The sequence below is a fragment of the Nonomuraea sp. NPDC049378 genome (assembly GCF_055586745.1).
On sequence record NZ_JBVJHP010000004.1, the window covers coordinates 167,095 to 222,296 of the forward strand.

Genomic DNA, 55,202 nt, shown 5'->3' on the forward strand with positions numbered 1-55,202 from the left:
GGCACGGGGAAGTCGTCGCTGTGGATCACCTGGCACCCGAGATCCGCGGAGAGCCGCCGCGCGAAGGTCGTCTTGCCCGCCCCCGCGGGCCCGTCGACGGCCACCAGGCGGACAGGGCCGCACGACGGGGGCAGCCTTCCGATGGCAGCGGCCGGCGGATTCATCGGACCAGGGTAGAGGAGAAGGGGCCCTCGCCTGAGAGAATGTTCTTTCGCCCCTGGATCGCACGTAGGAGGTTGATCTTGCTCGGACCCCTCGGCGGCATCGTCGTACTGGATCTTTCCAGGGCCCTGGCCGGGCCGCACGCCGCGCAGATGCTGGGTGACCTGGGCGCCAGGGTGATCAAGGTCGAGCATCCGGACGGCGGTGACGAGTCCCGGGGCTGGGGACCGCCGTTCGCCGGGCCGGATCACGACGTTTCGACCTACTTCCTGGCGGCCAACCGCAACAAGCAGTCCATCACCGTCGACATGAAGTCCGCGGAGGGCAAGGAGCTCATCGAGCGCCTCGTCCGCCAGAGCGACGTCCTCGTGGAGAACTTCCGCACCGGCGTGCTCGACCGCCTCGGCTTCTCCGTCGAGCGCCTCCACCAGCTCAACCCGCGCCTCGTCATCCTGTCCATCACCGGGTTCGGCCACGACGGCCCTGAAGGCGGCCGCCCCGGCTACGACCAGATCGCCCAGGGCGAGGCCGGCCTGATGTCGCTGACCGGCCCCTCACCCGACGAGCCCTACCGCGTCGGCGCGTCGATCGCCGACCTGCTGGCCGGCATCCACGGCGCCTACGGCGTGGCCGGCGCACTCTACGAGCGCGAGCGCACCGGCATGGGCCGGGTCGTGCGCACGTCGCTGCTGGCCGCCGTCACCGGCGTGCACGCCTACCACGGCACCGCCTGGACGGTCGGCGGCAAGGTGCCCGGCGCCGGCGGCAACCACCACGCCTCCATCGCCCCCTACGGCGCCTTCCGCTGCGCCGACGGCATGTTGCAGATCGCCGCGGCCAACGACGGCCAGTGGAGGAAGGTCGCCGCCCTGCTCGGCATCGACCCCGCCGATCCGCGCTACGCCACCAACAGGGAGCGGTTCGCCCACCGCGACGAGCTGATCGCCGACATGGAGCGAGCCCTGTCCGCCGACGACCGCGCCCACTGGCTGGCCAGGCTGGCCGAGGCCGGTGTGCCCGCGGGCGCGATCAGGTCGATCGACGAGGTCTACGCCTGGGAGCAGACCCGCTCGCAGGGCCTGGTCGTCGAGGTGGAGCACCCGGTGCTCGGGAAGATCGAGCTGCCGGGGCCGCCGCTGCGCTTCGACGGGCTCACCGGGGCCGAGCACAGCGCGCCGCCCGCGCTCGGCCAGGACAACGACGCCGTGCTCGCCTGGCTGGAGGCGCGCGAACAATGATCCGCCACCCGCGGCACCGGACGGCGCTCTCATGCGTCACCATTGCAAGGATGTCCGACTTCTAGGGAGTGATAGTGAGCCGTCCGGACGCGCGCACACTGATCGACACGGTCCTCGACAAGGACTCGTGGACATCGTGGGACGCGCCGCCAGCCGACCCGGCGCCGCCCGGCTCCTCCTACGCCGACGAGCTGGCCGCGGCCCGCGCCAAGTCCGGCTACGACGAGGCGATGATCACCGGCGAAGGGCGGCTCGACGGGCGCAGGGTCGCCATCGCGGCCTGCGAGTTCTCGTTCATGGCGGGCTCGATCGGGGTGGCGGCGGCCGAGCGGTTCGTGAGCGCAGTCGAGCGGGCCACGCGCGAGGGGCTGCCGCTGCTGTCCGCGCCGGCCTCGGGCGGCACGCGGATGCAGGAGGGCGCGCTCGCGTTCGTGCAGATGGTGAAGATCACCGCCGCGATCCAGGCACACCGCGCCGCCGGCCTGCCCTACCTGGTCTACCTGCGGCATCCGACGACCGGCGGGGTCTTCGCGTCCTGGGCGTCGCTGGGGCACGTCGCGGCGGCCGAGCCGGAGGCGCTGATCGGGTTCATGGGGCCGAGGGTGTTCGAGTCGCTGCACGGCTACCCCTTTCCCGAGGGCGTGCAGGTGTCGGAGAACCTGCACCGCAAGGGGCTGCTCGACGCGGTGGTGTCGGCCGGGGAAGCGCGCGATGTCGCGATCAAGGCGCTCGCCGTGCTCGCCGCCGACAGGTCCGCCGTCGTGGCCGGCGATCCCCCCGAGGAGGATCTGCGGCCCGTGGAGGCGTGGGAGGCGATCACCCGCTCGCGCCGCGACGACCGGCCCGGCGTGCGCACGCTGCTCAAGCTGGCCGCCACCGACGTGACCCCGCTCAGCGGCACCGGCGAGGGCGAGAACGAACCGGGGCTGCTGCTGGCGCTGGCCAAGTTCGGCACCGCGCCGGCGGTGGTGCTCGGCCAGGACCGGCGCTTCCAGCGCGCCAACTCGCCGCTGGGCCCGGCCGGGCTCCGCGCGGCCAGGCGCGGCATGCGGCTGGCGGCCGAGCTGGACCTGCCCCTGGTGACCGTCGTCGACACCGCGGGCGCCGACCTGTCGAAGTCGGCCGAGGAGGGCGGCCTGGCGGCCGAGATCGCCCGCTGCCTGGCCGAGCTGGTCATGCTCGACGCGCCCACCGTGTGCCTGCTGCTCGGCGAGGGCGCGGGCGGGGCGGCGCTGGCGCTGCTGCCCGCCGACCGGGTGCTCTGCGCGCAGCACGCCTGGCTGTCGCCGCTGCCGCCCGAGGGGGCCTCCGCCATCCTCTACCGCTCGGTCGACTTCGCCCCCGAGATCGCCCAGGCCCAGCACATCCGCGCCACCGACCTGCGGCGCGACGGCATCGTCGACCGGGTCATCCCCGAGGTGCCCGACGCCGCGTACGAGCCGCGCAACTTCTGCGAACGGGTGGGGCGGGCGCTTGAGCACGAGATCGCGCTGCTGCTGCGGGCGGCCCCCGCCGACCGGCTCGCCGCCCGCCAGGCCCGCTACCGCAACCTCGGCAACCCCGCCGGCTGGGGACCGGTCAAGGCGCCGGGTGGCCCGGAGGCGTGACCCCGCCGGGGCCCCGTCCGCTCAGGGCCCCCTTACGGCACCGGGACGCGCTCGACGCGGATCGAGAAGACCTCCTCGCGGGGCACCACGACCTCGTAGGCGCCGTGATCGACCATCCAGTAGCCCAGTGCCTCCGCCTTCATCCCGCTGTGCCCGGTGTAGGCGATGTGCAGGCCGTCGTCGTCCTCGTCGAGCACGATGCACGGCTCGCCGCCGAACGCTCCCACCGTGCGGATCAGCACCAGCCACTCCAGCTGCGCCCTGGGCACGACCCGCCGCCAGTAGCCGGAGGCCGGCTCGAACCCTTCCAGCTCCGTCTCGCTGAACAACACCACCTGGTCGCTGTCGGGGCCGAGGGCGGCGGGCAGGGTGCGCTCGCCGAAACGGGCCACGAACCCGGAGGCGATCGGCACGATCTCGTCGCTCATGCGGAGGGCCGCCAGGTCAGCCCGTCGTAGTGGGCGAAGGTCCGCTCGCCCTCAGCGGTGACGCGGATGATCTCCGCCCCGGCCGGGATCGGCATCGGAACGGTGTGGAACTGCGGCACCACGTGCTCCGACGAGGTCGTGAACCCGTTGCCGGCGAACGGCGGGGCGTCGCTCCAGTCGCCGCCCATGTGCGGCCCGTACGGCACCGCGTAGGTGTCGATGTCGCGGGCGAACCAGCGCATGACATAGATCTCGGGCACTTCGGCGAACAGCTCCGATCCATCGAACGACAGGTCGAGCCCGTGGTAGAGCGCCTCCGGCGTGGCCAACCTGACGCAATCCTGCACCCGGTAGACGTAGCCGGAGATGACCGTGCGCTTGCCCGACAGATATGGCACGAGCAGACGCGGCGGGACAACCTTCTGCATCTGCGTTCCGCTCACGCTTCTACTTTACGATCTGTTGAACCCGGAGCATCCGATGTTCCAGGCACGGCAAGGTGGCGCGGGCGGCCGCGGTCTGCTCGTGGTCGACCTCCACGACCTGCACACCCGGTGCGGTGCCGAGGTCGGCGCGCACCACGCCCAGCGGGTCGACCAGCATGCTGCGGCCCACACCGTAGCCGTCGGACGCCTCGGCCGGGTTGGGCGCCTGGCCGATGGCCGCGGTCCACATGGTGTTCTCCAGCGCCCGAGCTCTCACCAGGGTCACCCAGTGGTCCTCCTTGAGCGGCCCCGAGCCCCAGGCCGCGATCACCGCGAACAGCTCGGCGCCCTGGTCGACCAGCGCCCTGGCCAGCTCGGGGAAGCGGACGTCGTAGCAGGTGATCAGCCCGACCCGCACCCCGGCCAGCTCGACGACCACCGGCTCGGCGCCCGGTTCGACCAGGTCGGACTCCTTCGCCCCGAACGAGTCGAACAGATGGATCTTCCGGTACGCCGCCCGCACCGTGCCCTGGGCGTCGATGGCCACGGCCGTGTTGTGCACGCGCTGGTCGCCCGGCTCGAACACGCCGGCGATCACCGCGAGACCGTGCTCCTTGGCGGCCTCGGCCAGGCCGGACACGAACGGCCCGTCGAGGGGCTCGGCCAGGCTCGTGATGCGCCTGCCGTAGCGGGTGAGGGTGGCCTCGGGGAAGATCGCGAGGTCGGCGCCCTCGGCTCGGGCGAGCGCCTGCCGCGCTCTCTCGAGGTTGGCCGGCGGGTCAGGAGAGACCGGGATCTGGCAGAGGGCGATTCTGGTCACGGCCAGACTCTAGCCGGTTGGGGACCCGCCGAAACCACGTGAGGCAGCGCCAGATCCATTCGAGCGGGCCGTACCTGAACCTCGCCAGCCACCACCTGCTCAGCAGCACCTGCGCGGCCACGGTCACCACCGTCAGAGCCACCACCGACCAGCGGGTCCTGTCGGCGTCGACCAGCGGGCCCGCCAGCATGACGATCGCGGTGCCCGAGACGTAGTTGGTCAGCGCCATCCGGCCCAGCGGCTCCAGCAAAGCACCCGACCACGGCCGCAGCGCGAGCAGCAGCCCCAGCGAGTACGCCGCCGCGCCCGCCAGCGCGGCCACGCTGTAGATGCTCCAGGCGTTCGTGGACGACCACGCGGCCGTCAGCAGCGCGGTGGCCGCCACGGCGACCGCGAACGACGGCAGCAGCAGCCACCTGGGCGGACGCAACTGCCACAGCGCCATGCCGACCAGGAACAGGCCGGGGATCAGCAGCGGCCCGCCGCCGACGGCCACCCCCCATCCGACGACCGCCAGCCCGAGCACCAGCACCGGCAGGCCGGGCGCCAGGAACGAGGCGGGCAGCAGCACCACCGCGCCGTAGAAGGCGTAGTCGGTCAGCACCTCGCCCTCGTAGAAGGTGTGCTGCACGAGCCCGAAGCAGAACAGCCAGAACAGCCTGCTCAGCAGCGCCCACCGGCTGTTGCCGCGCAGGAACAGCAGGAAGCTGATGCCGAACAACAACGAGAAGATGGGGTAGAACCGGCTCTGGAACAGCGCCTCGACGGTCCAGTCGACGCCGGTCTGCTGCTTCGTGGTGTGCTGCCAGGTGTTGACCAGCATGATCCCGCCCACCGCGAAGCCACGGAGAGCGTCGAGCTCACGGATGCGCGTCACAGGAACCAGGTGAACCACCATATGAGGAATCCGGCGCCGATGGCGGTCGCGGCGATCTGGGGCCACCTGCGGTCGCGCAGCAGCGCCGCGGCCGTCAGCACGGCCGACGCCACCGCGATCGACGTGTACGGGCCGGTGGTGCCGGGGACGCCGACGGCCAGGGCGGAGCCGTACGTGCCGGCCAGGGTGTGCGCGGACTGGGCCATGAGCCCGGTGAAGGCCACGCCGGCCAGGCCGGCGAAGGCCGCGGGCGCCCGGCCTCGCAGCGCCCCGGAGACGAGCTGGACCAGCGAGGCGAGTGCGAACGCCGCGAAGGGCGCGGCCAGCCAGGGGGAGCGGGAGATCAGGTAAGGGGCCGCGGTGACGTGCAGGTCGCCCGGCCGGGTGGCGGTGGTGGGGGCCGCGCAGGGAGTGGCCGGCGCCGTGGCCGGGCCGGCGACGAACGCGGCGATCTTCCCTCGGGCGCAGGCGCTGGTGAGGAAGACGGCGTGGGAGGCGCCGGCGAACTCCTCGAAGCGGGCGTCCGGCAGGGCCTGCGCGGCGGACCTGGCGGTCGCCGCGGGGGCGGCGGGGTCGTACCGGCCGCCCAGGACGTAGACGGGAGCCGAGGGGGTGGCGTTCACGGGCTCTGACCTGGGCACCTGCCAAGCATCGCATACCGCTTTGTCTGCATTTATGGTGAAAAGTCGTGATTCTGGGGTGAAGGTGTTGAACGGGACCTCGTCCTGGCACTGCACCGCGTGATACAGCCCCCACACGCGCGCCGCCAGCCGCTCGCCCGCGGCGTCCACCAGCGGCCGCAGCAGCTCGTCACGCCCCTCGGCGAGCCCGCCGACCAGCGCGGGCGCCACCGCGGCCAGGTCCGCCTCGCGCAGCGCCCCTGCCATGATCGCGGCCAGGTCGTCACCGGTCACGTGGGCCGTGAACGCCCCGCCGAGCACCGGATCCGTCGTGGGCACCCGCGCCGGCGAGGCGTTCAGCCTGGCCCGCACGGCCGCGAACCGCGCCCCGGCCCCCAGCGCGGCGAGCGCGCCGCCGAGGTCGCGATCGGCGCCGTCGTAGCGGCGGGCGCCCGGAGGAAGGAACGAGTCCAGCACCACCGACCGCACGCCGCCCGGGTCGGCCGCGGCCACGCCGAGCATGACCCTGGTCGAAGAGCCGACCCCGAACAGGTGCCACGCGTCGTACCCCAGCTCCTCGCGCAGGGCGACCACGTCGGCCACGATCTCCCGCGTGCGGTACCCCCGCAGGTCGACGCCCTCCTCCCGGAGCCGGTCGCGGCACCGTACGGCCGCCGCGACGATATCGGCGGGCAGGTCGGCGCTCCTGTCAGCGGTCCTGTCGGCAACGGGCCGCCGCAGCTGCCCGAGCAGCGCCTGCGCTGTCTCCGGGCAGCCCAGCGACGGCTCGGAGTGCCGGCCGCCGCGCTGTTCGACCGTCACCACGTCGCGATCGGGGAACATCGCGCTCAGCACGGACATCGCGTCCATCGAGGCCGGCCCCGGCCCGCCGCCCATGAAGACCACCGGATCCGCTTCGCGGTCACCGGAGCCCGCCTCGCGCACGGCGTACGCCACCTTGACCGTCCGCCCGTTCGTGTCCCTCCGCTCGGGGACCTCCAGGAAACCGCAGGTCGTGCCCGGCGGCATGGCCACCGGGCACGGATGCCGCGCGGCCGTGCCGGAATGCGCGCCGGGGTCGCCGGCGGGGCTCACGGCGGGGCTCACGGCGGGGCTCATGGCGGGAGTGGCGGTGTTCATGGCGGGGGGCGCCGTGAGGGCGAGGGCGAGCACGACCCGAGAGATCACGGCACGAGACTAATAGTGTGGGCACGTGACCGAACCACTTGTTTCCAGGATGCGCGCCTTCGGCACGACGATTTTCGCGGAGATGAGCGCGCTGGCCGCGCAGACCGGGTCGATCAACCTCGGCCAGGGCTTCCCCGACACCGACGGGCCCGCCGCGATGCTCGACCGCGCGGTCGAGGCGATCGGCTCGGGCGCCAACCAGTACCCGCCGGGACCCGGCGTGCTCGACCTGCGGCAGGCGATCTCCGAGCACCGCTCGGCCCACTACGACCTCTCCTATGACCCGGCGGGCGAGATCCTCGTCACGGTGGGCGCCACCGAGGCGGTCGCGGCGAGCGTGCTGGCGCTGTGCGAGCCGGGCGACGAAGTGATCGCGTTCGAGCCCTACTACGACTCCTACGCCGCCTCGATCGCGCTGGCCCAGGCCCGGCTGGTGGCCGTGACCATGCGGCCGGAGGCCGGCCGCTTCACGTTCGACCCCGGCGAGCTGCGCGCCGCCGTCACGCCGCGCACCAGGGCCATCCTGGTCAACTCGCCGCACAACCCCACCGGCACGGTGTTCACCAGGGAAGAGCTGACCGTCATCGCGGAGCTGTGCCAGGAGCGCGGGCTGATCGCCGTCACGGACGAGGTCTACGAGCACCTCTCCTTCGACGGGGTCGAGCACATCCCCCTCGCCACGCTGCCCGGCATGCGGGAGCGCACGGTGATGATCTCGTCGGCGGGCAAGACGTTCTCGGTCACCGGCTGGAAGACCGGCTGGGTGTGCGCGCCGCCCGCCCTGGTCACGGCGGTGCAGACGGTCAAGCAGTTCCTCACGTTCACGGCGAGCGCCCCGTGGCAGCTGGCGGTGGCGTACGCGCTGCGGCACGAGCTGGAGTGGGTGGCCGCGCTCCGGGCCGGTCTCCAGGACAAGCGCGACCGGCTCATGGAGGGGCTGACGGCCGCGGGCTTCTCCGTGCTCAAGCCCGCCGGCACCTACTTCGTGCAGACCGACATCCGGCCGCTGGGCTTCGAGGACGGCCTGGAGCTGACCCGCCGGCTGCCCGGCCTGGCCGGGGTGGTGGCGATCCCGACCCAGGTCTTCTACGACCATCCCGAACGCGGGCGGCACTTCGTACGGTTCGCCTTCTGCAAGAAGGACGAGGTCATCGACGAGGCGGTGACCCGGCTCAAGCGCCTGTCGGCCTGACCCGTGCCGGCGGGCGCGGTCCCGTCGGCACGGAGAGCGTCCTGCCGCGCAGCCGCACAGTCCCGTCGTGGCGGGCGGTCACCTGCGGTGGGCGTTGCCGCCGCTCGGCTCGTCCAGCGGGGTCAGCGCGGCCGTCGCCTCCTCGTTCTCCATCCCGGTCGCCTGGAGCAGGTCGACCACCACCGAGCGCAGCTGCGCGATGATGACGTGCGCCGAGAACCCCAGCTGCGGGGGCCGTTCCCGGGCCGCGACGGCGAGCAGGGCCTGCCGCGCCAGCGTCGGCTCGCGGCCCGCCCCCAGCTCCAGCTGCAGCAGCAGCGCCGCCTCCGACACCTCCCGCATGGCCTCGGCCAGCGCGGCCGGGGGAGGGCTGACCTCTCCGAGCGAGGCCAGCGTGCGCCTGATCAGCACGCGTGCGTTCCGCAGCGCGAGGTCCACCGGCATGGCCGCGGTCTCGTAGCGGGCCAGCCGGGCCCGCCGATGCCAGTGCACCGGCGAGATCATGGCGATCTCCTTGCTCGTCTCCAGCGCCGCCTCGAACTCCTCGACCGCTCCCTGCGTGTTGCGGGCCTCCTCCAGCGCCTCGGCGGCCAGCTCCACGTCCCGCTTCTCGATCGCCGCAGCGGCCTGCTCCAGCACCGTCGACAGCGCGTCCAGCACCCCGGACAGGTGTTTCGCGGCGATCATGAACGGGCTGGCGGGCAGCAGCGCGACCGCCGCGATCCCGATGATGCCGCCGGTGAGCGCGTCGGCCATCCGGTCCAGGCCGCCCACGTCCTCGCCAGGCACCAGGGTGGCCACCAGCACGGCCGACGAGCCGGCCTGCGCGACGAAGAGCGCTCCGCTGTTGAGCAGCACCGCCACGGCCATCGCCAGCCCCACCACGAGCGCGAGCTGCCAGGCGCCCGAGCCGATCCAGGCCACCAGCAGGTCGCCCACGCCGACGCCGAGGCTGACCCCGACGACCAGTTCGATCACCCGGCGCAGACGCTGCCCCAGCCCCACGCCGACGCAGATGAGCACGGAGATCGGTGCGAAGATCGGCCGCGGGTGGCCGAGCAGCTCGATGGCGGCGAGCCAGGCGAGCGCGGCGCCGACCGCGCACTGTGCGATGGACGGCGCCATCAGGCCGAACGTGCCCAGCCGTTCCTTCACATGATCGCTGAGCCTCGTTCGCACCTCTCCACCTTGGCGGATCTCCGGCACAATGTCACGTTTGCCCCGGCCAGGTGTGTTTAGTCGGGAGCTGGTTCGACGATCAGGAGGGCGCCGCCGACCCGTTCAGGCGTTCGGCGATCCGGCAGCCGCCGGCGACCCGTCCAGGAAGTCGTCCACCACCCGCAGGAACGCGCGGCGCGCGTTGACGTGGACGAGGTGGCCGGCCTCGATCGTGACCAGTTCGGCCCCGGGGATCAGCGCCGCGACGTCCTGCGCGCGCAGCGGGCTCGCCGCCCCGCCCGACAGCACCAGCGTCGGCGCCGTGATCCGCGCCAGCCCCTCCCGCCAGGCCGGATCGGGGTCGACGAGTTGCCGCTCGGTGTCGTGCATCATCCGCCAGTCGAACCCCGTCGACCCGTCCTCCACGAGCGGCGCGCGGTTCTCCAGCGGGTAGGGCTGCGGCGGATCCTCCAGCACGAGCCGCTCGACCCGCTCGGGACGGCTCATGGCCAGAAGACAGGCCACCACGCCGCCGAGCGAGTGCCCCACCACCGTGGCGCGTTCGATGCCCAGGTGGTCGAGCAGCCCGGCGACGTCCTCGGCCATGGCGGGCAGCGGATATTCGCCCGGACGGTCGCTGGCCCCGTGCCCGCGCAGATCGAGCGCCAGAACGTGACGGCGGGCGGCGAAGTGCTGGGTGATGCCGTTCCAGTCGTTGTGGTCGGCGGTGCGCCCGTGGAGCAGCAGGAGCGCGGGCGCGGAAGGATCGCCTTCCTCCCGGTAGACGAGCCTGATCCCGTTGACGTGCGCGTCGCGAATCACAGGCGCGACCCTACCGCCGCCGCTCAGCGCACGTTGACATCGTCCGCGGCGTTCCTGGGCAGACATTGACCATGAACCCCGCTGACCGGCTCGGCTAGCGTCGCCAGGACAGGGGGCCAGAACAGGGGAAAGTACTGGAAGAAGGGGCTTCGCATGCCGGACCCGATAGAAGTGCGCAAGGTGCCCATCGAGAGCGTCACCGACGCCTCAGGGTTGTCACGGCTCATCGCCGACGGAGTGATCGAGGCGAGCCGGGTGCTGGCCGTCGTCGGCAAGACCGAGGGCAACGGCGGCGTCAACGACTACACGCGCATCCTCGCCGACCGCGCCTTCCGCGAGGTGCTCGCCGAGCACGGGCATCCGGCGCCGGACAGCGTGCCGCTGGTCTGGTCGGGCGGCACCGACGGCGTGCTCAGCCCGCACGCCACCATCTTCGCCACCACGGCCGACGCGACCCCGTCCGAGGAGCCGCGGCTGTCGGTGGGCGTGGCCATGAGCGAGGTGATCCTCCCCGAGGACATCGGCAGGCCCGCCATGGTCGAGAAGGTCGCCGCGGGCGTGCGCGAGGCCATGAAGATCGCCGGCATCGACGACCCGCGCGACGTGCACTACGTACAGACCAAGACGCCGCTGCTCACCCTCGCCACCATCACCGACGCCAAGAGCCGCGGCCAGGACACCGCCATCGAGGAGACCGGCCCCTCCATGGACCTGTCCAACTCCACCACCGCCCTCGGCATCGCCGTCGCCCTCGGCGAGATCGACATGCCGCGCGCCGACCAGATCCACAAGGACCTGTCGCTCTACTCGTCGGTGGCCTCGTGCTCGTCGGGCGTGGAACTGGACCGGGCGCAGATCGTCCTCGTCGGGAACGTACGCGGGATCGGCGGCCGCTACCGCATCGGCCACAGCGTCATGAAGGACGCCCTCGACGCCGACGGCATCTGGGAGGCCGTCAGGGACTCCGGGCTGGCGCTGCCGGAGCGCCCGCATCCGTCCGACCTCGGCGGGCGGCTGGTGAACGTGTTCATGAAGTGCGAGGCCGACCCGTCAGGGCGGGTGCGGGGACGCCGCAACATCATGCTGGACGACTCCGACGTGCACTGGCACCGGCAGATCAAGGCGACGGTGGGCGGGGTGGCGGCCTCGGTCACGGGCGACCCCGCCGTGTTCGTCTCAGTCGCCGCCGTCCACCAGGGCCCGTCCGGCGGCGGCCCGGTCGCCGCCATCGCCGACCATGGGTGATCTTCTAGGACTCCTTACGGCTTCGCCGGGCTCAGCCGCCCGCCGCGGGTGGCTGATCGCCTTCCAGGGAAACGCCCGCTGACCCTTCACCGGCGGACCGCCGTCACGGAGCGCACTCTTGACCCTCACCGTGGTGAAACCCGTGACCGATCGCGCGACGTGACACGGGCACCCGTGCGCGCGGGGTTGCGGCAGGGGCGCCGATCGTGCGGCGGTCGACGGGGCGTGGGCGGCCGATGCCGGGCCGGTGCGGGCGGGCGGTGTCAGGGCCAGGGGAGGGCGGTGAGCTCGGGCCAGTCCCTGGTCCATCGGGTCACCTTGGCTTCGTACACGTGCTTGGGAGCCAGCCTGGGGTTGGGACGCAGTCGCAGGCCGAAGGCGTCGGACACGCCGTAGGGCGCGTACACCCGCCACTCGCCCGCCGCCGTGATCCGCGCGCCCAGCGCGCACGTCGTGGCCGGGAAGGAGTCGATCGCGTCCTCGGTGCTGTCGTACGGCGGGCACGGGACGCCGAAGCGTTCTTCGTACCACATGTGCACCCTGGCCTCGTTGCGGATCTCCACCGGCACGCCGCCGAACACCCGCCGCCCGATCCTGATCACCTCGTTCTCGGCCTCCCACGACAGGTCGGACGGGTCGTAATAGATCAGGTCGTAGTCCTTGATGCCGTAGCCCGGGTCGCGCCCGGTCACGTGGTTCCAGACGGTCTGCACGATCGCGCCCGCCGCGACCCACCAGCCGGGCAGGTCGAGTGTCCTCGCCTGATGCAGCACGGCGGTCAGCACCGGGTTGGTGCCCAGGACGCGGGGCACGGCGGCGAGTTGCTCGTCGAGGGGAAGGCGCGCGATCCGCATCGCCACCATGATGTCACCCGCATGTCGGCGGTCCGGATCTGGTGACTATATAGAGTTCGAGATATGCAGAACGGTCCGCGGATGACCATGCCGACCCAGGCTCTGCTCCGCGTCCTCCTCATCGACCCGGAACGCGACCGGTACGGTCTCGAGTTGTGCGAGCTGGCGGGGTTGCCGAGCGGCACCGTGTATCCGATCCTGGCCAGGCTCGAACAGATCGGCTGGCTGGAGAGCCGGTGGGAGGATCCGGAGACGCACGTGGCGCAGGCACGCCCGCGCCGCCGCTACTACCGGATCACCGCTGACGGCGCCGAGCAGGCACGCGACGCCGTCGCCAGGGCATACCGCGCACGCAGACAGCCGGCGCCCGGCTGGCTGCCCCAGGCGGGCACAGCCGGAGGTGGGTCGTGAACGCCGGGGTGCGCGCGCTGCGGGCCAGCCTTCGGGCCGGGTCCGGGCACGGGTAGTCTCGGGGGTTGTGCCGAGCATCCCGCAGCCTCTGAACCCTGACGACGACGGCCGCGCCGCTCCCGCCGTCGCCGCCGCCCTGGCCGCCTTCGAGGCCGGCACGGCCGGCGACGCCGAGGTGCTGGCCGTGCTGAGCGGCGCCAGGCTGCTCGTGCCCGTGGTCGCCCTGCTGACCGAAAGTGAGGTCGGCGCGCACGGGCTCCGGCAGGAGAAGGAGAGCGAGATGGCCCTGCCCAAGCTCGTCGGGCAGGACGGCAGGCACGCGGTGCTGGCGTTCACCGGTGCCGACGCGCTGGCCAGATGGCGTGCGGACGCCCGGCCCATCCAGGCCACCGCGCTCCAGGTCTGCCAGGCCGCCGTGCAGGAGCGGGCGGCGGCGGTCGTGGTGGATGTCGCCGGTCCTGTGCAGTTCGTGATCGAGGGGGAGGTGCTGGCGGCGCTCGCGGCGGTCGAGTCCGGCACCGTGGGCGAGCTCAGCGGCGTCACCGTCGCCCGCGTGGAGCCCGCCCGCAGGCGCCGCCGCTTCCCGTGGGGTCGCAGGGCCACCCGATGACCCACCCGGCCGTCGCCGGAGGCGACGGCCGCCCTTCCTTCACGCATCGTCCTGCACGCGGACGCGGCTCAGGGCACGTCACCCGGACTGTGTCATGCGGGACGGCGTACCGGTCGCGCGGTCACGACGGCGGTCAGGAGCCCGACTCCGGCCACGCCTGGTCCCTCCTGATCGAGCGCACGTTCCCGCCCGGCTCCGGCCGGCTGCGCTGGTTGATCGGCGGCAACGTGAAATGCTCGCGGATCATGTCGACGAGCTTGGCCATCTTGTCGTCGGCCTCGCCGACCTTGCGCTGGTCGAGCGTGACGCCCACGACGTAGCGGCCGTGGTCGACCCAGTAGTGGAACAGCGCGCCGCGCTCGACGTCCAGCACGGTCCTGATCACCGTGCCGCTCTCCAGCAGCCTGAGGTGCGTGTCGAGCCGCTGCCCGATCCAGTCGATCTGGCGGCTCAGCTTCAGATAGGAGATCCTGCGTTCCTCGGGTGTCGACTCGTGGAAGAAGTGCTGCAGGTCGGCGTCGTCGAGCACGTCGGTGTAGAAGGCGCAGCCGCCGGGGCCGAAGAACGCCACGAAGTGCAGATCCTCCTGGTCGATCATGGAGACGCAGCTCCCGAGCGCCTTCTCCATCGCCGCGCTGATGTCCGGCTGCGTGCGGATCAGGATCTCCGACTCGCCGATCACCTTGCGCTTGGTCGTGGTCGGCGACGGGCTCGCCGTCGCCTCCAGGTGCGGCACGTACAGGCCGCGCCGGAAGAGGACCAGCAGGTACGTCCCGGTCAGCAGGGTGAACGCGGCGATCCCGATCATCGACAGGCCGAGCAGCTCGCCGGACATGTGCCCGTTCCACAGAACCGGCCCGAACCCGGCCGCGAACCCCAGCACGATTCCCCCGGCCGCCGTCACGGTCATGGCCGTGACCAGCATGGCCGGCAGCCGCCCGCGCAGCCGGCCCGCGATCAGGGCGATCAGGGCCAGCCCTGTCACCACGGAGACGACGGTGATGGCGCGGGAGACGTTGTACTCCTCGCCCTCGATGTACCAGGCCAGCATTTCGAGCAGGACAGGGGCGAGCACGAAAGTCGCGATGACGACCGCGAATCTGACGAACCGATCCCTGTCCACGCGGGAAGTGTCCGTGATCGGCTCGTCGACCGCAATAGCCGAAGCCCCATCCCCGATGGCGGATCGTGCCTTCGAACGCCCCTGCCGGGCGCCCCCGCCCGGCGGGGGCGCGACGACGGACCGGCTGGGCGCCAGGGCTTGGGGCGGCGAGACGGCGCGGCTCCCGTGGCGGGGGCTTGGGGGCGATCGGCCCGCGGGGGCGGGCCGGGCGGTTTAGGGTCTGGGCGTGGTCGCACTCATGGCGCTGCTCGGACTCCTGTGCGGACGCGCCATCCGGGCGCTGGCCGATGCCTATGACGACGGTGTCACCCCCGTCCCCCCGTGGCCGCCGGCCATCGAGGTGGTGTGCGCCGCCGTCACCGCGCTCGTCGCGTGGCGGGTGGGGCTGCCGTACGCGTGCTTCGCCGTGATCGGGGTGGCTCTGGCCGTGGTCGACTGGCGTACGAGCCTGCTGCCCGACGCGATCACGCTCCCGGCGTACCCCGTCATGGCGCTGGCGCTCGTGCCGACGGGGGAACTGCCCGCGGCGCTGGCCGGCGGGGCGGCGCTGGCGGTCGTGTACGCGCTGCTCTGGTTCGCCAGGCCGTACGCGATGGGTCTGGGGGACGTGAAGCTGGCCGGGCTCATCGGCATGACGAGCGCGGCGCTGGGCTGGCAGGCGCTGGTCGTCGCCGCCTTCGCCGGACAGTTGCTGGGCGCGCTGTACGCCGTCGCCCTCCTGGTGACGAAGCGTGGGACCCGGCACACCGAGTTCCCTTTCGGGCCGTTCATGCTGCTAGGGGCGTTCAGCGTGCTCTGTCTCGGTTGATGAACGCCGGTCCGGCCACTGGGCCGCACATGGAAGACTTGGAGTCATGTTGCGCTGGTTGACCGCCGGAGAATCCCACGGGCCCGAACTCGTCGCCGTCCTCGAAGGCCTGCCTGCCGGCGTCGAGGTGACCACGGCCGCCATCGACGAGGCCCTGCGCCGCCGCAGGCTCGGCTATGGCCGCGGCGCCCGGATGAAGTTCGAGCAGGACCAGGTGACGATCGTGGGCGGAGTGCGCCACGGGCGCACGATGGGCAGCCCCGTCGCCATCCGCATCGGCAACACCGAGTGGCCCAAGTGGGAGAAGGTCATGGCGGCCGACCCGGTCGACCCGGCCGAGCTGGAGGGCCTGGCCCGCAATGCTCCGAGGTCGCGCCCCCGCCCCGGGCACGCCGACCTGGCGGGCATGCAGAAATACGGGTTCGACGACGCCCGGCAGGTGCTCGACCGGGCCAGCGCCCGCGAGACCGCGGCCCGCGTCGCGCTCGGCGAGGTCGCCAGGCGCTTCCTCAAGCAGGCGCTCGGCGTCGACATCGTCAGCCACGTCACCTCCATCGGCGGCGCCAGGACTCCGGCCGAGACGCTGCCCGGCGCCGCGGACCAGGCCCGCATCGACGACGACCCGGTCAGGTGCGCCGACCCTGAGGGCAGCGCCGCGATGATCGCCGTCATCGACAAGGCGCACAAAGACGGCGACACGCTCGGCGGCGTCGTCGAGGTGCTGGCCTACGGCCTGCCGCCGGGCCTCGGCAGCTACACCCATTGGGACCGCAGGCTCGACTCGCGGCTGGCCGCGGCGCTCATGGGCATCCAGGCCATCAAGGGCGTCGCGGTCGGCGACGGCTTCGAGACCGCCATGCGGCCCGGCTCCCGCGCCCACGACGAGATCGAATACACCGCCGACGACGGCGTCAGGCGCATCACCAACCGCGCGGGGGGCGTCGAGGGTGGCATGACCAACGGCGAGGTCCTGCGCGTCAGCGCCGCGATGAAGCCGATCTCCACGGTGCCGAGGGCCCTGGCCACCATCGACGTCAAGACCGGTGAGGCGGCCAAGGCCCACCACGAGCGCTCCGACGTGTGCGCCGTGCCGGCCGCGGGCATCGTCGCCGAGGCGATGGTCGCGCTGGTGCTGGCCGACACGGCGCTCGAGAAGTTCGGCGGCGACTCCGTCGAGGAGGTCGCGCGCAACCTGTCCGGCTACCTCTCTTCCATGGTGATCAAATGAGTGCACAGCCATCGGCGAGCATCGTCGTGCTGATCGGCCCTCCCGGGTCAGGCAAGACCACGATCGGGCGGCTGCTGGCCGAGCGGCTCGGTGTCGGGTTCCGCGACACCGACGCCGACGTCGAGGCCGTGGCGGGCAAGCCCGTCTCCGACATCTTCGTCGAAGACGGCGAGGCCCGCTTCCGCGAGCTCGAGCACCAGGCCGTGCGCAGGGCGCTGGCCGAGCACGACGGCATCCTGTCCCTCGGCGGCGGCGCCGTGCTCAACGAGGAGACCCAGGCCATGCTCGACGGCCACCACGTGGTCTACCTGCAGGTGGGGCTCTCCGACGCCGTGCAGCGGGTCGGGCTCGGCTCGGCCAGGCCGCTGCTCGTGCTCAACCCGCGCAGCCAGCTGAAGAAGCTGATGGACGAGCGGCGTCCGGTCTACGAGCGGCTGGCCGTGACGACCGTGGTCACCGACAAACGCGAGCCGGCCGAGCTGGCCGACGAGATCGTGAAGGGGCTGCCCGCATGAGCGCGACGCGCATCCACGTACGCGGCGACAGCCCCTACGACGTCGTGGTCGGCACCGGCGTGCAGGCCGAGCTGGCGACGCTGCTCAAACCGGGCGTGCGCACGGTCGCGGTCATCCGCCCCGAGAGCCTGCCCGATCTCGCCGGGCCGGTCACCGCGACCCTGTCGGAGCGCGGCTACGAGGTGGCCGACCTGCCCGTGCCCGACGGCGAGCAGGCCAAGTCCGTCGACGTGGCCGCGCGCCTGTGGTCCGCGCTCGGCCGGCACGGCGTGACCCGCTCCGACGCCGTGATCGGCGTGGGCGGGGGAGCGACCACCGACCTGGCCGGGTTCGTGGCGGGCACGTGGCTGCGCGGCGTGCAGGTCGTGCTCGTGCCCACGACGCTGCTGGCCATGGTCGACGCGGCCGTCGGCGGCAAGAACGGCATCGACACGCCCGAGGGCAAAAACCTCGTCGGCACGTTCCTTCCGCCGGCCGGGGTGTTGTGCGAGCTGTCGACGCTCGACAGCATGCCCAGAGCCGACTACGTCGCCGGCCTCGCCGAGATCATCAAGGGCGGCTTCATCGCCGACCCGGACATCCTCACGCTCGTCGAGGCCGACCCCGAGGCCGCCACCACACCCGGCGGCCCGCACACCCGCGAGCTGATCGAGCGCAAGATCCAGGTCAAGGCCGACGTCGTCGGCGCCGACCTGCGCGAGTCCGGCCTGCGCGAAGTCCTCAACTACGGCCACACGCTCGCCCACGCCATCGAACGCGAAGAGCACTACACCATCCGCCACGGCGAGGCCGTCGCCATCGGGATGGCCTACGCCGCCGAGCTGTCGCGCCTGTCCGGACGCGCCGACCTGGTCGAGCGCACCAGGTCGATCCTCACGAGCGTCGGCCTGCCCGTCTCCTACCGCGCCGGCGCCTGGCCCCGGCTGCGCGACCACATGCGCCTGGACAAGAAGAACCGCGGAGCCAAGCAGCGCTTCGTCGTGCTCGACGACCTGGCGCGACCCGGTCGCCTCGAAGATCCCGCAGAAGAGCTGCTCGAAGCCGCCTACAAGGAGATCTCCGCATGATCCTCGTGCTCAACGGCCCCAACCTGGGCCGGCTCGGCGTCCGCGAGCCCGACGTCTACGGCGCCGAGACGTTCGAGGACCTCGCCACCCTCTGCCGCGACACCGGGCGCAAGCTCGGCGAGCACGTCGAGGTGCGCCAGACCGACGACGAGGCCGAGCTGATCGGCTGGATCCACGAAGCCTGCGACGGCCGCATCCCCGTCGTGCTCAACCCGGCCGCCTTCACCCACTACTCCTACGCCCTGCGCGACGCCATCGCCCAGCGCACCGCGCCGCTCGTCGAGGTGCACATCTCCAATCCCGCGGCCAGGGAAGAGTTTCGCCATACCTCCGTCGTGGCCGGGGTGGCGACGGGCACGATCGCGGGCTTCGGGCTACAGTCATACATCCTTGCGCTGCACGCTATCGCGGAGATGAAGACGACCTCATGAGGCATTACAAGTCCTTCGTCGCTCTCGGCGACAGCTTCACCGAAGGGCTGAACGACCCCGGGCCGGACGGCCACTACCGTGGCTGGGCCGACCGGGTGGCCGAACGGCTCGCCACCGACAACCCCGGCTTCCGCTACGCCAACCTGGCCGTGCGCGGCAAGCTGATCGGACAGATCGTCGCCGAGCAGGTGCCGCTGGCCGTCGAGATGGCGCCCGACCTGGTCAGCTTCTGCGCCGGCGGCAACGACCTGCTCAGGCCCGGCAGCGACCCCGACGTGATGGCCAAGCAGGTCGCGCGAGCCGTACGCGACCTGCGGGCCGGGGGCGCCGACGTGCTGCTGTTCACCGGGGTCGACCCGCGCGACACGCCGGTGATGCGGCGCCTGCGCGGCCGCTTCGCCATCTTCTACCTGCACCTGCGCTCCATCGCCGACCTCTACGGGTGCCGGCTCGTCGACCAGTGGTCGATGCAGGGGCTGCGTGACTGGCGGGCATGGAGCGCCGACCGCCTGCACATGAACGAAGACGGCCACCGGCTGGTCGCCGCGCGCGTGCTCGACGTGCTGGGGGTGCCGTTCGACGACTGGCGCAAGGGCTGGCCGGAGCGGGCGGTGGACCCCCGGGCGCGCCGGCGCGAAGACGCGCAGTGGATGCGCGAACACCTCGTCCCCTGGGTCTCCCGCCGCCTCCGCGGCGTCTCCTCCGGCGACGGGGTCTCTCCCAAGCGTCCGGATCTCTCTCCTTTCTAGCGTCACGGCTCCGCCGCAGGTGGCTGACGGCCTTCCAGGGGAACGCCCGCTGACCCTTCACCGGCGGACCGCCGTTACGGAGCGCGCTCCTGACCCTCGCCGTGGTCAAGCCCGTGACCGAGGGTGCGCACGGCCGGCAGCGGTCGGGCACCGGAGGCGCGCATCCGAAAGGCTTCTGGCACGCCGTTTCGTCGATGGCCGGGCCCGCAGGCATGCGCAGCCGACCCCGCCGCCCACGCGACCGGCAACTGTCAGCCGCCCACGCGGCCGGTCGGGTGTCGACCGCCACGCGGCCGGTCCGGCGTTGGCCGTTACGCGAAAACGGTCATGTGTTAACCGTCGCGCGCCTCAGAGGCCGTTTCCGCGAGGCGTTTGAGTGCGGCTCGGGGGATGGCCGGGTCGTTCGTGCGCCAGAACGGCGGAAGGGAACCCAGGAGGAAGCCGCTGTAGCGGGCCGTGGCCAGGCGCGGGTCGAGGACCGCGATCACACCCTTGTCGTCCTGGGCGCGCAGGAGGCGGCCGGCGCCCTGGGCCAGCAGCAGGGCGGCGTGGTTGGCCGCCACCGCCATGAACCCGTTGCCGCCCTTGGCCGCCACGTGTCGCTGCCGCGCCGAGGTCAGCGGGTCGTCGGGGCGCGGGAAAGGCACCCGGTCGATGATCACGAGCCGCAGCGACGGGCCGGGCACGTCGACGCCCTGCCACAGCGACAGCGTCCCGAACAGGCACGTCGGCTCGTCCTCGGCGAACTGCTTGACCAGCAGCATCGTCGAGTCGTCGCCCTGGCACAGCAGCGGCACGTCCAGCCGCTCGCGCAGCGCCTCGGTGGCCGCCTTGGCCGCCCGCATCGACGAGAACAACCCCAGCGTGCGGCCCCCGGCCGCCTCGATCAACTCGGCGATCTCGTCGAGGTAGGCTTGCGGCAGCCCGTCGCGCCCCGGTTGGGGCAGGTGTTTGGCGACGTAGAGGATGCCCGCGCGCGGATGGTCGAACGGCGAGCCGACGTCGATGCCCTGCCAGCTTCTGCCCTCGCCCAGCCCCCACTGCGCGGCCAGCGGGTCGAACGTGCCGCCGAGCGCGAGCGTGGCCGACGTGAGCACCACCGTGCGCTCCCCGAACAGCTTGTCGCGCAGCATGCCGCTGACGCTCAGCGGCGCGACCCGCAACATCGGCGGCCGGCGGTCGGTGCCGGCGTCGAGCCAGACCACCTCCGCCCGGTCGGCCTCCGCCGCGTGTCCGTAGGCCTCCAGCATGCGCACCGCGGTGTCGTGCACCTCGTCGAGTGCCGTGAACGCGGCCTTGCGCTGACCCGCCTTGTCGGGGTCGTCCTTGTCGGCGTTGCGCGGGCCGAGCGCGGTGATGCATCGCCAGGCCGTGTCGCGTACGAGCGCCAGCGTCAGCCCGAGCACCTGGGGGAGCTCGTCGATGCGCCCGGGCGGTGCGGCGGCCAGCAGCGCCTTGAGGTCTTCGCCGGCCTCCATGAGCTGGTCGGCGATCGGCTGCTCGATCAGCCGGCCGACCCGGCGGACCGCCAGCATCACCGAGGTGTCGGACAGCTCGCCGGTGACCACCGACGTCACCCGGTCGACGAGCTCGTGGGCCTCGTCGACGACGACGACCTCGTGCTCGGGCAGCACCGGCAGGTCGCCCATGGCGTCGATGGCGAGCAGCGCGTGGTTGGTCACGACCACGTCGACCTCGCCCGCCCGCGCCCTGGCCAGCTCGGCGAAACACTCCGCGCCGCTCGGGCAGCGGGTGGCTCCCAGGCACTCCTGCGCGCTCACCGAGAACTGCCGCCACGCCTGCTCGCTCACGCCGGGCACCAGCTCGTCGCGGTCGCCGGTCTCGGTCTCCTCGGCCCACTCCTGGATGCGCTGCACCATGCGGCCGGTGGCGCTCACCTCGCGCGGGTCGAAGAGCTGGTCCTGCTCGTCCTCCTCGGGCCAGCCCGCCGTCGCCTTGTAGCGGCACAGATAGTTACGCCGGCCCTTGAGGATGGCGAACGTCGGCTCGTGCGGCAGCTCCTTGCCCAGCGCCTCGGAGAGCCTCGGCAGGTCGCGGTCGACAAGCTGGCGCTGCAGCGCGATCGTGGCCGTGGAGATCACGACCGGCTTCTCGCTGTCCATCGCGTGGCGGATCGAGGGCACGAGGTAGGCCACTGACTTGCCGGTGCCCGTGCCCGCCTGGACCGCCAGGTGCGTCTTGTCGTCGAGAGCCTGCCGCACGGCCTGGACCATGGTGATCTGGCCCTGCCGTTCGCTCCCTCCGAGAGCGTTGACCGCGATGCTGAGCAGTTCGTCCACTGACGGGAGATGGGAGTCCGGCACGGCACTAAACGCTACCTGCATTCCAGGGCCGCCGCGCCGAACGGGGCGTGATCGGCCAGACGCATCCCGGCATTCCTGAATCGGCGCGACGGCACGCATGGCACACTGGTCGATCGGGACTCCAGCTGGTGCCAGAAAGTCTCCACCGAGCGTGACCAGAAGGAATCCCGGTGTAGGTGGGAAGACCGGTCCCTTAGGGTTTTCCGGGGTTGAGTGGACGAATAAAGGCTGGTTAAAGCAATATGTCCTCCATGTCGGAAGTTGTCCCCTTGCCGTCGTTCGGCGAAGTCTTCTTCGATGCGCGAGGTCAGGAACGGTGTCTCCGCGTCACCTGGCACGAGGGCACACTGGTCCTCAGCCTCTGGCGCGGCGAGATGTGCACGGCGAGCTTCCGCATGCCCATGGAGGACGTCGGGCGGCTGCTCGACACCCTCGACGACGGCTACGCCGAGGCCACGGGCGAGCAGCCGGCCGTGCCCGCGCAGGAGCCGGGCACCGAGGTCATCCCCGGCACCGGCCAATACCACCGGCCGCCCCAGCACGCTCAGCAACCACCGCAGCAGCCGCAGCCCGACGACCGGCCCACGGCGGCCCTGTCGCCCAACGACGTCCTCGTGGCCAGGGGTGCGCCGCCGGCACCCCAGGACAAACTGGTGGCCTCGTACGGCGAGAGCGCGGCGCCGAGGGAGCAGCACGCGCCCGCCTATGGCGAGACCGCGGCCCCCAGAGAGCAGCACACCCCCGCCTACGGTGAGCGGACCCCCTTCACCGGCCCTCAATACGTCGACCAGACCGCCCCGCAGCAGGCCTACACCGGTGACCCTTTCAGCGGCCCTCAGTACACCGCCGACCCGGTGAGCGGCCCGCACTACATCCAGCAGGGCCAGGCCGAGCCCTTCACCGGCCCTCAGTACGTCGAGAACGAACCGGTCTACCAGATGCCCGGCGACCAGCGCCGTCAGGCGCCGGCCAGCACCGACCCGCCGGGCTTCCCCTCGCAGGCCGCCGACCCCTACCAGCCTGTCCAGCAGCACCGGCCCGACCCGTATCCGTCGGACCCGTACCCGTCCGACCCTTACGGACGCCGCTCCGACACCTCCTACGGGCAGCCCCAGCCGCAACAACCGCAGCCTCAGCAGACCCAGCCGAGCACGGCCGGTCTGGGCACCCCCATGCACGGCATCCCGGGGGCCGGCCGGCCCCGCCCGGCCCCGCAGCAGCGTCAGGTGCCGCCCCACCAGAACCCCGTGGACCCGCTGCTGACCCTCGGCCGCCAGGAACAGGGTGATCCCGAGATGACCCGCCCGTACGTCGGGGACCCGATGTTCTCCACGGGCGAGCGGCTGCGCCCCGAGCAGCCGGACTACCACGAAAGAAGCGACCGCAGGGAGTGGTGACGGGTACCCGCAGGTCCCTCGCCGCGACGCGTCCGCCGCCGCACGTCCGTGCCCCCGCGCAAACCGTTCCCGCGCGATCCGTTCGTGCGTGACTCGTTCGTGCGGGATCCGTCCCCGCGCCGGCGTGCGCCAGGCCACTCCCCTCCCGCGGGTACGCTCACCGCGGGGTGATGGGTCGAGGGGAGGGGGCGCCGGTGAATCCCACCATGGGCCTGCAACTGCTGGTGGTGGCCGGGGGCGCCGTCGCAGTAGCGGCCGTGGCGCGGCGTATGGGCTGGCCGGCGCCGCTGCTGCTGGTCGCCGCGGGGCTGCTGGTGTCGCCCCTGGTCCCTCCGGTGCCGCTGGACCCGGAGCTGGCGCTGTTCGTGTTCCTGCCGCCGCTGCTCTACTCCGCCGCACTCGACAGTTCCTACCTGCGGCTGCGCGAGGCCAGGCGGCCTGTGGGGCTGCTGTCGGTCGGGCTGGTGGTGTTCACCGCGGTCGTGGTGGGGCTGGTCGTCCACCTCCTGCTGCCGGGCCTGCCGCTGGCGCTGGCGTTCGCTTTCGGCGCGATCGTCGCCCCGCCCGACGCGGTGGCGGCCGTCGCGGTCGGCCGGCGGCTGGGCCTGCCGCGCCAGACGCTGACGATCCTCGTCGGCGAGAGCCTGTTCAACGACGCCACCGCGCTGACGCTCTACCGGGTGGCCATCGGGGCGGCCGTGGGCGCTTCGGTCGACCTGGCCGAGGGCGCGGGCCTGTTCGTGCTCGCCGCGGCGGGCGGCGTGGCGATCGGGATGGCGCTGGCGTACGCGCTCTCGTGGTTGTTCGAGCGCACGCGCGACTCGATGGTCGAGAACGCGCTGATGTTGCTGATCCCGTTCGCCGCCTATCTCGCGGCGGAGTCAGTGGACGCCTCCGGCGTGATCGCGGTCGTGATCGTCGGTCTTCACCTGGGGCACCGCATGCACCTGCGCGGGTTCGGGACGCGTCTGGTGTCCGGCGCCGTGTGGAAGGTCACCGCCTTCCTGCTCGAGTCGATCGTGTTCGCGCTGATCGGGCTGCAACTGGAGACCGTGGTGGAGGGCCTCACCGGCGTCAGCCCGTGGCAGGTCGCCGGATATGCCGCAGCGGTGCTGGTGGTGACGATCGCCAGCAGGTTCGTGTGGTTGTTCGCGGTGTCGTCCCTGGTCAACCTGCTGCACAGGGAAGAGCGGCCGCCCTCCCGGCGGCAGGTGACGCTGCTGGGGTGGGCGGGCATGCGGGGCGTGGTGTCGCTGGCGGCGGCGTTCGCCATCCCGCCCGAGGTGCCCGAGCGCGACCGCGCGATGCTGCTGTTCCTGACGTTCACCACCGTGATCGGCACACTCCTCATCCAGGGCACCACGTTCCCCGCGCTGATCAGGCGGTTGCGCGTGTCGAGCGACCAGGAGGACTACGAGGACCGCCTGGCCGGGGCGGCTGCCCAGCAGGCGGCGCTGGAGGAGGGGCTGGCGGAGCTGGATCGGCTGCTCGCCGAGCTGGGCGAGCCGGACGAGATCCAGAAGCAGGTCATCGACCAGCTCAGGGAGAAGTCGTGGCGCCGGTCGTTGTCGGCGTGGGAGCGGCTGGGCGGCGGCACCGGCCAGGACGGCGCGGAGACTCCCAGCGCTCTCTATCGGCGCCTGCGCCGCGAGATGCTCCAGGCCGAGCGCCGGGTGTTCGTGCGCCTGCGCGACGAGCGCCGCATCGAGGACGAGGTGCTGCGCGAGCTGATGGGGCAGCTCGACCTCGAAGAGGCGATGCTGGAGCGTTAGCCCATCCGGCTGTCCACGAAGCACCAGCGCCATGCCTCGCCGGGTTCGTAGGACTGCATCACGGGGTGGCTGGTGGCGTGGAAGTGCGCGGTGGCGTGCTTGGCCGGCGAGGAGTCGCAGCAGCCGATGTGGCCGCACTCCAGGCAGCGCCGCAGGTGCACCCAGCGCCCTCCGTCGGCCAGGCACTCCTCGCAACCCTCCGGGGTCCTTGCCGCAGGGTCGTCGGCCTGGGAAAGGTGTTCGCACGTGGCCATGCACCCATCCTATGACCCGCCGTGCGGCTCGGCTCGTGGAGGGCGGTCGGCGACCATCAGGGCGGCGGCGGGTCCTCGGTGACCACGGCCATTTTCGTGAAGTCCTGGTCGAAGAGCGATCGGATCCTCTCCGGTATCGGTTCGTACATGTCCATCAAGGGAGTCGTGTTCCCGGGCTCTCCGGGTTCTCCGCATCACGCCGCCCGGGGCGGCAGAGCTCGTCGCAGCCGCCGAACCGGGCCGTGTCCATCGCGGTGAACGGCGTCGGCGCCACGCGCTTCAGCGCCGCCGCCATCGTGTCCCGCCAGATGGGGCCGGGCACGCTCGCGCCCTGCACCGCACCGTGGTAGCGGCCGCCCAGCGTCACCCCGACGAGCTTGTGGCGCTGGGAGCCGCGCGGGTCGCCGACGCTCACCGCGCCCGCCAGGTCGGGGGTGAACCCGGCGAACCACGCCGCCGCGTAGTCGTCGGTGGTGCCGGTCTTGCCTGCCGCGTCACGGCCGATGCCGCCGACGCCGCTCATCGTGCCCTTGGTGAACACGCCCGACAACACGGACGAGGCCGCGTCCGCGACGGCGGGGTCGAGGACCTGGCGGCATTTCGGCCGGTAGCGGATGGTCGAGCCGTCCCGGTCGGTGATGCGGGTGATCGCCATCGGCGCGCAGTGGCGGCCGCGCGCCCCGATCGCCGCGTACGCGTTCGCCACCGTCACCGGGTCCATCTCGTTGATGCCGAGCGTGAACGTCTCGTACTCCTGCAGCTTCTTCCCGTCCGCGCGGCGGATCCCCAGCGACTCGGCCATCGTGACCGTCGCGCACAGCCCGACCCGCTGCTCCAGCTCCATGAAGAACGTGTTGACGGAGTCCCACGTGCCGGTCCGCAGCGTCTTCCACCCGGGCGAGCCCTCGTCGTTGGTGACCGTGTGCGCGGGGTCGCCGACGTTCTCGCCCGCGCAGTTCCGGAACGCCGCGTGATCCGGCGCGCGGTAACCGGCGCCCGCCTTGAGGCCGTCGTCCACCTTCATGCCCTGCTTCAACGCGGCGAGCAGGGTGAACGTCTTGAACGTGGAGCCCGCCTGGAACCCCGCCCCGCCCCCGTGCGCGGCGTCCGCGACCACGTTGTACGAGATCTCGTTCCGGTCCGCGCTGCGGCCGTAGCGCCTGCTGGCGGCCATCGCCCTGATCGCGCCGGTGCCCGGCTGGACCAGGGCCTCGGCCGCCACGGCGCGGTCGGAGGGCCTGACCCACGTCTTGATCGCCCGGTCGGCGGCGGCCTGCATGGCCGGGTCGATCGTGGTCCTGATGGTGAGGCCGCCGCGGTTGAGCCTGGCCAGGCGGTCCCGGGCGGTCGGGCCGAAGCCGGGGTCGCTGAGAATCTCATGCCTGACATAAAGGCAGAAGTACGGATACTTGCTGGATTCGCAGCCGCCCGGGAGCTTCGTGCCCCTGTACCCCAGCCCGGTGGCCTCAGCCTCAGCCGCCTCAGCCGGGGTGATCTTGCCGAGTTCGGCCATCCGGCCCAGCACGACGTCACGCCGCGCCCGCAGCCGCTCGCGCTGCGCCCTGCCCAGGTTGGGGTCGGTGGCGTTGGGATCCTGCACGGCCCCGGCCAGCGTCGCCGCCTGGGCCAGGGTCAGATCGGAGGCCCTGACGCCGAAGAAACGTTTCGCCGCCGCCTCCACGCCGTAGGCGCCGGCGCCGAAATACGCGATGTTCAGATATTTCTCGAGGATCTGGTCCTTGGTGTACTTCTCCTCGACCCCCATGGCATAGCGCAGTTCGCTGAGCTTGCGCGCGTAGCTGGCCTCCACCGCCGCGTTGCGCTCCTCGTCACTGCCGGCCGAGTTGAGCAGCACCTGCTTGACGTACTGCTGGGTGATGCTCGACCCGCCCTGGCTGACCCGGCCCGCCCGCAGGTTCGCGGCCAGCGCCCGGAGCGTGCCCTCGACGTCGATCGCGCCGTGCTCGTAGAAGCGGTAGTCCTCGATCGAGACGATCGCCGTCTTCATCACGCCGGCGATCTCGTCGAAGCCGACGACCTCGCGGTATTCCTCGTAGAAGCGGGCGATCTCCTTGCCCCTGGCGTCCTGCACGATCGTGACCTCCGCCGGCGGCGGCTCGACGAGGTCGGCGGGCTCGAGGTTCACCCCGTCGGCCGCCGCCACGAACCCGAACCCCGCGCCGCCCACGGCGGGCAGCGCGATCCCCGCGACCAGCACGCCCGCCGCCACTCCCACGGCGGCGAGGCGTACGATCTGCGTCCCCCGGCGTGCCATCAGAGTCTGCCGAGCCCGCGGGCGAGGATGGTGGCGGTCTTCGCGATGGTCTTGTCGTCGGCGGCCAGGCCAGGCGTGCGGTTGGTGTAGATGGCCATGATGATGGGAGCGGCCTTCTTGTCCGGCCAGATGACGGCGATGTCGTTACCGCCGCCGAACCCGTCGGAGTTGGTGCCGGTCTTGTCGCCGATCGTCCAGGTCTTGGGCAGGCCGGCGCGGATGCGGGCGTCTCCGGTCTTGTTGGCGATCAGCCAGGCGTTGAGCCGGGCGCGGTCCTTGGCGTTGAGCGCCTTGCCGTACGTGACGGCGCGCAGGTCGCGGGCGATGGCCGACGGGGTGGTGGTGTCGCGCCGGCTCTTGGGCGTCCAGTCGTTGAGCTCGGTCTCCCAGCGGTCGAGGCGTGAGACGCGGTCCTTCAGCGACCGGAAGTATCTGGTCAGCCCGGCCGGTCCGCCGATCTGCTTCAGCACCATGTTGCCCGCGGTGTTGTCGCTCATGGTGATGGCGGCGTCGCAGAGGGCGGCCACGGTCATGCCGTCCTTGACGTGCTTCTCCGTGACGGGGGAGTAGTCCACCAGCTCGCGGGCCGTCCACCGGACACGCTTGTTCATCAGCCCCGGCCGGGAGGTGCGGGCCTTGTGCAGCACCGCCGCGCACGCCATCGCCTTGAACGTGGACAGCAGCGGGAACCGCTCGCCCGACCGGTACGCGATCGTCCTGCCGGTGGCGGTGTCGATCGCGTACGCGCCGATGCGGCCCTTGAACGAGCTCTCCAGGGCTCGCAACTCCTTCGCGGCCCTGGCCTGGCCGGACGTGACCGTCGTGGCCGAGGCCGTGCCGGTGACGAGACCGCACCCGAGGAGGGTGATCGTCAGAGTGGTCGCCGTCGCCGCCCGGAGGTGTCGCATGTCGAATCCTTTGCCGTCGTCCGTCAGAGGGCAGGAGCAAAGCAGATGCGATCAGCGGATGTCTAATAGCGATATCGCGAAGGGATCGATATCGGATCACGCATGACGCCAGGTCAGCAGCACCATGGAACCGGCGATGGCCAGCCCGAGCGCGTGCAGGCACAAGGTCGGGACGATGCCGAGCACACCGCCGAGCACCCCCGCGGCCGCCATGCCGGCCAGCGACGTGGCCGCCTGGGCGCTGCCCAGCAGGCCGATGACGCCGCCGCGGCGATCGTCGGTGGTGACGGTCTGGGCAAGGGTGGTGAAGCCCGCCATCGCGGCCGCCGCGGGGACGCCGGCCAGCACGATCAGCACGAGCGCGGGCCAGAGCGCGGGCCCGGATGCCGGCAGGACGAGGGGGTAGGCGAACAGCGCCAGATCGACCGCCCCGAACACGATCGTCCCCCAGCCCAGTAACGGCCGCGGGGCCGCCCTGCCCGGGCGGGCCGCGACGACGAGCCCGCCGAGCAGCCCTCCGACTGCCTGCACCGACAGGAACAGCCCGTACGCGTCACCGCCGCCGCCGAGGACGTCCGCGACGAAGGGCGCGGCCAGCGTGGCGAAGATCCCCTCGCCCAGCCCTGTGATCACCATGTACGCCACCAGCACGCGCACGCCCGCGTTCCCCATGGCCAGGCGGAGCCCCGAGATCCACTGCCCGCCCGCCGACATCGACCGTGCGGGCCGTCCCGGCGCCCGTACCGCCGCCTGCAGGGCCGCGGAGACGACGAAGCTGGTGACGTCGACGAGCACGACGGCGGGAAGTCCGCCCGCGCTGACGGCGACGCCGCCCAGCATCGCCCCCAGCAGGCGGGCCAGCTGCCCGCTCTGCCCGTGCAGGGCGTTGGCACGGACGAGCTGGGACTCCGCCACGACCTGCGGGAGCAGCGCCTTCTGCGCGGGGACGAGCACCGTGCTGAGGACGCCCGTCCAGAGCGCGACCGCGTACACGATCCACATTTGTGCCGGGTCGTGCACCGCCAGCAGCGGCAGCAGCCCGATGGCGAGCAGCAGCTCGGTGACGACCAGCAGCCGCCGGCGGTCCCAGCGGTCGGCCAGCATCCCGGCCACCGATCCGAGCAGCACGTCGGGCAGCCGCGTGACCACCAGCATGACGGCGGTGGACAGCGTCGAGCCGGTGAGCTGGTAGACGTGGAAGGCCAGGCCGGTGCTGATCGCCCAGTCGCCGGTCTGCGAGACCAGGCCGGCGGCGAGCAGCCGCCGGTAGTCGCGGTTGCCGCGCAGCGGTCCCGGCGCCCCGGACACCGCCCCGGCCGGCGCCCCGGACACCGCCCCGGCCGGCGCCCCGGACACCGCCCCGGCCGGCGCCCCGGACACCGCCCCGGACGCCGCGGTGTCCGGCGCCCCGGGCGGCTTCCCGGGCGGTGTCCCATCCGGTGTCCCGGGCGGTGTCCCGGCGGGCGCCTCAGCCATCGGAGCCGGCCGGTGGCAGCGGGACGACGACCTGCGTCAGGAGCACGGGCCGGGCGCCGTCGGGCTGCGCCGCCGGGTCGCCGACGCGCGCCATCAGCGGCTCCAGCAGCTCCGTGATGGCCGCGCCGATCTCGGCTACCTCGTCGGGCGTGGCGTGGAGGTGGAAATTGCCGATCCCGCCGATCGAACGCCACGGCTCCGGCTCCTCCTGCCGCCGCTCCCCCCAGTCCGCCAGCCGCGCCAGCGCCCGCTCGGCGATGACCTGCTCCAGCAGGCTCCTGGCGGCCGAGTGCTCGAGCCCGGGCGCGCTGTCGTCCCACTCCTGGACGCGCTCGGTCACCTTCCACGGCCGTTCGCGCTCGTCGCGGGCCTCGGCCTGCTCCACGAAGCCGTATTTGGCGAGCTGCCGCAGGTGGTAGGAGGCCAGTGCCTGGCTGACGCCGGTCTCGCGCCCGGCGTCGGCTGCGGTCGTGGGGCCCGACCGCAGCAGCAGCTCGTGCAGCGCCAGCCGGACGGGATGGGCGAAGGCCCGCATGGCGGACGGGTCGTCGAGCCGCCGCCGCGAGGATTCCAAAGACATGCTTGGAATCTTCGAGCCGAGGGGATGGGGATGTCAAGGAAATCCTTGGCATCAGGCGCCCGCATCGGGAATCCGTTGCCGGAACGGCAAGGCGATGTGTGCGCGCCGCCCCCGGGCCCGCATGATGCGAAGAGCAACCCCTTGGGAGGACGCATGACCGATCACCCGTCTTTCTCGCCCGCCGAGGTGCGGCACCGGCTGGTGGAGACGCCCGGCGGCCGCATCCACGTGGCGGAACAGGGCACGGGCCCTCTGGTCCTGCTGGTCCACGGCTTCCCCGAGTCGTGGTATTCCTGGCGGCACCAGCTTCCCGCCCTCGCCGCGGCGGGCTTCCGCGCGGCGGCCATCGACGTGCGCGGCTACGGCCGCTCGTCCAAGCCCGCGCAGACGCACGCGTACCGGATGCTCGACCACGTCGCCGACAACGTCGCCGTCGTGCGCGCGCTCGGCGAGCGGTCAGCGGTGGTCGCGGGCCACGACTGGGGGTCGCCGATCGCCGCCAACAGCGCCCTGCTCAGGCCGGACGTGTTCACCGCAGTGGCCCTGTTCAGCGTGCCCTATTCCCCGCGCGGCCCCTTCCGGCCCACCGACGCCTTCGCCCGCCTCGGCGGGGAGGAGGAGTTCTACGTCAGCTACTTCCAGCGGCCCGGGCGGGCGGAGGCGGAGATCGAACCCGACGTCCGCGGCTGGCTGGCGGGCATCTACGCCGCGCTCTCGGCCGGCACGATGCCCGCGACGGGCGTCTCATCCGTTCCCGAAGGCGGCCGGCTCTCCGACCGTTTCCCCAAGGGCGGGCTGCCGTCCTGGCTCACCGAGGCCGACCTCGACGTCTACGCCGGCGAGTTCGAGCGGACCGGGCTGACCGGCGCCCTCAACCGCTACCGCAACGTCGACCGCGACTGGGAGGACCTCGCCGCGTGGGACGGCGCCCCGATCACCCAGCCCGCGTTGTTCGCCGGAGGCGAGCTCGACCCCACCACCACCTGGATGGCCGGCGCCATCAAGGCGCTCCCCGAGACGATGCCCGGCCTGACCGCCTCCCACATCCTCGACGGCTGCGGCCACTGGCTCCAGCAGGAGCGCCCCGGCGAGGTCAACCGCCTCCTCACCGGCTGGCTCCGGCTCCACACCCCGCCCACCAGGTGAACCGCCGTCCTTCCGCGTGCGGGCCCGGAAACCGGAGCCGGCCGGCTCGAGAGCCCCCACCCGGACGAACCGTGTGCGGGCGATCGCAGGTTTCGGTCGCGTCTACTGTCCGAAAAACAGCGGTCACGTCGCGTGGCCGTTCGTTGGGTAGGGTCGAAACATGCGCCACCTCAAGAGCCGGTTCCTGCCCCTTGCCGCTTTCGCCGTGTGCCTTTTCGCCGCCGGGTGCGGCGAGGTCAACGACACCATCGACAAGGCCCAGGCGTGCCTGGAGGCGCCGAAGATCGTCACTGATCTGGGCGCGCAGATCGCCAAGCTGACCGACGACCCGCAAGCCATGGACAAGGCGCTCGACGACGCCGCGACCAAGCTCAACGACGTGGCCGACAAGGCCGCCAACACCACGCTCAAGGAGGCCACCGACGACCTGGCCGCGACCCTGAGCGGCATCTCCGTCACCAGCGTCAACGACGCCGTCGACGCGGCGCAGAAGGTCGGCACCGACTCGGCCGCCTACCTGGAGAAGGTCGCCAAGGCCTGCACCGGCTGACCTCCCGCAGAAAGGGCAATCCCGACTTCTCTAGGGGAAAAGTAGACGAATTACCGTTTTTGTCATGGAACCCGACCCGCGTTTCACCTTGGCCAACGAACGCACCTTTCTCACCTGGCTGAGCACGGCGCTGGCGCTCAGCGCGGGCGGGGTGGCCATGGCGGCGGTTCCGGCCGACATGTTCGTGCCCTGGATCCGTACCACCCTGGCCATCATGCTCGTCACGCTCTCCGCCCTGGCCGCGGGCTTGGCCTACCCGCGCTGGCGCAACATCCAGCGCGCCCTGCGCCGGCAGGCGCCGCTGCCTCCGCCCGCGCTCGCGGCCGTCTTCGGCTACGGCGTCGCGGCCGTCGCCGTGATCGCCCTCGTCCTCATCGTCCTGTCGATCTGAGGCCGCGGGTGGGGGAGGAGGCGAAGGCGCCCGACGAGGAGATCTGGGACCAAGGGCTGCAGAGCGAACGCACCCGGCTGGCCTGGGTGCGCACGGCGGTGGCCCTGGCGACCGGCGGGCTGGGCGCGGCCGGCCTGTCCGCCAGGCACGGCCTGCCCCTCCTCGCCGTCACGGGGTTCGCCCTGGCCGCGCTCTGCGGCGCCGTGCTGCTGATCAGGACCAGGGCACGGTTCCGCCGGGTGCAGGCCGCCCTGCACGGCGGCCGGCCCCTGGACTCCCGGCTGGACGCCGTCTTCGCGTGGCTCGGCACCTTGAGCCTGGTCGCGGGCGCCATGGCCTTCGTGCTCACGGTCAGGTAGCCGGCACGCGGGCCAGGTTGCGATGTTCCCCCAGACGGGCGGACACTCGAAAGCGAGGGGGTGACCTCGTTGACCGAAGAACTCAGGACCGTGCCCTTCGAATGCCGCCGCTGCTGGCATGTCTGGGAAGAGCAGTATCTGGTCAGGCGCATCGACGACCGCCACGGCAACGAGACCGAGGTGTGGCTGCGCGACGGCCTGCCCGTGCTGCCGCCAGGGCCGGGCGTGATCTGCCCGCACTGCGGGTGCCAGCAGTCCACCAGGTTCCCGGACGGCTATCTGTCGCGTCATCCGGAGCTCGTCCCGCCGGCTGAGCCCGGCGTGCCCGACGCGACACCGCTGCTCAGCCCGGTGCAGCGGCGCCGCCGGGGCCTGACCTGACTCTTGGTGAGCATTCCATAGCGCTTAGTGTTACAAAGGCTGGCCTTGTCGGGCGTACGGGACCGGACGGACACTCGGGTCCGACACCGATCCGCAGCCGGGGGTGGTCCTGGTGCCCGATGGTTTCGACACCCGCGAGACGTGGCCTTTCGCATGCCTGCGGTGCCTGCACGTCTGGGAGGAGCAGTTCGTCGTCAGACGCCTCGCCGACTCCCACGGCAACGCGGCCGAGATCTGGTTCAGTGCCGGAGTCCGCGTGCCGCCGCCCTGGTCGGGGGCGTGCTGCCCCGGCTGCGGCGCGTACGACGTGACGTCGTTCCCCTCCGGCTACCTGGCCCGCCATCTCGAGCTGGTGGCCGTGCCGGAGGAACCGCCGCAGCCGGTGTTCGTGCCCGCGGCGCGGCCAGGGGAGACGCCCGCTGACAGGGCCCGCCTCCCCGGCCGGCTGCTGATCGCGCTGGGCGTGCCGCTGGTCGCGTTCCTCGCGTACGAGCTGTACATCGGTTTCGCGGCGGCGGCCCGCCCGCACGGCTAGCTCAGGCTGTCGAGCCAGGCCTGGTGCAGGCCCGCGAACCGCCCTGAGGCGGCGATGAGCCTGGCCGGCGGGCCGTCCTCGACGACCTCCCCCCGCTCCATCACCAGCACCCGGTCGGCGATCTCCACCGTCGACAACCGGTGCGCGATGATCAGCGCGGTCCTGTCCGCGAGGATCGTGCGCAGCGCGCGCTGGACGAGCCGTTCGCTCGGCACGTCGAGGCTGGAGGTGGCCTCGTCGAGGATGAGCACCGCGGGATCGGCGAGGAACGCCCTGGCGAACGCGACGAGCTGCCGCTGGCCGGCCGACATGCGGCCGCCCCGCTTGCCCACCTCGGTGTCGTAGCCGTCGGGCAGGCCGGCGATGAACTCGTGCGCGCCGATCGCCTTGGCGGCCTCGCGCACCTGCCGGTCGGTCGCGTCAGGGCTGCCGAACCTGATGTTGTCGGCGACCGTGCCGCTGAACAGGAAGTTCTCCTGCGTGACCATGACAACGGCCTGGCGCAGCGTGGGCTCGTCCAGCGTGCGCAGATCGACGCCGTCGAGCAGCACGCGGCCCTCGGTGGGGTCGTAGAAGCGGGAGATCAGCTTGGCCAGCGTCGTCTTGCCCGCGCCCGTCGCGCCGACCAGGGCCACGCTCTGCCCGGCCGGGATCGTCAGGTCGAGGCGGGGCAGGATCGGCATCTCCTCGACGTAGGCGAACCTCACGCCCTCGAAACGCACCTTGCCGCGCGCCCCGCCCGGCGGCAGCGCCGCGGGCTCGCGCGGCTCGGGCACGGACGGCTCCTCCTCCAGCACGCCGGACAACTTCTCCAGCGCCGCGCCCGCCGACTGCAGCGTGTTGTAGAACTGGCTGACCTCCTGCATCGGCTCGTAGAACTGGCGCAGGTACAGCAGGAACGCCGCCAGCACGCCGACCTTGACCTCGCCGTGGAGCGCCAGCCAGCCGCCGTAGAGCAGCACCCCGCCGATCGTCATGTTGCCGATGAGCTTGATGCCGGTCATGAACGTCGCGCCGAGCTGCATGCTGCGGGCGTTGGCGCCGCGGTAGTCGTCGTTGAGCTGCTGGAAGATCTCCTGGTTGCGGGGCTCCCTGCGGAAGGCCTGCACGGCGCGGATGCCGGTCATCGACTCCACGAAGTGCACGATCACCAGCGCGACCGTCTCGCGCGTGCGGCGGTAGACGATCGCCGACTGCCGGCGGAACCACTTGGTGAACAGCAGCAGGAGCGGCAGCGGGACCAGCGCCACCAGGCCGAGGTGCACGTCGAGCACCAGCAGCAGCACCGCCGTGCCCACCATGGTCAGCACGGCCTTGACGAGCGCGTCGAACCCCGACTGGAGCAGCTCGGCGATGGCCTCGATGTCGGAGGTCAGCCGCGAGATGACCCGCCCGGAGGTGTACTGCTCGTGGAAGCTCAGCGACAGGCGCTGGAAGTGGTCGAACACCCTCCTGCGCAGCTCCAGAAGGATGCTCTGGCCGATCCGGCCCGACAGCCGCAGGAACGCCTGCCGCGTGACCGCCTGCGTGACGGCCGCGGCCAGGATCACCCCGACCACGGTCAGCAGCACGGAGGGGCCGGACCCCTGACGGATGGGCGGGATGCCGGAGTCGATCCCGATCGAGACCAGGAAGGGGATCGACAGGCCGGCCGCGTTCGAGACCAGGATGATCCCGACCAGCAGCGCGATCTTCTTCCGGTAGGGGCGCAGCAGGTTGCCCAGCAGCCGCCGGGAGCGCGCCCGCAGCAGGACGGAGACCTTCTCCGGCAGCTCGTCCTGGTCCTCGGAGGCGACGCCGCGCCAGGACGCCGTGCCGGACGCGTTCGGCGGGGGCGGTGTGGTGGTCGTGGTCATCGCAGAGCCCCTTCCGACGCGCCGTCGAAGTCGGCGTCCTGGGCGAGCAGCTCGCGGTATTCGGGCACCTCGGCCAGCAGTTCCTGGTGCTGCCCGACGTGCGTGATCGTGCCGTCACGCAGCAGCGCCACCTTGTCGGCCAGCAGCACGGTGGAGGCGCGGTGGGCGACGACGATGCCGGTCGCCTCGCGCAGCACGTGCCGCAGCGCCTCCTCCACGAGGGCCTCGGTCTCGACGTCGAGCGCGGACAGGGTGTCGTCGAGGACCAGGATCCGCGGCCTGCTCAGCACCGCCCTGGCCAGGGCGAGCCGCTGCCGCTGGCCGCCGGACAACGACAGGCCCTGCTCGCCGATGCGGGTGTCGAGCCCCCACGGCAGGTCGTAGACGAACATGGCCTGCGCGGTCTGGATGGCCGCGGCGAGCTCTTCCTCGGTGGCGTCGCGCCGGCCGAGCATGAGGTTCTCGCGCACGCTCATCGAGAACAGCGTCGGCTCCTCGAACGCGGTGGCCACCACCTGGCGCAGCGTCGTCAGCTTGAGGTCGCGTACGTCCTGCCCGTCGATCGTGACGCGGCCCGAGGTGGGGTCGAGCAGGCGGGGCACCAGGGCGGTCAGCGTGGTCTTGCCCGCGCCGGTCGCGCCCACGACGGCGACCGTCTCACCGGGCTTGACCTCCAGCCACACGTCGCGCAGCACCGGCTCGTCGGCGTCGGGGAAGCGGAACCCGACCCCTTCGAAGCGGAGATGGCCGCGCGGGCGCTCGATGGTCTGGGTGCCGCCCTCGATGGCCGGGACGGTGTCCATGACCTCCATGAGGCGGTCGGCGGAGGTCATGGCCTCCTGGGCCATGGCGAGGATGTAGCCGAGGCTGGCGATCGGCCACACGAGCTGCAACATCAGCGTGGTGAACGCCACCAGCGCGCCCAGCGTCAGCTCCCCCGAGCCGACGGCCAGCGCCCCGAGCAGCAGGACGAGGGCCAGCGTGATGTTGGGGATGATCTCCAGGAAGGAGAAGAACCGGGCCGACAGCCGCACCTTGGCCATCGAGCTGCCGTACACCTTGAGCGCGGCGTCGTCGTAGCGGTCGTAGACGTGGTGGCGGCGGCCGAACGCCTTGATCGTGCGGATGCCGAGCGCGGACTCCTCGACGAGCGTGGCGAGGTCGCCCTGCTCGTCCTGCACCTGGCGGGAGATCTTGATGTAGCGCTTCTCGAAGCGCAGCGACGTCCAGATGATCGGCACGGCCGAGGCCAGCACCAGCAGCCCGAGCGGCCAGTACTTGTTGAGCAGCAGCACGGTCACCGTGATCAGCTGCAGGATGTTCATGACCAGGAAGAGCATGCCGAAGCCGAGGAACCGGCGGATCGTCGACAGGTCGGTGGTCGCCCGGGATAACAGCTGACCCGACTGCCAGTCGCCGTGGAAGCCCATGGGCAGGCGCTGCAGGTGCTCGTAGAGGTCGTCGCGGATGCGGGTCTCCAGGCCGAGCACCGGTTTGACCTGGGCCCATCGCCTGAAGAAGATCAGCAGGGCTTCGACCACGCCGACGCCGACCGCGAGCAGGCCGAGGGGGAGCAGCCCCGCGGAGTCACCGTGGGCCACGGGGCCGTCGATGACCTGCTCGCTGATGAGCGGGAGTGCGAGGCCGGCGCCGATGCCGACGATCGCGGCCAGCCAGATGAAGACCAGTCTGGCGGCGTACGGGCGGAGGTAGGACTTCATCCGCCACAGGGAGTTGGTGGACAGCAGGGGACGGCGAGGTTTGTGCGTATCGGGAGGCATCCCATCTAGGCTAATACGTGGGATCAACAGATTTTCTGTGGCCTGGAGGTGGGGTTCACGTTTCTGACGTGGGAAAACGTGAAAGACCATGCACGCTCCGGCCGACCATCACTTTTGTTGTGGTCTGTTGGGGAATGTGCCTCGAGGCTGCTCGACCCTGCGAGGATTCATGATCGACAGTACGGAACTGCCTCACCTGCGCCGCTGCGTCGAACTGGCCAGGCAGGCGCTGGAGGAGGGCGACGAGCCGTTCGGCTCGGTCCTCGTCTCCGGCGACGGCGCCGTCCTCGCCGAGGACCACAACCGGGTGGCCTCGGGCGACCGCACCCGCCATCCGGAGTTCGAGCTGGCGCGCTGGTCCGCGGCGAACATGACGCCGCGGGAACGCGCCGCCGCCACCGTCTACACCTCCGGAGAGCACTGCCCGATGTGCGCCGCCGCCCACGCCTGGGTGGGGCTGGGCCGGATCGTGTACGTCGCGTCGTCGCAGCAGCTGGCCGGCTGGCTGAGCGAGCTGAACGTGCCCCCGCCGCCCGTGCGCACGCTCCCCGTCAACGAGGTCGCGCCGGAGGTGACGGTGGAGGGGCCGGTGCCCGAGCTCGCCGACGAGGTCCGTGAGCTGCACCGCCGCTGCCACGCCAGGTCCTGAACGCCCCCGCCGGCACGGCCCACGGCCTCCCCGTCCCTAGAATGCACTATGCCCGCCGAGCCCGGGGCGCCCCCGGCTGAAGGGCTCCTGTCGCGGGGCCGCATCGTCGCCGCGGCCATCGACCTGATCGAGCGCGAGGGCGCCGACGACCCCGGGGCGGACTGGACCGACAGGGTGCGCGCGCAGGCGCGGGCCTTCCGGCAGATCGCGCACGGCCATCCGCGCTCCACCATGCTCGTGGTCAGCCGGCAACTCCACACCACCGCCGGCCTGCTGCCCGTCGAGCGGGCGCTGGCCACGCTGCGCAGCGCCGGGTTCGACGGCGCGGACGCGGTCCGGATGGTGCGCGTGTTCATCGCGTTCGTCGTCGGCTCGCTGCTGCGGGAGGTCGGGGTGACCCCCGCCTTCGCACCCGTCCAGGGCGGGCCGGCCACGGCCGGCGGGGTCGATGCCGCGCTGTTCCCCGAGGTGAGCTCGCTGGCGGGGCTGCTCGGCCAGTGCGATCACGAGGCCGAGTTCGAGTTCGGGGTCGAGCTGCTCCTGCGGGCCATGGAGGTGCATCCGGGTCGCAGGCAGGGCACCCGGTGAAGCCCGGGTGCCCGTCCCGCTTCTAGTACCAGTTGTGCGATCTGAAATGACCCCAGGCGCCGCAAGGCCGGCCGTACCTCCCCTTGATGTATGCCAGGCCCCACCGGATCTGCGTCTCGGGGTTGGACCGCCAGTCGTGGCCCGCACCCCGCATCTTGCCCGCGGGCAGCGCCTGCGGGATGCCGTACGCTCCGGACGAACGGTTGCGGGCCCGGTGGTTCCAGTTGCTCTCCCTGGTCCACAGGTTGTCCAGGCAGCGGAACTGCTTGAGGTCCCACGATCGCTGGACGACCTGCCCCAGGGCGATCCGCTTGTTCCTGCTGGACGGCTTCTCTGCCGTGATCTTCGGTTGCGCTGTCGTGGTCCACACCCGGGTCCTCGGCCGCGCCGGCGTGGTCCAGAGCCGGGTCTCGGGCTGCGCCGGCGCGGTCCAGATCCCGGTTCTGGGTTGCGCCGGCGTGGTCCAGGCCCGGGTCTTGGCGGAAGGCGCTGTCTCCGCCCGGGCCGGCGCGCCACCGAACGCGGTGAGCGCGGTGACGGAGATGAGAGTGGTGCTGAGCGCGCGTTTGCTGTCCAAATCGATCCTTGCTGTCGGGTCGCGTGCGGACAGGCGCGCTTCTTCCTGCGCCTCGTGCCGGTCCGCGTCCGTGGCTCGGACGCGGAGAGTCCGCTTGGCCCTCCGGGATTCCGGTGCGCCGCCCGATCGTGCTGGGCGGCCCGGAGGGCGCCGCGACGTGTCCTCTAGCACGATTCCTATTACGCTCCGTAATCGCGGGTCGCGCATCGCGACACGGCGTGGACAGGTGTTTGTTGCACCGTTGCGGATATAAGGCCCGCTCGCTGGGCCGGGATTGCCCGCCCCGCCGCGCATATGGGGCGGGCTTGCCGGAAAAAGTGGCCAAGCCTGAGGTTTGGCTCAGGGGCAAGAGTGGGATGGGGCGCTGTCTCCAGGCGGGAACACGGCGTGCCGGACCTCTGCCCGCTGGGCCCGGGACGGGGGCAGGCGGCGCGAAAAGTCCCGGCCCGCGGCGTTCTGTAGGGTCAGGGCCATGAGTCTCAGCGACATTCCGCTCCGCACCCTCGACGACGCTCCCACTACGCTCGGTGACCTTGCGGCCGGCAAAGCCGCCCTGATCGTCAACGTGGCCTCCCGGTGCGGCCTCACCCCGCAGTACGCCGGCCTGGTCAAGCTCCAGCAGGAGTACGGACCGCGCGGCTTCACGGTGATCGGCATGCCCTGCAACCAGTTCGCCGGCCAGGAGCCGGGAACGGCGGAGGAGATCCGGCACTTCTGCGCGGCGACCTACGGCGTCGACTTCCCGCTGCTGGCCAAGGCCGACGTCAACGGCCCCGGCCGCCACCCTCTCTACGCCGAGCTCACCCGGACGCCCGACGCCGACGGCGAGGCCGGTGACGTCCAGTGGAACTTCGAGAAGTTCCTGGTGGACCGGGAGGGCGAGGTCGTCGGCCGCTTCCGCCCGCGCACGGACCCGGAGGACCCCGCCCTCGTCGCGGCACTCGAGAAGGTGGTGTAGCCGCCGGTGGCGGCCCGGCGAAGGTGCGGGATCGGGTTCGACCCCGTAAAAGGTCAGTGCACGTGCCCTTCGAGATGGAAAGTCCGTTTGCACGTGTAGTGAGCACATTGCTGCGGTAAGTAATCGGGTGAGCTGCGGCTGGTTCCTTCACCGGCTCCGCACACCGACCTGATGTTCCGCAGGGAGTTCGCGATGACGATCAATCCGTACGCAGGGTCGCCCTCCAGCTACGTCTCCGAACCCGCCGCGGGCCCGTACTCGATCGTCGAGCTGATGCCGGGCGTCCGCAACCTGTGCGAGTACGTCCGGCTGGGCGCCGGCGAACGGGTGCTGCTGCTCATGGAGCACACCGTCGACCCCGTCGTCGTGCAGGCCATCGCCGCCGGCGCGGCCTTCCGCGGGGCCGACGTCCGCATCCTGTCGGTGCCGCCGTTCAGCGCCGGCGGCTGGGACAGGGGGGCGCCGCTGCAGATCGAGACGGCCGCGTTCCACGAGGCCGACGTCGTGATCAGCGGCACCTGGTGGGGCGAGGTGCACACCGCGCCGCTGTTCTTCGACCAGATCAAGGCCCGCTCCTCCCGCTTCCTGTCGCTGCACATGACCGCCACGGCCGGCGCGCTGCTCACCGGCGGTCGGCTGCCCGCCGAGGTGTTCTACGCGCTGCTGAGCCGGGCGCTGCGGCAGTTGTCGGGGGTCGGGTCCATCCGGGTGACGTCCGGGCGGGGGACCGACGTGACGTTCTCCGGCCTGACCTTCGACCCCGACCCGGGCGCGCTGCGGCCCGGCGACTGGCGGCCCTTCCCGTACGGCGGCGCGAACTTCTGGCCCACCGACACCGAAGGCGTGATCATGATCGAGGACAGCACGGTCACCGGCGTGCCCGGCGAGCCCGTGCGCCTCACCCTCGAAGGCAACCTGGTCCGCAAGATCGAGGGCGGGGCGGAGGCGGAGAGCCTGCGACGCTACGCCCCCGAGGGCTTCTACATGCGCCACGGCCTGATCGGGCTGAATCCGAAGGTGCGGATCGCCGGGGGGACCCAGTTCGAGCGGGAGAAGCACGCCGGGGCCTTCTACTGCGGCATCGACGGGCTGACCGGTGGCGAGCCCGTCACGACGGGCCCGGGTTTCGCGCACTGCGACTGCCAGATGGACCGGCCCACCGTCACGGTGGACGGCGAGCTCTTCATCGAGCAGGGGCGGCTGCTGCTGCTCGACGAGCCGGAGATCCAGGAGGTGGCCGCGCGGTTCGGCCCCCCCGAGGTGGTCCTCGACGACAACCCGGTCATGATCCTGCCCCGCCGCTACACGGGCCTGCCCGGAAAGTAGTCTCGCCCCCGCCGCTGACCGAGGGCGGGAGACCCCGGTCAGCGGCGGGGGCCGCAGCTGCCCCTGACGATGAGCTCCGTGGGCAGGATCACGCTCCTGGCCCTCCTGGTGCCCGCGCGCAGGACGAGCTCCGCCGCCCGGTAGCCCATGTCGCGCCCCGGCTGGGCGATCACCGTCAGCGGCGGCGAGCACAGCTCGGCCCAGGGCACGTCGTCGTACATGACGAGCGAGACGTCTTTCGGCACTCTCAGGTCGAGCTCCCTGGCCGCCAGCACGGCCGCCTCCCCGAGCACGTTGCCGCCCGCCACCACGGCCGACAGGTCGGGGCGGCTCTGGTAGAGGCCGGAGGCGGCGGCGTACGCGGAGTCGCGGCTGCCGGTGCCGAACACGATCAGCTCCTCGTCCACCGGAGCGCCCACGGCCCCCCTGAAGGCGTGCGCGCGGCCCTCGTGGCCGGGGCCGCCGAGGAAGGCGATGCGCTTGTGGCCGAGGCCGCGAAGGTAGCGGACCGCCGTACGGATGCCCGCCCGGTCGTCGGCCACCACGGCGGGGACGTCCAGCGGCCGGGACGGAGGAGCGGGCGGCAGGCCGTCGAGGGCCATGAGGTCGCCCACGGCGGACGGCCCGTCGTCGCCGGCGGACGCCTGGGAGGGAAGCCGGTCGGCGAAGATCACGGTCATGCCCGCGCGTGTCGCCGGGGTCCAGGTTTCCGCGTCTCCTGACGGGACGGCTATCAGGCGGTCTACGCTCTGTTCGATGAGCATGCCGATCAGGTCGGCCTCCTGCTCGGGGTCGCCGCCCGTCGAGCCCAGGACGACGGGCTCGCCCGCCGAGCGGGCGCAGGCCAGCACGCCTTCCGCCAGCTGCCCGTAGAAGGTGTCGGTCAGGTCGGGGACGAGCAGGCCCATGCCGCCCGTGCGGCGCTGGCGCAGGTTGCGGCCGAGGGCGCTGGGGCGGTAGTCGAGCTGGGCGGCGGCGGCCAGGACGCGCTCTCTGGCGCCGGCGCTGGCCGAGCCGCCCGACAGCACCCGGGAGACGGTGGCGACGCCCACGCCGGCCGCCTCGGCCACATCCTTGATCGTCGCCCGCTTCTCCATGGAAACGATTCCATCATGGTTTCCGGAAATCGGGAAGTGCGCCGTTTCGGCAACGGCTGGTCACGCTGCAACCCTTGACACCGATGTCCGTTTCGGGTGAGATGCTTGAAAACGTATCCACGCGAGTGGGCACACGGAACCAACGTCCGGGCCACAGCCCTGGAGCGCGAAGGAATGTCATGGCATCCATCGTTCTGACGAACGTCGACAAGATCTACGCCGGTGGCGTGAAGGCCGTGAACGGGCTCAACCTTGAGATCAAGGATGGCGAGTTCATGGTGCTGGTCGGTCCGTCCGGTTGCGGTAAGTCGACCGCGCTCCGGATGATCGCGGGCCTGGAGGACATCAGCGGCGGCGAGATCTCGATCGGCGAGAAGGTGGTCAACCACCTGCCGCCCAAGGACCGCGACATCGCGATGGTCTTCCAGAACTACGCGCTCTATCCGCACATGACGGTCGAGGAGAACCTCGCCTTCGGCCTCAAGCTCCGCAAGATGCCGAAGCCGGAGATCCAGAAGCGCGTCGGCGAGGCGGCCAAGATGCTCGGCCTCGAGAGCTACCTCAAGCGCAAGCCCGCCGCCCTGTCCGGTGGTCAGCGCCAGCGTGTCGCGATGGGCCGCGCCATCGTGCGTGAGCCGCAGGCCTTCCTCATGGACGAGCCGCTGTCCAACCTCGACGCCAAGCTCCGCGTCTCGATGCGCGCCTCGCTCAACACGCTGCACGAGCGCCTCGGCGTCACCACGGTGTACGTCACCCACGACCAGGTCGAGGCCATGACCCTCGGCGACCGGGTCTGCGTGCTGCGCGACGGCATCCTCCAGCAGGTCGACACCCCGCAGAACCTGTTCGACAAGCCGGTCAACCTGTTCGTGGCCGGGTTCATGGGCTCGCCCGCGATGAACTTCGTCACCGCCGAGCTCGTCCGCGGCGACGACGGCCCCGCGGTCGCCTTCGCCGACATCAAGCTGTCGATCCCCGAGTCGACCTTCACCGACAAGCCGGGCCTCGACCAGTACGTCGGCAAGAAGATCATCCTCGGCATCCGCCCGTCCGACTTCGAGGACGCCACGTCGGCCGGCAACCACGCCAACGGCTGGGCCACCCTGCCGGTCAAGGTGGAGGTCACCGAGGAGCTGGGCTCCGAGATCAACGTGCTGTTCCTGATCGACGCCCCGCCGGTCGAGCACAAGGACACGGTGGCGGCCGCCGACTCCGGAGAGGACGAGGAGTCGTCGCTGCCGCTCGTGGGCGACAAGTCCCTGTGGACGGCCCGCGTCAACGCCCGCAGCCACGCGCGTTCCGGCCAGAACCTCGACCTGGTCGTCGACACGCACAACCTGCACTTCTTCGACCAGACCTCCGGCCTGGCCATCGGCCACGAGGCCAACCGCTGAGTCTCCCGCTGTCTCCCGGTTCCCGGCCGTGAGCACGCTCACGGCCGCTCGGGCCCCCACCGCGACCCCCTCCCGCGGCGGGGGCCCGTCCTTTTCCTCTCCCGCCCCTCCTCGCTCCTTCCCGGCCTTGCCGAGCGGAAGGTCAGCGGCCGATCCTGGCCGACACCATGGCCTGCAGGCTCCGCGGCACGAACCGGCCGACCCCGACGATGACCTTGTAGCGCAGGCTCGGGACCGACACGCTCCTGCCCAGCGCCAGGTCGCGCATCGCGCCGCGGACCACGTCGTCGGCCTTGAGCCACAGCGGCCCGGGGATGCCCGAGGTGTCCATCCCGGCGCGCTGGTGGAACTCCGTCCGCACGAAACCGGGACACAGCGCCATGACCCGGATGCGCGGGTGGCCCGCCTGGTGCGCGGCCGCCTCGCTGAAGCTGACCACCCACGCCTTGGACGCTCCGTAGGTGCCGCGGGTGAAGAACGCCGCCGCGGACGCCACGTTGACGATCGCGCCCCTGCCGCGCTTCTTCATCGCGGGCAGCGCGGCCAGCGTCAGCCGCAGCACCGCCTCGCAGTGCACCCGCAGCATGCGCAACTCGTCCTCGACGGGCGCATCGGGGAAGCTGCCGGCGTTGCCGAAGCCGGCGTTGTTGACCAGCAGGTCGACCCCCTCGCGGAGCCTGGACTCGACCCTGGCGATCCCCTCGTCGCTCGCCAGGTCGGCGGGCAGCACCTCGACGTCGACGCCGTAGCGGAGCCTGAGCTGCTCGGCGTTCCGGACGAGCCGCTGCTCGTCGCGCGCGACCAGGACGAGTGAGAACGCGTCGGCGGCCAGGCGCCGGGCGAAGGCGGCGCCGATGCCGGCGGTCGCGCCCGTGATCAGTGCGGTAGGCATGGCTGAACCTTAACGTTCATGGCAGGATGACGCCGTGCGCCCCGTCCTGGCCGTGCTCCTCCTCCTGGCCGTCACCGCCTGCTTGGGCCAGGCCCCCTCGCCCGGCCCCTCCGCCGGGTCGACCGGCCCTGCGGCCACCGCGACCGCCGCCCCGCCGGCGTCCCCGGCCGCCACGCCGGCCGAGCGGGGCCGGCTGCGGTTCGCGAAGATCGGCGAGTTCGACAAGCCCGTCGCGTTCGCCGTGCGCGAGGGTGACGACCGCCTCTACGTCGCCGAGCAGACCGGCAGGCTGCGCACCTCCGCCGGCGACACGGTGATCGACCTGTCCCGCGAGGTGAGCGGCGGCAACGAGCAGGGGCTGCTCGGCGTGGCGTTCCATCCCAGCGGGCGGTGGGTCTACCTCGACTGGACCGACGCCCAGGGCGACACCCACGTCACCGAATGGGCCTACGACGGCTCCACGGCGACGGCCAGGCGCGACGTGCTCACCCAGGAGCAGCCGTTCGCCAACCACAACGGCGGCCAGCTGGCCTTCGGGCCCGACGGCCACCTCTACATCGCGCTGGGCGACGGCGGCGGGGCCGGCGACCCGCAGGGCAACGGCCAGGACCTCGGCACGCTGCTCGGCAAGATCCTGCGCATCGACCCGCGCGGAGACCCGTACACGATCCCCGAGGACAACCCGTTCGCCGGCAAGAAGGGCGCCAAGGGCGAGATCTGGGCGTACGGGCTGCGCAACCCCTGGCGGTTCTCCTTCGACCGCGAGTCCGGCGACCTGTGGATCGGCGACGTCGGCCAGAACGAGTGGGAGGAGGTCGACCACCAGCCGGCGGGCTCGAAGGGCGGCGAGAACTACGGCTGGAGCCTGCGCGAGGGCAAGGAGCGCTTCCACGGCGGCAAGGGCGGCGACCTGACCGACCCGGTGATCGTCTATCCGCTGGGCGAGGACGGAAACTGCTCGGTGATCGCCGGGCCCGTCTACCGCGGTACGAAGATCCCCTGGCTGCGGGGGCACTTCGTGTACGGCGACTTCTGCGCCGGCTGGATCAGGGCCGCACCCGCCGACGCGCCCGACGAGGAGGCGGAGGTCGGCGAGGTCGAGCAGCTGTCGTCGTTCGGCGAGGGGCACGACGGCGAGCTCTACGCGCTCAGCCTCCAGGGCCCGCTCTACCGGATCGAGCCCGCCTGACCCGCTCGATCAGCTCCTCGACCTGGCCGTTCAGCCTGGCCCCCCGGATCCACCCCGCGTAGTGGGTGACGAAGATGACCACCTCGCGCAGCTCGGGCTCGGTGAGGTCGCCGGTGCGCAGGGCCGCGTCGAGCTGGACGTCCGTCATCTCGTCGAAGCCCTGCCCGACGAGGAGCCCGAGAAGGAGCAGGCGACGATCCCTGTCCGACAGGGCCGTCCTCGACCACACCTCGGCGAACTGGCGCTCGGCCGTCATGCCGAAGGAGTCGACGGTCTCCATGGCGGGGTCTGTCATCGTACGCTCCCGATGGTCGCAAGGGATCCTCACATCTTTCGCTACCTCTTGAGTTGAGCCAATGGGGGTTGCATGAACGTTGCACGCCCGTTCCGTCACGGAGTGTCGCCTTCGAGAGGTTGACAGCCGTACGTCGCGCGTGCGCGGGCGGTCAGGCCCGGTCGTGCTCCTCGTGGGCGCGGCGCAGGAGCGTCATGAGACTCTCCTCCTCCCTGATCCACCGCCTGTGCTTCTCCGGCAGGCGCCTGAGCTGCTCCTCCTCGGCGAGCAGCCGCTGGTACACCTGCTCGCGCACGTCCGGGTCGCGCTCCACCTCCAGATACTCCTGCGCGTGCCGGCGCACGGCGGAGACCGCGTTCTGCGCCCGCCCCCGGCCGCTGACCAGCGAGGCCACCACGGTGACCAGCAGCACGCCGAGGATCACCAGCAGGGACAGTCCGGTGGTGATCTCGATCACCGGCACCGGCTCGCCGTCGTTGATGAACGGCACGTTGTTCTCGTGCAGGGCGTGCAGGATCAGCTTCACGCCGATGAAGCCGAGGATGACGGCCAGCCCGTACGACAGATAGATCAGCCGGTCGAGCAGGCCGTCGAGCAGGAAGTAGAGCTGCCGGAGCCCCATCAGGGAGAACGCGGTGGCGGTGAAGACGAGGTAGACGTCCTGGGTCAGGCCGAAGATCGCCGGGATGGAGTCGAGGGCGAACAGGATGTCGGTGCCGCCGAGGGCGACCATGACGAGCAGCATGGGCGTCATCACCCGCCGGCCGTTCTCGACGGTGAACAGCTTGTCGCCGTCGTACGTGTCGGACGCCGGCAGCAGCCTGCGGGCGGTGCGGACCATGAAGTTGTCCGGGGTGTGGCTGTCCCCGCCCTCGGGCTTGAGCAGGTTGCCCGCCGTCAGCAGCAGGATGAGGCCGAACACGTAGAACACCCAGGCGAACCGGTCGATCAGCGTCGCCCCGAGCCAGATGAACCCGCTCCTCGCGATCAGCGAGAACACGATGCCGAACAGCAGCACCTTCTGCTGGCCCGCCCGCGGCACCTTGAAGCCGCCCAGGATGACGAGGAAGACGAACAGGTTGTCGACCGACAGCGCCTTTTCCGTGACGTATCCGGCGAAATACTCCGCTCCCGGGTCCGACCCGCCGAAGATCCACACGGCCACGCCGAACACCAGGGCGATGCCGACGTACAGAGCCGACCAGAAGGACGCCTCGCGCAGGGTGGGGATGTGCGCCTTGCGTACGTGGAAGACGAAGTCGAAGAGCAGCAGGCCGGCGATCCCCGCGATCGTCAGCCACCACACCACGGCGGGCACGTCCACTCCGGGCTCCCTCCCTGCCGGCCGTCGCGAGGGGCGACTCGGGGTAGGGCTCGCGACTCGGCATGAGCTACCCGATCACGGCGGCGGTAAGCCTCGGCGCCGGGCCCGCCGCGAGGCTGTCCTGGGCGGGCGTCGAACCCGCGGGGGCCGGGCGACGTCTTAGGGGTGTGCATCGACTCGCCCTCATCGTCGCCCTGTTCGCCGCGTTGCCGGCCGGATGCTCGGAGGGGACGCCGTGCACGCTGATCGGCACCCCTGTCGGCGTGTCGGTGATGGTGAGGGCGCCGGTCGCCGCCCAGGCGGACACCGCCGAGATGGAGGTGTGCTGGGACGGCGCCTGCCGGCGGGCCGTGGCCGAGCTGCGTACGGTCCGGCGGGCAGGAGAGGAGACCTGCGACGGTGACACCTGCTCGGTCACCGCGGTCCCGACGGCGGACAAGAGCGGTTTCGGCACCGTCGAGGGGTTGCCGAAACGGCCGGTGGAGGTGCGGCTGACGCTCAAGGGAGCGGGCTCCGAGCCGGTGGCCGAGCACGCCGTCACGGTCACCCCGAAGGGGCGCTTCCCCAACGGGCCCGGCTGCGGGGAGGGCGGCCCGAACGTCGTGCTCACCGTCGAGGCCGACGGCACCGTGCGGGAGAGCTGAGCCGCCGTGGTGACCTGCATCATGACCTGTGCGGATTAACACGGCGTTCACATACGGGCAAAAAACGGGAAACGGTCGTCCATAAGACTCGGCGTGGCTGAAAGAACCCGAAAGGACCGCCGTGAGCTACAAGGCTGAGTACATCTGGATCGACGGCACGGAGCCCACGGCTCTGCTGCGCTCGAAGACGAAGATCGTGTCCGACGGGGTCGAGCCTCCGCTCTGGGGCTTCGACGGCTCCAGCACGAACCAGGCCGTGGGCCACGCGTCCGACCGCGTGCTCCGCCCGGTGTTCACCTGCCCCGACCCGATGCGCGGCGGCGACAACGTCCTCGTGTTGTGCGAGGTCGAGGAGACCGACGGCGAGCCCCACCCGAGCAACACCCGCGCCCTGCTCCGCCCGATCGCCGAGCAGTACGCCGAGCAGGACTCCTGGTTCGGCATCGAGCAGGAGTACACGTTCTTCAAGGGCAGCCGGCCGCTCGGCTTCCCCGAGGGCGGCTTCCCCGCGCCGCAGGGGCACTACTACTGCGGTGTCGGCGCCGAGGCCGTGTTCGGCCGCGAGATCGTCGAGCTCCACCTCGACCGCTGCCTCGCCGCCGGCCTGAAGATCTCCGGCATCAACGCCGAGGTCATGCCGGGCCAGTGGGAGTTCCAGGTCGGCCCGGCCGGTCCTGTCGAGGTCGCCGACCACCTGTGGGTCGCCCGCTACCTGCTCTACCGGACGGCCGAGGAGTTCGGGGTGGAGGCCACGCTCGACGCCAAGCCCGCCCGCGGCGACTGGAACGGCGCCGGCGCGCACACCAACTTCTCCACCCGCGCCATGCGCGAGGGCTACGACGCCATCATCACCGCCTGCGAGTCGCTCGGCGAGGGCGACAAGCCGATGGAGCACGTCTCCCAGTACGGCGCCGACATCGAGTTGCGCCTGACCGGCCACCACGAGACGGCCCCGTGGAACAAGTACACCTACGGCGTCTCCGACCGCGGCGCCTCCGTCCGCATCCCGTGGCAGGTCGAGGTGGACAAGAAGGGCTACATCGAGGACCGCCGCCCCAACGCCAACATCGACCCGTACGTGGTCACCCGCCTGCTGGTGGGCACCTGCTGCGCCGCGCTGGAGAAGGCCGGCCAGGTCTGACGACGGCGCCGCGTCTCCCGGGGGCTCCTCGCCGAGGAGCCCCCGCCGGCTGTCACGGCAGGCGGAAGTCCAGGTCCGGCTCGATCTCCGCGACGTCCATCTGCGCCTTCTGCAGCCGGCCCGAATGATCCCAGTTCATGGACTGCCAGCGGGTGAACTGGTCGAGCACCCACATGCCCGACTGGCGGCTGCCGTTGCCGGACTTGCCGTTGCCGCCGAACGGCAGGTGCGCCTCGGCGCCGGACGTCGAGTTGTTGACGCTGACCATGCCGGCCGAGATGCCCTCGCGGAAGCGGAAGGCGTGCCTGGCGTTGGTGGTGTAGATCGAGCTCGACAGGCCGTAGCCGGGCAGGTTGGCCAGCTCGATGGCCTGGTCGAGGGTGGCGAACGACGTCACGCCCACGATCGGGCCGAACGTCTCCTCCAGGAACAGCCGGTCGCCCGGCTGGACGCCGTCGACGATGACCGGGTGGTAGTAGAGGCCCTCGCCGCCGTCGAAGTCCCCGCGCGGGTTGCCCTCCGTGATCCGCCCGACCTTTCCTGACACGACCTTGTGGTGCGGCTGGAGCCAGGTCAGGAACTCTTCGTACCGGTCGGCGAACTTCTGGTCGAGCAGCGGGCCCGCCAGCACGTCGCCCGCCGGGTCGCCGATGTCGGCCGCGTGCAGCGCCCGCGCGAACCGCTCGACGAACTCGTCGTGCACGCTCTCGTGCACGATGACCGTGCCGAGGCTGGTGCAGCGCTGCCCCGCCGTGCCGAAGCCGGAGAACAGCGCCCCCTCCACGGCCAGGTCCAGGTCCGCGTCCGGCATGATCACCATCGGGTTCTTGCCGCCCAGCTCCAGGCAGGCCGACTGCAGGTGACGCCCCGCCAGCTCGCCGACCTTCCTGCCCACCTCGCTGGAGCCGGTGAAGCCGACCTTCTGCACGGTGCCCTCGCCGAGGGCCAGCTCCAGGCCGTCGAAGGTGTCGGCGCCGCCGGCGAACACGAGGTTGAGCACCCCGTCGGGCAGCCCGGAGGCCGTGAACAGCCGGAACATGGCCTCCGCGGAGGCGGCGGCGTACTCGGCGGGCTTCCAGACGACGGCGTTGCCGCAGAGCAGGGCCGGCACCAGATACCACGAGGGCACGGCGACCGGGAAGTTGCCCGCGGTGACGACCGCCGCCACGCCGATCGGGTTGCGGAACGTGAACAGGTTCTTGTCCGGCATCTCCGACGGGACCGTCTGGCCGTACAGCCTGCGCCCTTCACCGAGGAAGAAGTCGCAGGTGTCGACGATCTCCCGGACCTCGCCCAGCGCCTCGGCGTACGGCTTGCCGATCTCCTCCGTCACCAGCCGGGCCAGCCGCTCGGCGTTGGCCTCCACCAGCCTCCCGATGGAGGCGATCACCCGGCCGCGTACGGGGGCCGGCACCCTGGCCCACTCGCGCTGGGCCTCCTTGGCGGTACGGCAGGCGGCGGCGAACGTGCCCGCGTCGGCCAGCCCGACCCGGGCCACGACCTCGCCCGTGCGGGCGGGGTTCAGCGATGTGTACGTGCCGGCGACGGCGGCTTCCTTGCCACCCACCACGGAAACGATCTGACGGCTCACCGGTGCCCTCCTCATAGTTCCTCCGGACAGACAATCATCTCGCCGGAAAAAACCCAAGAAAACCGCGTCGTCAGCCGGTCAGCACGGCGTCGATCACATGCCGCGCGCCGGCGGCGATCGAGGGATTGGTGTGACGGTAGTAGGGGAGCTGGATCAGGGCCATGGACAGCGCCCAGTCGCGCCCGCGGGCCCAGGCCGCGTCGTCGGCGCCGAGCGCGTCGCGGAAGGTCCGCCGGGCGTCCGGCGGCAGCAGGTTCCAGGCCGGGATCAGGTCGCAGGCGGGATCACCCACGCCCGCGGTCGCGAAGTCGAGCACGGCGGCGAGCCGGCCGTCCTCGACCAGCAGGTTGGCCGGCATCAGGTCGGAGTGCGTCCACACGGGAGGGCCCGTCCACTCGGGGGCCCGCAGCGCCTCCTCCCACGCAGCAGTCGCCGCGGCGGTGTCGATCAGCCCTTCCAGCTCGCCGATCGCGGTCCGCGTCCCGGCGTCCACCGTCGACAGCGGCCCCGCCCGGTAGGCGACCGGCCCGCCCGGCAGATCGACGCGCTGGAACGCGGCGACGAACCGCGCCAGATCCTTGGCCAGCGACTCGGCGTCGGCGAGGTGGGCCGGGTCGGGGCCGGCGCCGTCGAGCCAGCGGTAGACGTACCACGGCCAGGGGAAACCCTCGGCGGGCTCGCCCAGGCCGAGCACCGTGGGGACGGCGGCGGGCAGCAGCGGGGCGAGCCGCGGCAGCCAGTGGTGCTCCTTCGCCACGTCGCCGGCGCCCCACGGGACGCGCGGCAGGCGTACGGCCAGGTCGTCACCGAGCCGGAAGATCGCGTTGACCGTGCCGCCCGAGGGGAACGGCTCGATCGGCAGGCCCGCCCACTGCGGGAACCGGCTGGCCACCAACCGGCGGACGAGCCCGGCGTCGATGTCGAGCTCCTCGTCGTGCATCCTGTCCATGGGCACCCTTCTCGTTCGGACCGTGCTCATGTCAGCGTTCTCCGGCGCCGCCCGTCAACGCCCGGGCCGGGCGCGGTCAGGCGGTGAAGTCGGCGAAGTCGAAGCCCGGCGAGACGACGCAGCTCACCAGCACCGGTTCGTCGCCCGCCGGCCTGGCCGACTGCCACACCCCGCCGGGCACGACGGCCTGCGGCACCTGGCCGCGTTCGACGTCGGGCCCGAGCATGATCGTGTCGCCCTCCACGGTCAGGGCCAGCGGCCCGCCACGATGCCACAACCAGACCTCGTCCGACCTCACCGCGTGCGGGACCGACTGCTCGCCCGGCTGGAGCAGGAAGTAGATGCCGGTGGCGCTGGCCCGCTGCCCCGGGTAGCCGTCCGGCCGGAACGTCGCCGCCGACCGCCACGTCTCCCTGAACCAGCCGCCTTCGGGGTGGGGGAGCAGGTCGAGGGCCTCGGCGATGGGCGGCCGCTCGACGAACGCCACCGGGGCGCCGGTCACATCCCTGCGCAGGAAGCGGTTGCCGTCGAGGACGAGCTGCCCGTCGAGCCGGCTGGCCAGCGCCGCGGCCTCGTCAGCCACCTGGACGGACGGGCCGCTGGGGTAGATCCGTAGCTCCACCCGGCCAAGTTTATGGGCAGTCGAACGTTGGCCGGGGCGGGCCCCGGGCGGTCCTGCGCCGGCCGGCCGGCGCTTTCGGTGATCTCCCGGACGGGGGGCGAAATGTCGGTCGGGCTGGCTAGTCTGCGGCAGGTGATCGAACGGTGGAGCCGTGACCAGGTGCTAGCTCTCGCCCCCGACGCCTCCTCCCGGAAGGCGGCCCAGGGGCTGGCGACGCCCGGGAGATGGGCGTCGCGCGGCACGACGGGCACGATGCTGTACGGCGCGTGCAAGGGCAGCGGGGCCGAGCCCTACCTGGCCTGTGTCGATCTCACCGAGCCCGCCTACCGATGCAGCTGCCCGAGCCGCAAGTTCCCGTGCAAGCACACGCTCGGGCTGCTGCTCCTGTGGTCCGCCGACGATGTCCCCGCCCAGGAGGCGGCGCCGCGGTGGGTGAGCGAGTGGGCGAAGGCACGCGCCGAGCGGGCGGCCGGGTCGGCGGCCGGGTCGGCGGCCGGGTCGGCCGGGATCGAGGCCGCCCGCCGGCCGGGTGACGGCGCCGCGCGATCGCGTGACGGCGATGGACGGCCCGGGGAGGAAACGTCCGGGCGTGGGCGTGGTCCGGGCGGGGAGTCCGTACGCCATGGGCGGGTCGCGTCCGGGCTGGCGGAGCTGGAGCGGTGGCTGGCCGACCAGGTGCGGCAGGGGCTGGCGGGGGCCGCGGAGCACGACTGGGAGGGTCTGGCCAAGCGGCTCGTCGACGCCCAGGCGCCCGGAGTGGCGGGCATGGTCTCCAAGCTGGCCCGGGTCCGTTCCGAGGAGGGCTGGCCGGGGCGGCTGCTGGAGGAGTACGCGCTGCTCAACCTGCTGGCCGTCGCCTACCGGCGGCGGGCCGAGCTGCCCCCGGCGCTGGGGCGGACCGTGCTGATCCGCACCGGGTTCCCCGTCACGAGGGAAGAGGTGCTGGCGAGACCCGCCGTGCGGGATCACTGGGACGTTCTCGGCCGGCGTGACGAGGTGCAGGATCGGCTGACGGCACGCAAGGTCTGGTTGCGCGGCAGGCGCACGGGGCGGCCCGCGCTGGTCCTCTCGTTCGCTCCGCAGGGCCAGTCGCTCGACGCCTCCCTGGTCACGGGCACCACGATCGACGCCGACCTCGCCTACTACCCGGGTGCCGCCCCGCTTCGGGCCCTCGTGGCCGCCCGCCACGGCAGCGTCCCAGCGCCCGGACCCTCGGACCGCTCCGCGGCCGTGCCGGGACCGCCGCCCCTGCCCGAGTCCTCCGATCCGCCGGGTTCGTCCGACACTTCTGGGTTGTCCGGGTGCTGTGGTCTGTCCTGTCCGCCGGGGGTGTCGCAGGAAGAGGCGCTGGACGAGGTGGCCAGGGTGCTGGCAGGGGATCCCTGGACGGAGTCGTGGCCGCTCGTCCTCTGCGGCGTGGTGCCCGGGCGCACCCGGCTGGGCGGCCTGCCGCTGCACGTCAGGGCCCGCGATCCCTGGCGGGTCATCGCCGTTTCCGGCGGGCGCCCGGTCACGGTGGCCGTCGAGTGGACACCCCAGGGCCTGCGGCCCCTGACCGCGTGGGACGGCGAGGGACGGGCGGTGATCCTGTGACGGGCTGGGAGGAGCTGGCGTCGGCGGCGCTGGTGGGCACCGACCGCCGACCGTACGCGGGAGATCTGCTCGCGAGCGCCGCCGTGGAGGTGGCGCGGCGGCGGGCGGGCCGGCCGCTCGCGGAGGGCGCTGAGAGCATGGGGCAGGCCCCCGACGAGGAGCGGCCGGCCGTCGGCGGGCGCGCGGCCGGGCGGCTGATGAGGATTCTGGGCGGCGAGCAGGAGCGGCTGCTGGCGGAGTGGCTGGCCGCGGCCGCCGCGACCGGCCGCAGGGTGCCCCCGTACGCGCTGCCCGACCTGCTCGAACGCGGCCGGCGCGACCGTTCGATCAGGGTGCACCTGGGCGTTCTCGCCGGGCAGCGCGGCCGCTGGCTGGCCGGGCTCAATCCCGCCTGGGCCTACCTCCTGGAGGAGCCCACCGGCGAGACCTGGGAGCTGGGCTCCGCCGCCGATCGGCGGGCTCACCTGCGCCGCGTCAGGTCGGTCGATCCCGCGCGGGCCCGGCGGCTGCTCGAGAGCACGTGGGAGAGCGAGACGCCGGACGACCGGGCCGAGTTCGCGGAGGTGCTGGCCGAGGGGCTGAGCATGGACGACGAGCCGTTCCTCGAGCAGGCGCTCGACGACCGCCGCAGGGAGGTGCGCCAGGCCGCCGCCAACCTGCTCACCCGGTTGCCCGGGTCGCGCCTGTCGCAGCGCATGGCCGAGCGGGCGCGAGCGTGCGTGACGATCGCCGGCGACGTCATCACCGTCGAGGCCCCCGGATCCTGCGACAAGGCGATGGAGCGCGACGGCGTCCGGGCCAAGCCGCCCA

General features: G+C 72.0%; 56 protein-coding genes (2 of these 56 only partly in view). 30 read left to right on the top strand and 26 right to left on the bottom strand.

What is annotated here, in order from left to right; all coding sequences use genetic code 11:
- Positions 1 to 164: the start of a uridine kinase family protein gene (locus ACZ6SA_RS10775; RefSeq protein WP_347644265.1), read on the bottom strand. It extends 370 nt beyond the left edge of the window; 164 of the gene's 534 nt are visible here — the first part of the coding sequence; its start codon is at positions 162 to 164; its stop codon lies off the left edge, out of view.
- Between the two features lie 39 nt (positions 165 to 203).
- Here ACZ6SA_RS10775 and ACZ6SA_RS10780 point away from each other — a divergent pair, with 39 nt between their 5' ends.
- On the top strand, positions 204 to 1,400 hold the full coding sequence (locus ACZ6SA_RS10780; RefSeq protein WP_465827560.1) for a CaiB/BaiF CoA transferase family protein: 1,197 nt from the start codon (positions 204 to 206) through the stop codon (positions 1,398 to 1,400).
- 74 nt (positions 1,401 to 1,474) lie between these two features.
- On the top strand, positions 1,475 to 3,007 hold the full coding sequence (locus ACZ6SA_RS10785; protein WP_347644263.1) for a carboxyl transferase domain-containing protein: 1,533 nt from the start codon (positions 1,475 to 1,477) through the stop codon (positions 3,005 to 3,007).
- A 32-nt stretch (positions 3,008 to 3,039) separates the two neighbouring features.
- On the opposite strand, the gene ACZ6SA_RS10790 is transcribed toward ACZ6SA_RS10785, so the two are convergent.
- From ACZ6SA_RS10790 to ACZ6SA_RS10810, 5 genes are read right to left on the bottom strand one after another with little or no spacing between them, the layout of a single operon-like run.
- On the bottom strand, positions 3,040 to 3,435 hold the full coding sequence (locus tag ACZ6SA_RS10790; protein ID WP_347644262.1) for a hypothetical protein: 396 nt from the start codon (positions 3,433 to 3,435) through the stop codon (positions 3,040 to 3,042).
- The gene (locus ACZ6SA_RS10795; RefSeq protein ID WP_347644261.1) at positions 3,432 to 3,878 is read right to left on the bottom strand and encodes a hypothetical protein; all 447 of its coding nucleotides are present in this window, start codon (positions 3,876 to 3,878) and stop codon (positions 3,432 to 3,434) included. The genes ACZ6SA_RS10790 and ACZ6SA_RS10795 overlap by 4 nt, the downstream gene beginning before the upstream one ends.
- 4 nt (positions 3,879 to 3,882) lie before the next feature.
- The gene (locus ACZ6SA_RS10800; protein ID WP_347644260.1) at positions 3,883 to 4,680 is read right to left on the bottom strand and encodes a carbon-nitrogen hydrolase family protein; all 798 of its coding nucleotides are present in this window, start codon (positions 4,678 to 4,680) and stop codon (positions 3,883 to 3,885) included.
- Positions 4,640 to 5,557 (bottom strand): DUF418 domain-containing protein, encoded by a 918-nt coding sequence (locus tag ACZ6SA_RS10805; RefSeq protein ID WP_347644259.1) that lies wholly within the window; start codon positions 5,555 to 5,557, stop codon positions 4,640 to 4,642. Before ACZ6SA_RS10805 ends, ACZ6SA_RS10800 begins: the two co-directional genes overlap by 41 nt.
- Positions 5,554 to 7,365, bottom strand: a complete 1,812-nt coding sequence (locus ACZ6SA_RS10810; protein ID WP_465827562.1) for an alpha/beta fold hydrolase — start codon at positions 7,363 to 7,365, stop codon at positions 5,554 to 5,556. The genes ACZ6SA_RS10805 and ACZ6SA_RS10810 overlap by 4 nt, the downstream gene beginning before the upstream one ends.
- A 25-nt stretch (positions 7,366 to 7,390) precedes the next feature.
- Here ACZ6SA_RS10810 and ACZ6SA_RS10815 point away from each other — a divergent pair, with 25 nt between their 5' ends.
- A complete protein-coding gene (locus ACZ6SA_RS10815) occupies positions 7,391 to 8,557 on the top strand; it encodes a pyridoxal phosphate-dependent aminotransferase (RefSeq protein ID WP_465827564.1) in 1,167 nt (388 codons plus the stop codon).
- Between the two features lie 78 nt (positions 8,558 to 8,635).
- Here ACZ6SA_RS10815 and ACZ6SA_RS10820 read toward each other — a convergent pair whose 3' ends face one another.
- Both ACZ6SA_RS10820 and ACZ6SA_RS10825 read right to left on the bottom strand, forming a co-directional pair.
- Positions 8,636 to 9,736 (bottom strand): FUSC family protein, encoded by a 1,101-nt coding sequence (locus tag ACZ6SA_RS10820; RefSeq protein ID WP_347644255.1) that lies wholly within the window; start codon positions 9,734 to 9,736, stop codon positions 8,636 to 8,638.
- Positions 9,737 to 9,838: 102 nt separating this feature from the next.
- Positions 9,839 to 10,537: an alpha/beta fold hydrolase gene (locus tag ACZ6SA_RS10825; protein ID WP_347644254.1), complete on the bottom strand. Its 699-nt coding sequence runs from the start codon at positions 10,535 to 10,537 to the stop codon at positions 9,839 to 9,841.
- Positions 10,538 to 10,690: 153 nt separating this feature from the next.
- Here ACZ6SA_RS10825 and bar point away from each other — a divergent pair, with 153 nt between their 5' ends.
- Positions 10,691 to 11,782 carry a barbiturase gene (bar, locus tag ACZ6SA_RS10830; RefSeq protein ID WP_347644253.1) on the top strand — a complete coding sequence of 364 codons (1,092 nt, stop codon included), beginning with the start codon at positions 10,691 to 10,693 and terminating at the stop codon, positions 11,780 to 11,782.
- Positions 11,783 to 12,045: 263 nt separating this feature from the next.
- On the opposite strand, the gene ACZ6SA_RS10835 is transcribed toward bar, so the two are convergent.
- Positions 12,046 to 12,636: a nucleotidyltransferase family protein gene (locus ACZ6SA_RS10835; RefSeq protein WP_465827565.1), complete on the bottom strand. Its 591-nt coding sequence runs from the start codon at positions 12,634 to 12,636 to the stop codon at positions 12,046 to 12,048.
- A gap of 81 nt (positions 12,637 to 12,717) precedes the next feature.
- Between ACZ6SA_RS10835 and ACZ6SA_RS10840 the strand changes: the two genes are divergently transcribed.
- Together ACZ6SA_RS10840 and ACZ6SA_RS10845 are read left to right on the top strand one after the other, a co-directional pair.
- Complete coding sequence (locus ACZ6SA_RS10840; protein WP_465827572.1) at positions 12,718 to 13,047, top strand: PadR family transcriptional regulator; 330 nt, start codon at positions 12,718 to 12,720, stop codon at positions 13,045 to 13,047.
- 67 nt (positions 13,048 to 13,114) lie between these two features.
- Positions 13,115 to 13,657, top strand: coding sequence for an SseB family protein (locus tag ACZ6SA_RS10845; protein ID WP_465827573.1), 543 nt, complete (start codon positions 13,115 to 13,117; stop codon positions 13,655 to 13,657).
- 133 nt (positions 13,658 to 13,790) lie between these two features.
- Here the strand turns inward: ACZ6SA_RS10845 and ACZ6SA_RS10850 are convergent, their stop codons facing one another.
- Entirely contained in the window at positions 13,791 to 14,780 is a 990-nt protein-coding gene (locus ACZ6SA_RS10850) for a hypothetical protein (protein ID WP_347644250.1), read from the bottom strand.
- A gap of 226 nt (positions 14,781 to 15,006) precedes the next feature.
- Here ACZ6SA_RS10850 and ACZ6SA_RS10855 point away from each other — a divergent pair, with 226 nt between their 5' ends.
- Genes ACZ6SA_RS10855 through ACZ6SA_RS10880 form a run of 6 tightly spaced genes read left to right on the top strand, consistent with a single transcriptional unit; the run spans position 15,007 to position 19,578 of the window.
- Positions 15,007 to 15,588, top strand: coding sequence for a prepilin peptidase (locus tag ACZ6SA_RS10855; RefSeq protein ID WP_347644249.1), 582 nt, complete (start codon positions 15,007 to 15,009; stop codon positions 15,586 to 15,588).
- A gap of 46 nt (positions 15,589 to 15,634) precedes the next feature.
- Entirely contained in the window at positions 15,635 to 16,816 is a 1,182-nt protein-coding gene (aroC, locus tag ACZ6SA_RS10860) for a chorismate synthase (protein WP_465827575.1), read from the top strand.
- On the top strand, positions 16,813 to 17,331 hold the full coding sequence (locus ACZ6SA_RS10865) for a shikimate kinase (protein WP_347644248.1): 519 nt from the start codon (positions 16,813 to 16,815) through the stop codon (positions 17,329 to 17,331). Before aroC ends, ACZ6SA_RS10865 begins: the two co-directional genes overlap by 4 nt.
- Positions 17,328 to 18,398: a 3-dehydroquinate synthase gene (gene aroB / locus ACZ6SA_RS10870; RefSeq protein ID WP_347644247.1), complete on the top strand. Its 1,071-nt coding sequence runs from the start codon at positions 17,328 to 17,330 to the stop codon at positions 18,396 to 18,398. The genes ACZ6SA_RS10865 and aroB overlap by 4 nt, the downstream gene beginning before the upstream one ends.
- A complete protein-coding gene (gene aroQ / locus ACZ6SA_RS10875; protein ID WP_347618235.1) occupies positions 18,395 to 18,829 on the top strand; it encodes a type II 3-dehydroquinate dehydratase in 435 nt (144 codons plus the stop codon). The genes aroB and aroQ overlap by 4 nt, the downstream gene beginning before the upstream one ends.
- Positions 18,826 to 19,578, top strand: coding sequence for an SGNH/GDSL hydrolase family protein (locus ACZ6SA_RS10880; RefSeq protein WP_347644246.1), 753 nt, complete (start codon positions 18,826 to 18,828; stop codon positions 19,576 to 19,578). Before aroQ ends, ACZ6SA_RS10880 begins: the two co-directional genes overlap by 4 nt.
- Before the next feature lie 332 nt (positions 19,579 to 19,910).
- On the opposite strand, the gene ACZ6SA_RS10885 is transcribed toward ACZ6SA_RS10880, so the two are convergent.
- On the bottom strand, positions 19,911 to 21,923 hold the full coding sequence (locus tag ACZ6SA_RS10885; protein ID WP_347644245.1) for an ATP-dependent DNA helicase: 2,013 nt from the start codon (positions 21,921 to 21,923) through the stop codon (positions 19,911 to 19,913).
- Between the two features lie 230 nt (positions 21,924 to 22,153).
- Here ACZ6SA_RS10885 and ACZ6SA_RS10890 point away from each other — a divergent pair, with 230 nt between their 5' ends.
- Entirely contained in the window at positions 22,154 to 23,299 is a 1,146-nt protein-coding gene (locus ACZ6SA_RS10890) for a hypothetical protein (protein WP_465827578.1), read from the top strand.
- A 194-nt stretch (positions 23,300 to 23,493) separates the two neighbouring features.
- Positions 23,494 to 25,071, top strand: a complete 1,578-nt coding sequence (locus tag ACZ6SA_RS10895; protein ID WP_347644243.1) for a Na+/H+ antiporter — start codon at positions 23,494 to 23,496, stop codon at positions 25,069 to 25,071.
- Here ACZ6SA_RS10895 and ACZ6SA_RS10900 read toward each other — a convergent pair.
- From ACZ6SA_RS10900 to ACZ6SA_RS10920, 5 genes are all read right to left on the bottom strand, one after another.
- A complete protein-coding gene (locus tag ACZ6SA_RS10900; protein WP_347644242.1) occupies positions 25,068 to 25,325 on the bottom strand; it encodes a UBP-type zinc finger domain-containing protein in 258 nt (85 codons plus the stop codon). The two genes, ACZ6SA_RS10895 and ACZ6SA_RS10900, sit on opposite strands and share 4 nt — an antisense overlap.
- Before the next feature lie 154 nt (positions 25,326 to 25,479).
- Complete coding sequence (locus ACZ6SA_RS10905; protein ID WP_465827580.1) at positions 25,480 to 27,600, bottom strand: transglycosylase domain-containing protein; 2,121 nt, start codon at positions 27,598 to 27,600, stop codon at positions 25,480 to 25,482.
- Entirely contained in the window at positions 27,600 to 28,508 is a 909-nt protein-coding gene (bla, locus tag ACZ6SA_RS10910; RefSeq protein ID WP_347644240.1) for a class A beta-lactamase, read from the bottom strand. Before bla ends, ACZ6SA_RS10905 begins: the two co-directional genes overlap by 1 nt.
- 96 nt (positions 28,509 to 28,604) lie before the next feature.
- Positions 28,605 to 29,888, bottom strand: a complete 1,284-nt coding sequence (locus tag ACZ6SA_RS10915; protein WP_465827582.1) for an MFS transporter — start codon at positions 29,886 to 29,888, stop codon at positions 28,605 to 28,607.
- 88 nt (positions 29,889 to 29,976) lie between these two features.
- Positions 29,977 to 30,564 carry an ArsR/SmtB family transcription factor gene (locus ACZ6SA_RS10920; protein ID WP_347644238.1) on the bottom strand — a complete coding sequence of 196 codons (588 nt, stop codon included), beginning with the start codon at positions 30,562 to 30,564 and terminating at the stop codon, positions 29,977 to 29,979.
- A gap of 153 nt (positions 30,565 to 30,717) precedes the next feature.
- On the opposite strand from ACZ6SA_RS10920, the gene ACZ6SA_RS10925 reads away from it, so the two are divergent.
- From ACZ6SA_RS10925 to ACZ6SA_RS10950, 6 genes are all read left to right on the top strand, one after another.
- Positions 30,718 to 31,710 carry an alpha/beta fold hydrolase gene (locus ACZ6SA_RS10925; protein WP_347644237.1) on the top strand — a complete coding sequence of 331 codons (993 nt, stop codon included), beginning with the start codon at positions 30,718 to 30,720 and terminating at the stop codon, positions 31,708 to 31,710.
- A gap of 160 nt (positions 31,711 to 31,870) precedes the next feature.
- Positions 31,871 to 32,260 (top strand): hypothetical protein, encoded by a 390-nt coding sequence (locus ACZ6SA_RS10930; RefSeq protein ID WP_347644236.1) that lies wholly within the window; start codon positions 31,871 to 31,873, stop codon positions 32,258 to 32,260.
- Between the two features lie 64 nt (positions 32,261 to 32,324).
- Entirely contained in the window at positions 32,325 to 32,651 is a 327-nt protein-coding gene (locus tag ACZ6SA_RS10935; RefSeq protein WP_347644235.1) for a YidH family protein, read from the top strand.
- An 8-nt stretch (positions 32,652 to 32,659) separates the two neighbouring features.
- On the top strand, positions 32,660 to 33,010 hold the full coding sequence (locus ACZ6SA_RS10940; RefSeq protein WP_347644234.1) for a DUF202 domain-containing protein: 351 nt from the start codon (positions 32,660 to 32,662) through the stop codon (positions 33,008 to 33,010).
- 69 nt (positions 33,011 to 33,079) lie between these two features.
- Complete coding sequence (locus ACZ6SA_RS10945) at positions 33,080 to 33,391, top strand: hypothetical protein (protein ID WP_347644233.1); 312 nt, start codon at positions 33,080 to 33,082, stop codon at positions 33,389 to 33,391.
- 112 nt (positions 33,392 to 33,503) lie between these two features.
- A complete protein-coding gene (locus ACZ6SA_RS10950) occupies positions 33,504 to 33,926 on the top strand; it encodes a hypothetical protein (RefSeq protein ID WP_347644232.1) in 423 nt (140 codons plus the stop codon).
- Here ACZ6SA_RS10950 and ACZ6SA_RS10955 read toward each other — a convergent pair.
- Positions 33,923 to 35,782, bottom strand: coding sequence for an ABC transporter ATP-binding protein (locus tag ACZ6SA_RS10955; RefSeq protein WP_347644231.1), 1,860 nt, complete (start codon positions 35,780 to 35,782; stop codon positions 33,923 to 33,925). The genes ACZ6SA_RS10950 and ACZ6SA_RS10955 overlap by 4 nt on opposite strands.
- Complete coding sequence (locus tag ACZ6SA_RS10960; RefSeq protein WP_347644230.1) at positions 35,779 to 37,563, bottom strand: ABC transporter ATP-binding protein; 1,785 nt, start codon at positions 37,561 to 37,563, stop codon at positions 35,779 to 35,781. Before ACZ6SA_RS10960 ends, ACZ6SA_RS10955 begins: the two co-directional genes overlap by 4 nt.
- A 169-nt stretch (positions 37,564 to 37,732) precedes the next feature.
- Here ACZ6SA_RS10960 and ACZ6SA_RS10965 point away from each other — a divergent pair, with 169 nt between their 5' ends.
- Entirely contained in the window at positions 37,733 to 38,212 is a 480-nt protein-coding gene (locus ACZ6SA_RS10965; RefSeq protein WP_347644229.1) for a nucleoside deaminase, read from the top strand.
- Positions 38,213 to 38,260: 48 nt separating this feature from the next.
- Positions 38,261 to 38,800 carry a TetR/AcrR family transcriptional regulator C-terminal domain-containing protein gene (locus tag ACZ6SA_RS10970; RefSeq protein WP_465827586.1) on the top strand — a complete coding sequence of 180 codons (540 nt, stop codon included), beginning with the start codon at positions 38,261 to 38,263 and terminating at the stop codon, positions 38,798 to 38,800.
- Positions 38,801 to 38,822: 22 nt separating this feature from the next.
- Here ACZ6SA_RS10970 and ACZ6SA_RS10975 read toward each other — a convergent pair whose 3' ends face one another.
- Positions 38,823 to 39,377, bottom strand: a complete 555-nt coding sequence (locus ACZ6SA_RS10975) for an aggregation-promoting factor C-terminal-like domain-containing protein (RefSeq protein WP_465827588.1) — start codon at positions 39,375 to 39,377, stop codon at positions 38,823 to 38,825.
- Between the two features lie 472 nt (positions 39,378 to 39,849).
- On the opposite strand from ACZ6SA_RS10975, the gene ACZ6SA_RS10980 reads away from it, so the two are divergent.
- Together ACZ6SA_RS10980 and ACZ6SA_RS10985 are read left to right on the top strand one after the other, a co-directional pair.
- On the top strand, positions 39,850 to 40,335 hold the full coding sequence (locus tag ACZ6SA_RS10980) for a glutathione peroxidase (RefSeq protein WP_347644226.1): 486 nt from the start codon (positions 39,850 to 39,852) through the stop codon (positions 40,333 to 40,335).
- 192 nt (positions 40,336 to 40,527) lie between these two features.
- Positions 40,528 to 41,661: a 2,5-dihydroxypyridine 5,6-dioxygenase NicX family protein gene (locus ACZ6SA_RS10985; RefSeq protein WP_465827590.1), complete on the top strand. Its 1,134-nt coding sequence runs from the start codon at positions 40,528 to 40,530 to the stop codon at positions 41,659 to 41,661.
- Positions 41,662 to 41,699: 38 nt separating this feature from the next.
- On the opposite strand, the gene ACZ6SA_RS10990 is transcribed toward ACZ6SA_RS10985, so the two are convergent.
- Positions 41,700 to 42,758 (bottom strand): LacI family DNA-binding transcriptional regulator, encoded by a 1,059-nt coding sequence (locus ACZ6SA_RS10990; protein ID WP_347644224.1) that lies wholly within the window; start codon positions 42,756 to 42,758, stop codon positions 41,700 to 41,702.
- Positions 42,759 to 42,937: 179 nt separating this feature from the next.
- On the opposite strand from ACZ6SA_RS10990, the gene ACZ6SA_RS10995 reads away from it, so the two are divergent.
- Positions 42,938 to 44,152 (top strand): ABC transporter ATP-binding protein, encoded by a 1,215-nt coding sequence (locus ACZ6SA_RS10995; protein ID WP_465827592.1) that lies wholly within the window; start codon positions 42,938 to 42,940, stop codon positions 44,150 to 44,152.
- A 142-nt stretch (positions 44,153 to 44,294) separates the two neighbouring features.
- Here ACZ6SA_RS10995 and ACZ6SA_RS11000 read toward each other — a convergent pair whose 3' ends face one another.
- Complete coding sequence (locus ACZ6SA_RS11000; protein ID WP_347644222.1) at positions 44,295 to 45,044, bottom strand: SDR family NAD(P)-dependent oxidoreductase; 750 nt, start codon at positions 45,042 to 45,044, stop codon at positions 44,295 to 44,297.
- Between the two features lie 34 nt (positions 45,045 to 45,078).
- Between ACZ6SA_RS11000 and ACZ6SA_RS11005 the strand changes: the two genes are divergently transcribed.
- On the top strand, positions 45,079 to 46,233 hold the full coding sequence (locus tag ACZ6SA_RS11005) for a PQQ-dependent sugar dehydrogenase (protein ID WP_465827595.1): 1,155 nt from the start codon (positions 45,079 to 45,081) through the stop codon (positions 46,231 to 46,233).
- On the opposite strand, the gene ACZ6SA_RS11010 is transcribed toward ACZ6SA_RS11005, so the two are convergent.
- Positions 46,193 to 46,528, bottom strand: a complete 336-nt coding sequence (locus ACZ6SA_RS11010) for a carboxymuconolactone decarboxylase family protein (protein WP_347644220.1) — start codon at positions 46,526 to 46,528, stop codon at positions 46,193 to 46,195. The two genes, ACZ6SA_RS11005 and ACZ6SA_RS11010, sit on opposite strands and share 41 nt — an antisense overlap.
- 151 nt (positions 46,529 to 46,679) lie before the next feature.
- Complete coding sequence (locus ACZ6SA_RS11015) at positions 46,680 to 47,852, bottom strand: TerC family protein (RefSeq protein WP_347644219.1); 1,173 nt, start codon at positions 47,850 to 47,852, stop codon at positions 46,680 to 46,682.
- Between the two features lie 167 nt (positions 47,853 to 48,019).
- On the opposite strand from ACZ6SA_RS11015, the gene ACZ6SA_RS11020 reads away from it, so the two are divergent.
- Both ACZ6SA_RS11020 and glnII read left to right on the top strand, forming a co-directional pair.
- The gene (locus ACZ6SA_RS11020) at positions 48,020 to 48,496 is read left to right on the top strand and encodes a hypothetical protein (RefSeq protein ID WP_347644218.1); all 477 of its coding nucleotides are present in this window, start codon (positions 48,020 to 48,022) and stop codon (positions 48,494 to 48,496) included.
- A 121-nt stretch (positions 48,497 to 48,617) separates the two neighbouring features.
- Positions 48,618 to 49,637, top strand: a complete 1,020-nt coding sequence (glnII, locus tag ACZ6SA_RS11025; protein ID WP_465827597.1) for a glutamine synthetase — start codon at positions 48,618 to 48,620, stop codon at positions 49,635 to 49,637.
- 52 nt (positions 49,638 to 49,689) lie between these two features.
- Here glnII and ACZ6SA_RS11030 read toward each other — a convergent pair whose 3' ends face one another.
- The 3 genes from ACZ6SA_RS11030 to ACZ6SA_RS11040 form a co-directional block, all read right to left on the bottom strand.
- Entirely contained in the window at positions 49,690 to 51,228 is a 1,539-nt protein-coding gene (locus ACZ6SA_RS11030) for an aldehyde dehydrogenase family protein (protein WP_465827599.1), read from the bottom strand.
- A 70-nt stretch (positions 51,229 to 51,298) separates the two neighbouring features.
- Complete coding sequence (locus tag ACZ6SA_RS11035; protein WP_465827600.1) at positions 51,299 to 52,177, bottom strand: aminoglycoside phosphotransferase family protein; 879 nt, start codon at positions 52,175 to 52,177, stop codon at positions 51,299 to 51,301.
- 76 nt (positions 52,178 to 52,253) lie between these two features.
- Positions 52,254 to 52,799 (bottom strand): cupin domain-containing protein, encoded by a 546-nt coding sequence (locus tag ACZ6SA_RS11040; protein WP_465827602.1) that lies wholly within the window; start codon positions 52,797 to 52,799, stop codon positions 52,254 to 52,256.
- Positions 52,800 to 52,931: 132 nt separating this feature from the next.
- On the opposite strand from ACZ6SA_RS11040, the gene ACZ6SA_RS11045 reads away from it, so the two are divergent.
- Entirely contained in the window at positions 52,932 to 54,392 is a 1,461-nt protein-coding gene (locus ACZ6SA_RS11045) for an SWIM zinc finger family protein (RefSeq protein ID WP_465827603.1), read from the top strand.
- Positions 54,389 to 55,202: the 5' portion of a DUF5691 domain-containing protein gene (locus ACZ6SA_RS11050; RefSeq protein ID WP_465827605.1), read on the top strand. Its footprint extends 560 nt past the window's final position; 814 of the gene's 1,374 nt are visible here — the first part of the coding sequence; its start codon is at positions 54,389 to 54,391; its stop codon lies beyond the right edge, outside the window. Before ACZ6SA_RS11045 ends, ACZ6SA_RS11050 begins: the two co-directional genes overlap by 4 nt.

What these genes read in the sequence shown, in the direction of transcription:
- ACZ6SA_RS10780 (WP_465827560.1), top strand. Translation starts at nt 204, where the DNA reads ATGTTCTTTCGCCCCTGGATCGCACGTAGGAGGTTGATCTTGCTCGGA.
- ACZ6SA_RS10790 (WP_347644262.1), bottom strand. Translation starts at nt 3,435, where the DNA reads ATGAGCGACGAGATCGTGCCGATCGCCTCCGGGTTCGTGGCCCGTTTC.
- bar (WP_347644253.1), top strand. Translation starts at nt 10,691, where the DNA reads ATGCCGGACCCGATAGAAGTGCGCAAGGTGCCCATCGAGAGCGTCACC.
- ACZ6SA_RS10835 (WP_465827565.1), bottom strand. Translation starts at nt 12,636, where the DNA reads ATGCGGATCGCGCGCCTTCCCCTCGACGAGCAACTCGCCGCCGTGCCC.
- ACZ6SA_RS10840 (WP_465827572.1), top strand. Translation starts at nt 12,718, where the DNA reads ATGACCATGCCGACCCAGGCTCTGCTCCGCGTCCTCCTCATCGACCCG.
- aroC (WP_465827575.1), top strand. Translation starts at nt 15,635, where the DNA reads ATGTTGCGCTGGTTGACCGCCGGAGAATCCCACGGGCCCGAACTCGTC.
- ACZ6SA_RS10865 (WP_347644248.1), top strand. Translation starts at nt 16,813, where the DNA reads ATGAGTGCACAGCCATCGGCGAGCATCGTCGTGCTGATCGGCCCTCCC.
- aroB (WP_347644247.1), top strand. Translation starts at nt 17,328, where the DNA reads ATGAGCGCGACGCGCATCCACGTACGCGGCGACAGCCCCTACGACGTC.
- aroQ (WP_347618235.1), top strand. Translation starts at nt 18,395, where the DNA reads ATGATCCTCGTGCTCAACGGCCCCAACCTGGGCCGGCTCGGCGTCCGC.
- ACZ6SA_RS10880 (WP_347644246.1), top strand. Translation starts at nt 18,826, where the DNA reads ATGAGGCATTACAAGTCCTTCGTCGCTCTCGGCGACAGCTTCACCGAA.
- ACZ6SA_RS10885 (WP_347644245.1), bottom strand. Translation starts at nt 21,923, where the DNA reads ATGCAGGTAGCGTTTAGTGCCGTGCCGGACTCCCATCTCCCGTCAGTG.
- ACZ6SA_RS10890 (WP_465827578.1), top strand. Translation starts at nt 22,154, where the DNA reads ATGTCGGAAGTTGTCCCCTTGCCGTCGTTCGGCGAAGTCTTCTTCGAT.
- ACZ6SA_RS10900 (WP_347644242.1), bottom strand. Translation starts at nt 25,325, where the DNA reads ATGGCCACGTGCGAACACCTTTCCCAGGCCGACGACCCTGCGGCAAGG.
- ACZ6SA_RS10905 (WP_465827580.1), bottom strand. Translation starts at nt 27,600, where the DNA reads ATGGCACGCCGGGGGACGCAGATCGTACGCCTCGCCGCCGTGGGAGTG.
- bla (WP_347644240.1), bottom strand. Translation starts at nt 28,508, where the DNA reads ATGCGACACCTCCGGGCGGCGACGGCGACCACTCTGACGATCACCCTC.
- ACZ6SA_RS10920 (WP_347644238.1), bottom strand. Translation starts at nt 30,564, where the DNA reads ATGTCTTTGGAATCCTCGCGGCGGCGGCTCGACGACCCGTCCGCCATG.
- ACZ6SA_RS10925 (WP_347644237.1), top strand. Translation starts at nt 30,718, where the DNA reads ATGACCGATCACCCGTCTTTCTCGCCCGCCGAGGTGCGGCACCGGCTG.
- ACZ6SA_RS10930 (WP_347644236.1), top strand. Translation starts at nt 31,871, where the DNA reads ATGCGCCACCTCAAGAGCCGGTTCCTGCCCCTTGCCGCTTTCGCCGTG.
- ACZ6SA_RS10935 (WP_347644235.1), top strand. Translation starts at nt 32,325, where the DNA reads ATGGAACCCGACCCGCGTTTCACCTTGGCCAACGAACGCACCTTTCTC.
- ACZ6SA_RS10955 (WP_347644231.1), bottom strand. Translation starts at nt 35,782, where the DNA reads ATGACCACGACCACCACACCGCCCCCGCCGAACGCGTCCGGCACGGCG.
- ACZ6SA_RS10960 (WP_347644230.1), bottom strand. Translation starts at nt 37,563, where the DNA reads ATGCCTCCCGATACGCACAAACCTCGCCGTCCCCTGCTGTCCACCAAC.
- ACZ6SA_RS10965 (WP_347644229.1), top strand. Translation starts at nt 37,733, where the DNA reads ATGATCGACAGTACGGAACTGCCTCACCTGCGCCGCTGCGTCGAACTG.
- ACZ6SA_RS10970 (WP_465827586.1), top strand. Translation starts at nt 38,261, where the DNA reads ATGCCCGCCGAGCCCGGGGCGCCCCCGGCTGAAGGGCTCCTGTCGCGG.
- ACZ6SA_RS10980 (WP_347644226.1), top strand. Translation starts at nt 39,850, where the DNA reads ATGAGTCTCAGCGACATTCCGCTCCGCACCCTCGACGACGCTCCCACT.
- ACZ6SA_RS10985 (WP_465827590.1), top strand. Translation starts at nt 40,528, where the DNA reads ATGACGATCAATCCGTACGCAGGGTCGCCCTCCAGCTACGTCTCCGAA.
- ACZ6SA_RS10990 (WP_347644224.1), bottom strand. Translation starts at nt 42,758, where the DNA reads ATGGAGAAGCGGGCGACGATCAAGGATGTGGCCGAGGCGGCCGGCGTG.
- ACZ6SA_RS10995 (WP_465827592.1), top strand. Translation starts at nt 42,938, where the DNA reads ATGGCATCCATCGTTCTGACGAACGTCGACAAGATCTACGCCGGTGGC.
- ACZ6SA_RS11000 (WP_347644222.1), bottom strand. Translation starts at nt 45,044, where the DNA reads ATGCCTACCGCACTGATCACGGGCGCGACCGCCGGCATCGGCGCCGCC.
- ACZ6SA_RS11010 (WP_347644220.1), bottom strand. Translation starts at nt 46,528, where the DNA reads ATGACAGACCCCGCCATGGAGACCGTCGACTCCTTCGGCATGACGGCC.
- ACZ6SA_RS11035 (WP_465827600.1), bottom strand. Translation starts at nt 52,177, where the DNA reads ATGGACAGGATGCACGACGAGGAGCTCGACATCGACGCCGGGCTCGTC.